This is a genomic window from Chryseobacterium sp. Marseille-Q8038 (assembly GCF_965111995.1).
Genome location: NZ_CBCOPN010000001.1, coordinates 2,652,890 through 2,710,560 on the forward strand (window position 1 = coordinate 2,652,890; position 57,671 = coordinate 2,710,560).

General features: G+C 36.0%; 55 protein-coding genes and 1 tRNA gene (1 of these 56 cut by a window edge). 36 read left to right on the forward strand and 20 right to left on the reverse strand.

Annotation, left to right across the window (positions count from 1 at the left end; all coding sequences use genetic code 11):
• Both ACWPWS_RS12270 and recR read right to left on the reverse strand, forming a co-directional pair.
• On the reverse strand, window positions 1-494 hold the 5' portion of the coding sequence (locus ACWPWS_RS12270) for a glycosyltransferase family 2 protein (RefSeq protein WP_454046680.1). Its footprint begins 340 nt before the window's first position; 494 of the gene's 834 nt are visible here — the first part of the coding sequence; its start codon is at window positions 492-494; the stop codon falls past the left edge of the window.
• 1 nt (window position 495) lies between these two features.
• Window positions 496-1,107, reverse strand: coding sequence for a recombination mediator RecR (gene recR, locus ACWPWS_RS12275; RefSeq protein WP_209785798.1), 612 nt, complete (start codon window positions 1,105-1,107; stop codon window positions 496-498).
• A 250-nt stretch (window positions 1,108-1,357) separates the two neighbouring features.
• On the opposite strand from recR, the gene ACWPWS_RS12280 reads away from it, so the two are divergent.
• From ACWPWS_RS12280 to ACWPWS_RS12300, 5 genes are all read left to right on the forward strand, one after another.
• Window positions 1,358-1,963: a hypothetical protein gene (locus ACWPWS_RS12280; RefSeq protein ID WP_454046681.1), complete on the forward strand. Its 606-nt coding sequence runs from the start codon at window positions 1,358-1,360 to the stop codon at window positions 1,961-1,963.
• A 23-nt stretch (window positions 1,964-1,986) separates the two neighbouring features.
• Window positions 1,987-2,478, forward strand: coding sequence for a hypothetical protein (locus ACWPWS_RS12285; protein ID WP_309513371.1), 492 nt, complete (start codon window positions 1,987-1,989; stop codon window positions 2,476-2,478).
• A gap of 84 nt (window positions 2,479-2,562) precedes the next feature.
• Window positions 2,563-4,005: an aminoacyl-histidine dipeptidase gene (locus tag ACWPWS_RS12290; RefSeq protein WP_454046682.1), complete on the forward strand. Its 1,443-nt coding sequence runs from the start codon at window positions 2,563-2,565 to the stop codon at window positions 4,003-4,005.
• Window positions 4,006-4,217: 212 nt separating this feature from the next.
• Window positions 4,218-4,799 carry an LOG family protein gene (locus tag ACWPWS_RS12295; protein WP_454046683.1) on the forward strand — a complete coding sequence of 194 codons (582 nt, stop codon included), beginning with the start codon at window positions 4,218-4,220 and terminating at the stop codon, window positions 4,797-4,799.
• A gap of 18 nt (window positions 4,800-4,817) precedes the next feature.
• Window positions 4,818-5,186: a hypothetical protein gene (locus ACWPWS_RS12300; protein WP_454046684.1), complete on the forward strand. Its 369-nt coding sequence runs from the start codon at window positions 4,818-4,820 to the stop codon at window positions 5,184-5,186.
• 75 nt (window positions 5,187-5,261) lie between these two features.
• Here the strand turns inward: ACWPWS_RS12300 and ACWPWS_RS12305 are convergent, their stop codons facing one another.
• Together ACWPWS_RS12305 and ACWPWS_RS12310 are read right to left on the reverse strand one after the other, a co-directional pair.
• Entirely contained in the window at window positions 5,262-5,591 is a 330-nt protein-coding gene (locus ACWPWS_RS12305; RefSeq protein ID WP_076356547.1) for a 2Fe-2S iron-sulfur cluster-binding family protein, read from the reverse strand.
• 12 nt (window positions 5,592-5,603) lie between these two features.
• Window positions 5,604-6,659, reverse strand: a complete 1,056-nt coding sequence (locus ACWPWS_RS12310; protein WP_034697025.1) for an NAD(P)/FAD-dependent oxidoreductase — start codon at window positions 6,657-6,659, stop codon at window positions 5,604-5,606.
• A 153-nt stretch (window positions 6,660-6,812) separates the two neighbouring features.
• Here ACWPWS_RS12310 and ACWPWS_RS12315 point away from each other — a divergent pair, with 153 nt between their 5' ends.
• Window positions 6,813-7,583 carry a DUF3108 domain-containing protein gene (locus tag ACWPWS_RS12315; protein WP_454046685.1) on the forward strand — a complete coding sequence of 257 codons (771 nt, stop codon included), beginning with the start codon at window positions 6,813-6,815 and terminating at the stop codon, window positions 7,581-7,583.
• Between the two features lie 286 nt (window positions 7,584-7,869).
• On the opposite strand, the gene pheS is transcribed toward ACWPWS_RS12315, so the two are convergent.
• On the reverse strand, window positions 7,870-8,880 hold the full coding sequence (gene pheS, locus ACWPWS_RS12320) for a phenylalanine--tRNA ligase subunit alpha (RefSeq protein ID WP_047429302.1): 1,011 nt from the start codon (window positions 8,878-8,880) through the stop codon (window positions 7,870-7,872).
• Between the two features lie 127 nt (window positions 8,881-9,007).
• Entirely contained in the window at window positions 9,008-9,667 is a 660-nt protein-coding gene (locus tag ACWPWS_RS12325) for a YceI family protein (RefSeq protein WP_105684498.1), read from the reverse strand.
• A gap of 75 nt (window positions 9,668-9,742) precedes the next feature.
• Here ACWPWS_RS12325 and ACWPWS_RS12330 point away from each other — a divergent pair, with 75 nt between their 5' ends.
• Window positions 9,743-10,678 (forward strand): sulfate/molybdate ABC transporter ATP-binding protein, encoded by a 936-nt coding sequence (locus tag ACWPWS_RS12330; protein ID WP_454046686.1) that lies wholly within the window; start codon window positions 9,743-9,745, stop codon window positions 10,676-10,678.
• Between the two features lie 306 nt (window positions 10,679-10,984).
• Here the strand turns inward: ACWPWS_RS12330 and ACWPWS_RS12335 are convergent, their stop codons facing one another.
• The gene (locus tag ACWPWS_RS12335) at window positions 10,985-11,329 is read right to left on the reverse strand and encodes a zinc ribbon domain-containing protein YjdM (RefSeq protein WP_105684500.1); all 345 of its coding nucleotides are present in this window, start codon (window positions 11,327-11,329) and stop codon (window positions 10,985-10,987) included.
• A gap of 458 nt (window positions 11,330-11,787) precedes the next feature.
• Between ACWPWS_RS12335 and ACWPWS_RS12340 the strand changes: the two genes are divergently transcribed.
• The 14 genes from ACWPWS_RS12340 (at window position 11,788) to ACWPWS_RS12405 (ending at window position 25,835) form a co-directional block, all read left to right on the forward strand.
• On the forward strand, window positions 11,788-12,993 hold the full coding sequence (locus ACWPWS_RS12340) for an RsmB/NOP family class I SAM-dependent RNA methyltransferase (protein WP_309513368.1): 1,206 nt from the start codon (window positions 11,788-11,790) through the stop codon (window positions 12,991-12,993).
• A gap of 187 nt (window positions 12,994-13,180) precedes the next feature.
• Entirely contained in the window at window positions 13,181-14,848 is a 1,668-nt protein-coding gene (locus ACWPWS_RS12345) for a GLPGLI family protein (RefSeq protein ID WP_454046687.1), read from the forward strand.
• Window positions 14,849-15,168: 320 nt separating this feature from the next.
• A complete protein-coding gene (gene asnB / locus ACWPWS_RS12350) occupies window positions 15,169-16,836 on the forward strand; it encodes an asparagine synthase B (RefSeq protein ID WP_309513366.1) in 1,668 nt (555 codons plus the stop codon).
• A 421-nt stretch (window positions 16,837-17,257) separates the two neighbouring features.
• Window positions 17,258-18,100 (forward strand): hypothetical protein, encoded by an 843-nt coding sequence (locus ACWPWS_RS12355; RefSeq protein WP_454046688.1) that lies wholly within the window; start codon window positions 17,258-17,260, stop codon window positions 18,098-18,100.
• Window positions 18,101-18,239: 139 nt separating this feature from the next.
• Entirely contained in the window at window positions 18,240-19,643 is a 1,404-nt protein-coding gene (locus ACWPWS_RS12360) for an MFS transporter (RefSeq protein WP_454046689.1), read from the forward strand.
• A gap of 131 nt (window positions 19,644-19,774) precedes the next feature.
• The gene (locus tag ACWPWS_RS12365) at window positions 19,775-20,650 is read left to right on the forward strand and encodes a pirin family protein (RefSeq protein ID WP_209785810.1); all 876 of its coding nucleotides are present in this window, start codon (window positions 19,775-19,777) and stop codon (window positions 20,648-20,650) included.
• A gap of 147 nt (window positions 20,651-20,797) precedes the next feature.
• Window positions 20,798-21,109: a GNAT family N-acetyltransferase gene (locus ACWPWS_RS12370; protein ID WP_454046690.1), complete on the forward strand. Its 312-nt coding sequence runs from the start codon at window positions 20,798-20,800 to the stop codon at window positions 21,107-21,109.
• 60 nt (window positions 21,110-21,169) lie between these two features.
• Complete coding sequence (locus ACWPWS_RS12375) at window positions 21,170-22,069, forward strand: pirin family protein (protein WP_454046691.1); 900 nt, start codon at window positions 21,170-21,172, stop codon at window positions 22,067-22,069.
• A gap of 21 nt (window positions 22,070-22,090) precedes the next feature.
• Complete coding sequence (locus ACWPWS_RS12380) at window positions 22,091-22,621, forward strand: NADPH-dependent FMN reductase (RefSeq protein ID WP_209785813.1); 531 nt, start codon at window positions 22,091-22,093, stop codon at window positions 22,619-22,621.
• Window positions 22,622-23,200 carry a TMEM175 family protein gene (locus ACWPWS_RS12385; protein WP_454046692.1) on the forward strand — a complete coding sequence of 193 codons (579 nt, stop codon included), beginning with the start codon at window positions 22,622-22,624 and terminating at the stop codon, window positions 23,198-23,200.
• Between the two features lies 1 nt (window position 23,201).
• The gene (locus tag ACWPWS_RS12390; RefSeq protein WP_209785815.1) at window positions 23,202-23,420 is read left to right on the forward strand and encodes a (4Fe-4S)-binding protein; all 219 of its coding nucleotides are present in this window, start codon (window positions 23,202-23,204) and stop codon (window positions 23,418-23,420) included.
• Window positions 23,420-23,815 (forward strand): OsmC family protein, encoded by a 396-nt coding sequence (locus ACWPWS_RS12395; protein ID WP_454046693.1) that lies wholly within the window; start codon window positions 23,420-23,422, stop codon window positions 23,813-23,815. Before ACWPWS_RS12390 ends, ACWPWS_RS12395 begins: the two co-directional genes overlap by 1 nt.
• A gap of 1 nt (window position 23,816) precedes the next feature.
• Window positions 23,817-24,104 (forward strand): GNAT family N-acetyltransferase, encoded by a 288-nt coding sequence (locus ACWPWS_RS12400; protein ID WP_454046694.1) that lies wholly within the window; start codon window positions 23,817-23,819, stop codon window positions 24,102-24,104.
• A 171-nt stretch (window positions 24,105-24,275) separates the two neighbouring features.
• On the forward strand, window positions 24,276-25,835 hold the full coding sequence (locus ACWPWS_RS12405) for a sodium:solute symporter (protein ID WP_209785818.1): 1,560 nt from the start codon (window positions 24,276-24,278) through the stop codon (window positions 25,833-25,835).
• 66 nt (window positions 25,836-25,901) lie between these two features.
• Here the strand turns inward: ACWPWS_RS12405 and ACWPWS_RS12410 are convergent, their stop codons facing one another.
• Together ACWPWS_RS12410 and ACWPWS_RS12415 are read right to left on the reverse strand one after the other, a co-directional pair.
• A complete protein-coding gene (locus tag ACWPWS_RS12410; protein ID WP_454046695.1) occupies window positions 25,902-28,136 on the reverse strand; it encodes a reprolysin-like metallopeptidase in 2,235 nt (744 codons plus the stop codon).
• A gap of 297 nt (window positions 28,137-28,433) precedes the next feature.
• Window positions 28,434-30,671: a reprolysin-like metallopeptidase gene (locus ACWPWS_RS12415; RefSeq protein ID WP_454046696.1), complete on the reverse strand. Its 2,238-nt coding sequence runs from the start codon at window positions 30,669-30,671 to the stop codon at window positions 28,434-28,436.
• 335 nt (window positions 30,672-31,006) lie between these two features.
• On the opposite strand from ACWPWS_RS12415, the gene ACWPWS_RS12420 reads away from it, so the two are divergent.
• The 3 genes from ACWPWS_RS12420 to ACWPWS_RS12430 all read left to right on the forward strand — a co-directional run bounded on the left by ACWPWS_RS12420 (window position 31,007) and on the right by ACWPWS_RS12430 (window position 33,531).
• A complete protein-coding gene (locus ACWPWS_RS12420) occupies window positions 31,007-31,525 on the forward strand; it encodes a hypothetical protein (protein ID WP_454046697.1) in 519 nt (172 codons plus the stop codon).
• Between the two features lie 78 nt (window positions 31,526-31,603).
• On the forward strand, window positions 31,604-32,488 hold the full coding sequence (locus ACWPWS_RS12425) for a transketolase (RefSeq protein ID WP_454046900.1): 885 nt from the start codon (window positions 31,604-31,606) through the stop codon (window positions 32,486-32,488).
• Between the two features lie 98 nt (window positions 32,489-32,586).
• Window positions 32,587-33,531, forward strand: coding sequence for a transketolase family protein (locus ACWPWS_RS12430; protein WP_105684517.1), 945 nt, complete (start codon window positions 32,587-32,589; stop codon window positions 33,529-33,531).
• 169 nt (window positions 33,532-33,700) lie between these two features.
• On the opposite strand, the gene ACWPWS_RS12435 is transcribed toward ACWPWS_RS12430, so the two are convergent.
• The 4 genes from ACWPWS_RS12435 to ACWPWS_RS12450 form a co-directional block, all read right to left on the reverse strand.
• Window positions 33,701-34,222 (reverse strand): hypothetical protein, encoded by a 522-nt coding sequence (locus ACWPWS_RS12435; protein ID WP_454046698.1) that lies wholly within the window; start codon window positions 34,220-34,222, stop codon window positions 33,701-33,703.
• The gene (locus tag ACWPWS_RS12440; protein WP_454046699.1) at window positions 34,200-34,679 is read right to left on the reverse strand and encodes a hypothetical protein; all 480 of its coding nucleotides are present in this window, start codon (window positions 34,677-34,679) and stop codon (window positions 34,200-34,202) included. The genes ACWPWS_RS12435 and ACWPWS_RS12440 overlap by 23 nt, the downstream gene beginning before the upstream one ends.
• Window positions 34,680-34,832: 153 nt before the next feature.
• Window positions 34,833-35,366: a DUF4303 domain-containing protein gene (locus ACWPWS_RS12445; RefSeq protein ID WP_454046700.1), complete on the reverse strand. Its 534-nt coding sequence runs from the start codon at window positions 35,364-35,366 to the stop codon at window positions 34,833-34,835.
• Window positions 35,367-35,571: 205 nt separating this feature from the next.
• Window positions 35,572-35,892 (reverse strand): DUF4870 domain-containing protein, encoded by a 321-nt coding sequence (locus tag ACWPWS_RS12450; RefSeq protein WP_309513356.1) that lies wholly within the window; start codon window positions 35,890-35,892, stop codon window positions 35,572-35,574.
• Between the two features lie 238 nt (window positions 35,893-36,130).
• Here ACWPWS_RS12450 and ACWPWS_RS12455 point away from each other — a divergent pair, with 238 nt between their 5' ends.
• From ACWPWS_RS12455 to gwsS, 5 genes are all read left to right on the forward strand, one after another.
• On the forward strand, window positions 36,131-37,981 hold the full coding sequence (locus tag ACWPWS_RS12455) for a helix-turn-helix transcriptional regulator (protein ID WP_454046701.1): 1,851 nt from the start codon (window positions 36,131-36,133) through the stop codon (window positions 37,979-37,981).
• 609 nt (window positions 37,982-38,590) lie between these two features.
• Window positions 38,591-38,800 carry a TIGR04139 family peptide modification target gene (locus ACWPWS_RS12460; protein ID WP_454046702.1) on the forward strand — a complete coding sequence of 70 codons (210 nt, stop codon included), beginning with the start codon at window positions 38,591-38,593 and terminating at the stop codon, window positions 38,798-38,800.
• A 136-nt stretch (window positions 38,801-38,936) separates the two neighbouring features.
• Window positions 38,937-39,728 (forward strand): hypothetical protein, encoded by a 792-nt coding sequence (locus ACWPWS_RS12465; RefSeq protein WP_454046703.1) that lies wholly within the window; start codon window positions 38,937-38,939, stop codon window positions 39,726-39,728.
• On the forward strand, window positions 39,725-40,627 hold the full coding sequence (gene gwsG / locus ACWPWS_RS12470) for a grasp-with-spasm system ATP-grasp peptide maturase (protein ID WP_454046704.1): 903 nt from the start codon (window positions 39,725-39,727) through the stop codon (window positions 40,625-40,627). The genes ACWPWS_RS12465 and gwsG overlap by 4 nt, the downstream gene beginning before the upstream one ends.
• Window positions 40,628-41,023: 396 nt before the next feature.
• Window positions 41,024-42,043, forward strand: coding sequence for a grasp-with-spasm system SPASM domain peptide maturase (gene gwsS, locus ACWPWS_RS12475; protein ID WP_454046705.1), 1,020 nt, complete (start codon window positions 41,024-41,026; stop codon window positions 42,041-42,043).
• 134 nt (window positions 42,044-42,177) lie between these two features.
• Here gwsS and ACWPWS_RS12480 read toward each other — a convergent pair whose 3' ends face one another.
• The 3 genes from ACWPWS_RS12480 to ACWPWS_RS12490 all read right to left on the reverse strand — a co-directional run bounded on the left by ACWPWS_RS12480 (window position 42,178) and on the right by ACWPWS_RS12490 (window position 48,020).
• On the reverse strand, window positions 42,178-42,555 hold the full coding sequence (locus tag ACWPWS_RS12480) for a hypothetical protein (RefSeq protein WP_105684529.1): 378 nt from the start codon (window positions 42,553-42,555) through the stop codon (window positions 42,178-42,180).
• A 69-nt stretch (window positions 42,556-42,624) separates the two neighbouring features.
• Window positions 42,625-43,095, reverse strand: coding sequence for an Lrp/AsnC family transcriptional regulator (locus ACWPWS_RS12485; RefSeq protein ID WP_034696982.1), 471 nt, complete (start codon window positions 43,093-43,095; stop codon window positions 42,625-42,627).
• A 134-nt stretch (window positions 43,096-43,229) separates the two neighbouring features.
• Window positions 43,230-48,020, reverse strand: coding sequence for a translocation/assembly module TamB (locus tag ACWPWS_RS12490; protein WP_454046706.1), 4,791 nt, complete (start codon window positions 48,018-48,020; stop codon window positions 43,230-43,232).
• Between the two features lie 4 nt (window positions 48,021-48,024).
• Between ACWPWS_RS12490 and tsaD the strand changes: the two genes are divergently transcribed.
• From tsaD to ACWPWS_RS12505, 3 genes are read left to right on the forward strand one after another with little or no spacing between them, the layout of a single operon-like run.
• Complete coding sequence (gene tsaD / locus ACWPWS_RS12495; protein WP_105684531.1) at window positions 48,025-49,041, forward strand: tRNA (adenosine(37)-N6)-threonylcarbamoyltransferase complex transferase subunit TsaD; 1,017 nt, start codon at window positions 48,025-48,027, stop codon at window positions 49,039-49,041.
• On the forward strand, window positions 49,038-49,433 hold the full coding sequence (locus tag ACWPWS_RS12500) for a hypothetical protein (protein WP_454046707.1): 396 nt from the start codon (window positions 49,038-49,040) through the stop codon (window positions 49,431-49,433). The genes tsaD and ACWPWS_RS12500 overlap by 4 nt, the downstream gene beginning before the upstream one ends.
• Window positions 49,430-50,125, forward strand: a complete 696-nt coding sequence (locus ACWPWS_RS12505; protein WP_209785842.1) for an RsmE family RNA methyltransferase — start codon at window positions 49,430-49,432, stop codon at window positions 50,123-50,125. The genes ACWPWS_RS12500 and ACWPWS_RS12505 overlap by 4 nt, the downstream gene beginning before the upstream one ends.
• Window positions 50,126-50,173: 48 nt before the next feature.
• On the opposite strand, the gene ACWPWS_RS12510 is transcribed toward ACWPWS_RS12505, so the two are convergent.
• Window positions 50,174-50,854, reverse strand: a complete 681-nt coding sequence (locus ACWPWS_RS12510) for a TrmH family RNA methyltransferase (protein WP_105684534.1) — start codon at window positions 50,852-50,854, stop codon at window positions 50,174-50,176.
• A 162-nt stretch (window positions 50,855-51,016) separates the two neighbouring features.
• Here ACWPWS_RS12510 and ACWPWS_RS12515 point away from each other — a divergent pair, with 162 nt between their 5' ends.
• The 3 genes from ACWPWS_RS12515 (at window position 51,017) to ACWPWS_RS12525 (ending at window position 52,776) form a co-directional block, all read left to right on the forward strand.
• Entirely contained in the window at window positions 51,017-52,033 is a 1,017-nt protein-coding gene (locus tag ACWPWS_RS12515) for an asparaginase (protein WP_105684535.1), read from the forward strand.
• Between the two features lie 55 nt (window positions 52,034-52,088).
• Window positions 52,089-52,175, forward strand: a tRNA-Ser gene (locus tag ACWPWS_RS12520).
• Between the two features lie 187 nt (window positions 52,176-52,362).
• Complete coding sequence (locus ACWPWS_RS12525) at window positions 52,363-52,776, forward strand: hypothetical protein (RefSeq protein WP_454046708.1); 414 nt, start codon at window positions 52,363-52,365, stop codon at window positions 52,774-52,776.
• A gap of 114 nt (window positions 52,777-52,890) precedes the next feature.
• Here ACWPWS_RS12525 and ACWPWS_RS12530 read toward each other — a convergent pair whose 3' ends face one another.
• The gene (locus tag ACWPWS_RS12530; RefSeq protein WP_454046709.1) at window positions 52,891-53,625 is read right to left on the reverse strand and encodes a hypothetical protein; all 735 of its coding nucleotides are present in this window, start codon (window positions 53,623-53,625) and stop codon (window positions 52,891-52,893) included.
• A 383-nt stretch (window positions 53,626-54,008) separates the two neighbouring features.
• The gene (locus ACWPWS_RS12535; RefSeq protein WP_454046710.1) at window positions 54,009-54,743 is read right to left on the reverse strand and encodes a hypothetical protein; all 735 of its coding nucleotides are present in this window, start codon (window positions 54,741-54,743) and stop codon (window positions 54,009-54,011) included.
• A 492-nt stretch (window positions 54,744-55,235) separates the two neighbouring features.
• Here ACWPWS_RS12535 and ACWPWS_RS12540 point away from each other — a divergent pair, with 492 nt between their 5' ends.
• The gene (locus tag ACWPWS_RS12540; RefSeq protein WP_454046711.1) at window positions 55,236-56,027 is read left to right on the forward strand and encodes a hypothetical protein; all 792 of its coding nucleotides are present in this window, start codon (window positions 55,236-55,238) and stop codon (window positions 56,025-56,027) included.
• A 120-nt stretch (window positions 56,028-56,147) separates the two neighbouring features.
• Here ACWPWS_RS12540 and ACWPWS_RS12545 read toward each other — a convergent pair whose 3' ends face one another.
• Window positions 56,148-56,843 carry a hypothetical protein gene (locus ACWPWS_RS12545; protein WP_454046712.1) on the reverse strand — a complete coding sequence of 232 codons (696 nt, stop codon included), beginning with the start codon at window positions 56,841-56,843 and terminating at the stop codon, window positions 56,148-56,150.
• Window positions 56,844-57,671: the final 828 nt, after the last annotated feature.

Below are 57,671 nucleotides of genomic sequence, written 5' to 3' on the forward strand. Positions count from 1 at the left end.
GCAACAGCATTTTCTTCTATATCGTCTCTGTAATAGGATTTGGAGCTGTTTTTTTTAAAATTGGTAAACAGCTTTTCAAAAGAATTGAACATATCCGGAACCGAACGCTTACTTTCAGGAAGAAAATTCCTTTGTGTATCATGCATTCTCACTCCAAGACATCCGAAAGAAGGCTGTAAGTCTGCAAAATCCAGGAGTTCTTTCATATAAAACCCTTCAAATTCAGTATCAGGATTCAAAAGCAATACATATTCTCCTTTTGCGGTTTTTATAGCCTGATTATTAGCTTTTGAAAAACCACCATTCGTTTCAGAAGAGATAAAATGTACATTGGGAAACTCCGGAATAAGATCTCCCCAGGAACTATCCGTAGAAGCATTATCAATGACAATAACTTCATATTCTATCTCCTGTACGTATTTCTGAAGAGACACGAGACAGCTTCTGAGCAATTGGGTCACATTATAATTAACAATAATAACAGACAGCTTCATATTAGTCTTTTTCGTTGTACGGCAACCTGTTGATAATAGATCTTCCTAAAGAGATTTCATCAGCATATTCCAATTCGTCCCCTACTGAAATTCCTCTTGCAATGCTTGAAAAATTCACATTGAAATTTTTAAATTTCTTATAAATATAATACGCGGTGGTATCTCCTTCCATGGTGGCGCTCAATGCAAAAATAAATTCCTTTACCTTTCCATCATTCAGTTTCTTTTCTATACTTGGGATATTTAACTGGCCAGGCCCTACTCCTTCCATCGGAGAGATTTTTCCGCCAAGAATCAGATATTTCCCTGTGTACTTGCCTGTATTTTCAATAGCAATTACATCACGCACATCTTCAACGATACAGATCAGTTCACCATTTCTCTTTTCATTGCTGCATATTTCACAGATCTCAAAATCTGAAAAATTATGACATTCTTTACAGTACTTTATTTCGTTGACAAGGTTAATCAGGGAGTTTCCAAGACTTACAGCTCTGGAATTGGGTTGCTTCAATAAATGTAATGCTAACCTCAAGGCCGTTTTCCTACCAATTCCGGGCAATCCTGAAATCTCATCAACTGCCTTTGCCAACACTTTACTAGGGTAATCCATAGGTACAAAAATAAGGATTAATGTTCAAAGTTTTAAGGCTTAGTTGAAAGTGAATGGTCAATGGTCAATTCGCTGTGCTTGTGAATTTGTATAAAGTGATTATTGACGATTGACTTTGCGCAGCAAAAATTGATAATTGACCAGGAATCCAATGTCTCAATATGATATTTTAAATTTCTCCCATACCTGAGAACTCTAAAAAAACCTCTATATTTGCGGCTTAAATTAAATATGAAAAAAATAAACTAACATGGTACTTAACAATCTTAATTATCCTCTGGATTTCAAATTCAAAATCACTACTTTAGCAAGTGACTTTAACATTACTGACAAAAACGGTAATTATGTAGCATATGTTCGTCAGAAAATGTTCAAGTTAAAAGAAGATGTTGTCGTTTTCAATGATGAAAGCAAGTCTAAAGAACTTTTCAGAATCAGAGCAAATAAATGGATTGACTTCAACGCCTCGTATTCTTTGAATGATCTTATTGACAATAAAAACTTCGGTAGATTAGCCAGAAAAGGAATGCGTTCTATCTGGAAAGCGAGTTATGATATTCTGGATGCTCACGATCAGCCTAAGTTTAAGATTCAGGAAGACAGTGCATGGGTAAGATTCTGGGACAGCTTTGTAGGGGAACTTCCTATCATCGGAATGTTCACAGGGTATTTCCTTAATCCATCTTATACGGTAACTGGTATTGATGGGAAAGCTTACTTCAAGCTGAAAAAAATGCCTTCATTCTTTGGAAGAAGATTCCAGCTGGACAGACTGATCGATATTGATGACGAAGAAGAAAGCCTGGTAATCCTTTCTTTATTAATGATGACACTTCTTGAAAGAGCAAGAGGATAAACAAATAATAAAACCACAAACACATGAAATATTTAATCATTTTATTTTCCGCATTTCTATTGGTAGCCTGTAAAAAGGAAAAAGAAACGGTTTCAGGTTCTGCTTCTGTAGATTCTTTACATATTACCAAAGACTCAGCTTCAGTAAAACCTTCGTCAGGAAATATTCTGGTGGGAACCATTCCGTTTCCTAAAGAAATCAAAGAGTGTTCCTGCTATTTTGCAGCAAGCAAAACTGATTTTGAAAATGAGAGATATATCTATGCAGATGATGCCGGAAAAACAGCTTATATGATGCTGGATGGTAAAAGGCTGGCCATGAATCTTATCTCATCAAGTGATATGGAGGTAGATGAATTGCTTACCAAAGAAATAGAAAATGATGATTACAAAATTTCTGTAAAGGGTAAAAAAATAAAAGGCGAAGAAGCTTTACTGTTTGAAGGAACTCTGACAATAGAGAAACCAGACGGAACTACATTTACTACTCCCATCTATGGAGAATGCGGATGTTAATAAAAGCGAAATCATACAACAAAAATGCTTCTGTATCTCACAGAAGCATTTTTTATTTTGTAAATTTGAGAAAAATAAAATTCAATGGAATTATCTAATATAGAACCGCAGATTATCTGGAAAAATTTCTCCAAATTAAATGCTGTTCCAAGACCTTCAAAAAAAGAAGAGAAAGTAATCGCTTTTATCAAAGGATTTGGTGAAAATTTAGGACTGGAAACTACGGTAGATGAAGTAGGAAACGTTATTATTAAGAAACCTGCCACTGCAGGAATGGAAAACCGTAAATCTATCGTGCTTCAATCGCACCTTGATATGGTTTGTCAGAAAAACAATGACGTTAATTTCGATTTTGAAACAGAAGGAATTAAAATGGAAATTGATGGTGACTGGGTAAAGGCAAAAGGAACTACTTTAGGTGCTGATAACGGTTTAGGAGTAGCAACAATCATGTCTATCCTTGAAAGCTCGGATATTCCACACCCTGCATTGGAAGCTCTTTTTACCATTGATGAAGAGACAGGAATGACCGGTGCTTTAGGATTAAAACCAGGACAGCTGACAGGGCAAATTCTATTGAACCTTGACACTGAAGAAGATGATGAAATTGATATCGGCTGTGCGGGAGGTGTAGATGTAACCATCACTCAAACTTATGCCACAGAAGCTTCAAAAGGACAAATTGTAAGAATTGAAGTAAAAGGACTTCAGGGTGGACACTCCGGAATGGATATTCATAAAGGTTTCGGAAATGCCAATATTATTTTGGGAAGACTTCTTTACAGCGGTTTAGAAAATCAGAATATTGAATTGATTTCTATCGACAGCGGAGGTTTGAGAAATGCAATTCCAAGAGAAGGTGTTGCTCTAATTTCTGTGAGAAATGCTCAGGAATTTATTGAAAATATAACTGCTCTTAAAAAAGATATCTTAGAAGAATTTGCTACGGTAGAGCCCGGAATTCAAATCAATATTGAGAACTCTACCTCTTCTGACAAAACGATTTCAGAAGGAGATTCTAAAAAAGTGATCCTTACTTTAAAAGCTCTTCATAACGGAGTATACAGAATGAGCCCGGATGTAGCTGACCTTGTAGAAGCTTCCAACAACGTAGCCAGAGTAGAACTGAAAGGTGGAGAACTTAAGATTTTAAACCTTACAAGATCTTCTGTAGATTCTTCTAAATATTCAGTAGCAGAGCAATTAAAATCTGTAGCAGAATTAGCTGGAATGAATATTGAATTCAAGGGATCATATCCGGGATGGAAGCCAAAACCAGGTTCTGAGATCGTACAGCTGATGGAGAAACTTTATACTGAGAAGTTCAAAGAGAAACCTCATGTTGTGGCTTGCCACGCAGGTCTTGAATGCGGAATCATCGGAGCCAACTATCCTGAAATGGAAATGGTAAGTTTTGGACCAACGATCAGGGGAGCACATTCACCTGATGAGAAGGCAAACATTCCTTCAACTCAGAAATTCTGGAGTTTCCTGAAAGATATCTTAGCGAATATTCCTCAGAAATAGAATAGTAAAATGAGTATATTGAATATCCAAAGTCTTATGATTTTGGATATTTTTAATTTAAATTTAAAACATTAAGATAAATTAAGAAATAAAGAATTTTAAGCATCTGCAAGCAGATTGAAGCATACTGTTTTAAAATATCGTCAGGTATTTTCTTAACTCTTCATAATCACTTAAAAAAGCTTAATGGTTCAAAAAAACATAAAAAAATAATGAAAAGTATCACCGTATTCTGCGGCTCAAGTTTCGGGTCACACGACATTTACAAGGAACAGGCATTTCTGCTGGGACAAACCTTAGCAAAACAAGAGATACAGCTTATTTATGGCGGCGCAGATGTAGGATTGATGGGAACTATAGCAGATGGAGCATTGGCAGAAGGAGGCAAGGTCATTGGAGTCCTTCCTCACTTTTTACAAACCAAAGAAATTGCCCATAAAAATCTGACAGACCTTATCATCGTGGAAACCATGCATGAAAGAAAAACCAAAATGAATGAACTTTGTGATGGGGTTATTGTTCTTCCCGGAGGCTACGGAACATTGGAAGAATTCTTTGAAATGATCACATGGGCACAACTTGGACTTCACAAAAAACCGATCGGAATTTTGAATATTGACGGATTTTATGATGACCTGATCAAGCTGGTTCAGACCATGGTGGATAAAGGATTTTTAAAGCAGGTGAACAGAGATATGCTGTTGATCAGTGATGCCATTGATGATCTGCTGGAAATGATGAGAAATTATCAAGCTCCTACGGTTGGAAAGTGGATTTCTAAGGAGGAAGTTTAAAACGTTATATTTCTTTAAATGAATAACTACAACGTTAATAAAGAAATGCTTGGCGTTGCTACAGTATTTGTAACTATATTCGTTATTGTACCTGCTATTTCTTCTTATTCTAAGGAAGATTGTAAGACCGCGGTGGAAAGAGTCAAGAAGCAAAAATGTAAAATTAGAGTCGAAAGTATTGAAGGTATAAAATCTCTTAAGCTAAAAGGAACTATTCCTGAAAGCATTCAGCCTTGTGAATGTTATGACAACGGCCAATGGTGGGTTTCCTATAAAGATGAAATAGACCCTGGAGATTACTTTATAAAGAATGAAGGGGAAAGTTATTTCGAAATTATCAAAGAAGACACTCTCATCAGACATGAATTTACATGTTCGTCGGAATAAAACAGTAAACCAAATAAAAGCAAAACCCGTCCGAAAAATTCGAACGGGTTTCTTATTAAGATTAAAAAATATTTTCTAAGGATAAGGAGCAATTTCCACTTCGAGCCCTTCCATTGCATCGGCAATATGTAACTGGCATCCCAATCTGCTGTTGTCTTTCACATGGAAAGCTTCAGCAAGCATAGCATCTTCTTCATCTCCCATTGGTTCCAAACCGGGATCATTAATTACATATACCTGGCATGAAGCACACATCGCCATTCCTCCACATACTCCAATAGTACCTTCTTCTGCCAATTCATAGGAACGGATAATTTCCATTAAGTTCATGGACATATCCGTAGGAGCTACGACATCGTGGATTACACCTTCTCTGTCGGTGATTTTAATATTAACATCTGACATAATTCTGCAAAATTAGTCAATTTTTTTCACAACTGCCTTCTCTGCTTCTTTACGGCTTCCGTCAAATCCGTCAACACCACTTACGGTTGTATATTTTAATACGAATTTTTTACCCGGATTGAGTCTGTTATAAACACTCTGACACATCAAAGTAGCTTCGTGGAAACCACAAAGGATCAACTTCAGTTTTCCAGGATAAGTATTGATATCACCAATTGCGTAGATTCCGTCAATGTTTGTCTGATAATCCAAAGCGTTATTTACAACGATTGCATTTTTCTCGATATTCAATCCCCAGTTTCCGATCTCACCCAATTTTGGAGTCAATCCGAATAAAGGAATGAAATAGTCTGTTTCAATATCATAAGCTTCCTGTCCTTCCACTTCTACCGTGATAGCTTCTACTTTTCCGTCACCTTTAATACCGGTAACTTCAGCAGGCGTAATTAATTTAATTTTCCCTTGATTTTTCAGATCCTGAACTTTTTCTACAGAATCCAAAGCTCCTCTGAACTCATTTCTTCTGTGAATCAAAGTCACTTCACTGGCAACATTAGAAAGGAAAACACTCCAGTCCAAAGCAGAATCTCCTCCTCCGGCGATTACTACTTTTTTGTTTCTGAAATGCTCAGGCTCTTTCACGAAATATTCAAGACCCTTTTCTTCATAATCAGCAAGATTATCAAAAGTAGGCTTTCTAGGTTCAAAAGTTCCCAATCCACCTGCAATAGCAATTGCTTTACATCTGTGAACCGTTCCTTTGTTAGTAATCACCTCAAACCATTCATCATCAACCTTTGTATACGAAACAGCTGTTTCTCCCAAAGTAAATCCAGGTTGAAACTGTTTGATCTGCTCCATCAAATTATCCACCAATTCTCCAGCATTCACTGAAGGATAACCTGGGATATCGAAGATAGGTTTTTTAGGATAAAGTTCCGCCAACTGCCCTCCCGGCTGTGGAAGCGCATCAATAATATGACACTTCATTTTTAATAAACCAGCTTCAAAAACTGCAAAAAGTCCTGTAGGTCCCGCACCTATGATCAATATATCAGTGGTTATCATAATCTTTAAGATAATTTAATTATACATGTAACTGCAAATTTACTAATTTTAATGCGAAGCATATTTAATTGATTCTAAATAAAAACCTGAGATTTGTCAAATATCTATCATTTAAGATTTTAAATTTGGCAATGTTTTTGTAAATGTCTTGTTATGAAGAAAATTTTAAACCTTTTTGCCGTATTAATATTCTTTTTAGGCTCAGCCCAGATTGACAACATCGCAGACGGTGAATCTATCACACTTAGAATCCACTACGGCTTCCTTAATGCAGGAACAGCGAATCTTACTACCAAACAAACCAATTACAAAGGGGTACCTCATCTTTATGTAAAAGGCACAGGAGAGACTACTGGTGCCGTAAAAGCATTCTTCAAAGTGGAAGATTTATATGAAAGCTTCATCAATACGCAGACAGGATTACCAAGCTTCTATGTCAGAAATGTACGTGAAGGAAGCTATCGCCAGCATTTTGAAACCGTTTTCAATCATGATAATAACACGTTGATTTTAACAGATAAAAAAACTCCGGCCAATGGTTCTAAGGTTTTAAAATCTGTGAAAGGTGTTCAGGACATGCTTTCATGTTTTTATTATTTGAGAAGTAAAAGCCCGGACGAATTGAAGGTGGGAACCATCATCAATATGAATGTATGGATTGATGATGAAATGTTTCCATTTCAGTTAAAAGTAACAGGAACAGAAAATTTAAAAACAAAATTCGGTACAATTAACTGTTTGAAGATTATTCCATCTGTGAAGAGCGGAAGAGTATTTAAAGAAAAAGAAGGAGTAACCATGTGGGTTTCCAATGATGCTAACCATGTTCCTATGCTATTGAAGGCAGAGCTGGCAGTAGGCGCATTGAAAGCAAGTATTGATGATTACAAGAATGTAAAATATCCTTTAAAGTTCAGTAAATAGCAACGATCAGTTTTTTTTAAAAGATACAAGCCTGTAACATTTACAGGCTTTTTTTATTTCTAATGTAATAAATCCCTGACACCTGTTGTCTTTATTATAGAGGCAGCAATAATGAAACTGCAACATGTCAATACTTCATTGAGGTACCTAGCGGATTCGAACCGAAGTATGGGCATAAGAAACAGACACGTGTAAATTTTCAATAAGATCAGTTTTTAGTTACATTTTGTTTCTTAGGTCAGTAATTAAAAACAAAAAACCTCCGGAGCTCCGGAGGTTTGATTTTTTATAATGTTTTGAACTGTTCCAGTGTTCTGATATCATTTTCAAAGAACATTCTGATGTCACTCATCTGGTAAAGAAGCATCGTAATTCTTTCAATTCCCATTCCGAATGCATATCCCGAATATTTCTCAGAATCGATATTCACATTTTTCAGTACAGCAGGATCTACCATTCCACATCCCATGATTTCCAGCCATCCTGTTCCTTTTGTGATTCTGTAATCCGTTTCAGAGTTTAATCCCCAATACACATCAATTTCAGCACTTGGCTCTGTGAAAGGGAAGAAAGAAGGTCTCATTCTGATTTTAGATTTTCCGAAAAGCTCTGTCGTAAAGAACTGAATGGTTTGCTTTAAGTCTGCAAAGCTTACATTCTCATCAATATATAATCCTTCAATCTGATGGAAAATACAGTGAGAACGTGAAGAGATTGCCTCATTTCTGAACACTCTTCCCGGAGATAAAATTCTGATTGGCGGCTGGTTTTCTTCCATATAACGGGTTTGTACAGAAGAAGTATGTGTTCTTAAAAGAATATCCGGATTCTGCTCAATAAAGAACGTATCCTGCATATCTCTTGCCGGGTGGTATTCCGGAAGGTTAAGCGCCGTAAAGTTATGCCAGTCATCTTCAATCTCAGGACCATCTGCTACAGCAAAGCCAATCGATTTGAAGATTTCAATAATTCTGTTTTTTACCAGATTGATCGGATGTCTGGAACCCAATTCCAATGGAAAAGCAGGTCTCGTAAGATCTTCTTTTTCTACCACCACAGAAGATGTGGAAGCATTTTTCAAATCCTCCAGTTTTACAGCCACTGCCTGTTTCAAAGTATTGATCTTCTGTCCGAATTCTTTCTTTTGGTCGTTAGGAACTTCTTTAAATTTTTCAAAAAAATCATTCAGAACCCCTTTTTTACCGTTGTACTTGATTCGGAAGTTTTCGATATCTTCCTTAGAGGTAGCATTGAAGCCGTTTACTTCGACCAGTAGTTCTTCTATCTTTTCTATCATTATTTTACCCTTTCAAAATGTTTTGCAAAAATACGACTTTTAAGTTGAATATTAAGTCCGTCATAAAAAAATCTGCCTCTTTTTCGGGAGGCAGACTTCAATCACTTATTTCACTTAAATAAAAAAATTATTTCTTTTCTAAAGCTTTAACGCTGATCTGAAGAGTTACCTCGTCTTTAATCACGCCGTTTTCAGCAGGAGCCTGGAACTTTACGCCAAACTCTTCTCTCTTGATATCTTTCGGTTCAGTAGCTACACTTACTTCTCCATCTTTTACAGAAACATTAGCTTTAAACTGAACAGGTTTTGTAATTCCTTTAATCGTTAAATTACCATCCAAAAGAGTATTATAATCACCTTCTGTAGCCGGAGTAACCTTTGTAATCTCATAAGAAGCTGTTGGGAATTTTTCAACTTCAAAGAAATCACCGCTCTTCAGGTGGCCATTTAATTTTCCTAAATCTTCCGGGCTGTCTTTCAAGTCCACAGAAGTTAAAGAGTTCATATCAGCAACGAATTTTCCGCTTTCCAGTTTTCCGTCTTTCACCGTCACATCTCCACTTTCAAACCTGATGGTTCCAAAATGGCTCGTATTTTCAGATTTAAATACTTTATATCCCTTCCATTCAACCTTACTGTTTAGCGTATCCAAAGTGAACTGGCTACCTTCTTTAGTAGTCGTCACCTCATTACTCTCACTGGTAAGCGGTTTATCTTTTTTACAAGAAACCATTACAGCAGCAACAAATAATGCAGGGATAGCTATCGAAAACAGTTTTTTTCTCATTTTTGATTTATTTTTATTAGTTCCGCTAATATAATAAAAAAAATTGTGTTTTCATAAAAACCTTACATTTGTAATATGCTATTAGAAATAAACAATTTATTTTTCTCTCACAACAAAGAAAATCCCCTGTTTCAGAACCTTAACCTAAGGTTTGAAGAAAACAGAATTATAGCTCTTGCCGGAGAAAGTGGATGTGGAAAATCTACTCTTCTCAACCTGATTTATGGTCTTCTGGATTGGGAAAGCGGAGAAATTATTTTTAACGGTACAAAGCTTTCAGGCCCTAAAGGAAATCTTGTTCCCGGAGAGCCCGAAATGAAATTCGTAGCCCAGAATTTTGATCTTATGCCTTACGCTACAGTTGCTGAAAACGTAGGGAAATTTATTTCAAATATCAATTTAAAACAAAAAAAAGAAATCGTAACGGAACTTCTTGAGGTGGTAGGCCTTCAGGAATTTGCCCATGTACTTCCTAAATATTTAAGTGGCGGACAACAGCAGCGGGTAGCTATTGCCAGAGCCTTGTCTGTGCTTCCAAAGCTCCTGATTTTAGATGAACCATTCAGTAATCTGGATTTTCCGAGAAAAATTGAGCTCAGAGAAAGACTTTTCAGATATGTGAAGCAGCATGGAGTTTCTTTAATTATCTCCACTCATGAACTTCAGGATATCATGCCATGGCTGGATCAGATTGTCATTTTACAGGATGGAAGACTGATTCAGAATGACAGTCCGGAGGAGACCTACAGAAATCCTTATAATTCTTATGTGGCAAAATTATTTGGAGAAGTGAATATTTTCAGTGAAAATGAAGCTGAAGATTTCCAGCTTTCCAAATTTTCCTACTATCCCAAAGAAATAAAAATCACCGAAACGGGTCTTGAAGCCGAAGTTCTGGAAAGTAGATTTGCAGGAAATTATTATTGGAATAAATTGAGCGTAAAAGGAAAGGAAGTTTTTATGTATACTGATGAGAAAATATCAGGATTTGTAAATATTTCGTTTGCCTAAAAACTAAAGGGCAAAAGGGTAAAACAGCAAGGTAAATCATCATCAAATCCGCCATTACACCTTTTCGTTATTCTACACATAACGTATACATTCACTTATACTTATAAACAAAAAAAATACAAACATAAGAATCTGTTATAAAACTTTTTCTTACATTTGTATTTCCAAAGTATAAGGAAATTTTTGGTTATTTCTCTTTCTGCCTTCCAGACGGACATTAGCAATCTTGCAATTAAGTCTTATGAAAGATTACACTGTCCAATTTTTTCCTTTTCTTATTTTTAGGCCATAAAAAAAACAGTTTTCTTACGCTTTCTTTACAAACTCTGACTTAAGAGCCATTGCCCCGAAACCATCAATTTTACAGTCAATATTGTGATCACTTCCTGGTCTAAGACGGATATTTTTCACTTTAGTTCCAGCCTTTACCGGTTTTGGAGCTCCTTTTACAGGAAGATCTTTTACCACCACTACAGAATCCCCATCCTGAAGTTCATTTCCATTCGAATCCAATATCTTTCCTTCGTTTGCCGCTTCAGAAGCAACCTCAGCAGGATCCCATTCGTAGAAACACTGGGAACATACCATCAAATTATCGCTTGGGTAGGTAAACTCAGAACTGCATTTTGGACAAAGTACTGTATCACTCATATTTTTATTTTTTGCAAAGGTAGAGCTTTTTAGAGGTTGAAGTCAAGAGATAAAGTTCAGTATAGTAGATAATAAGCACACGTTAACATTACACAATATAGTGAATTAATATAAATTAAATAAACTTGCCGCAAAGAAAATAAAGGATAATAATGAACAGTGTATATTTTGTCAGCAAAAATTTTTCATTAAGCAAAAACATAGGTTTATTCGTTTTAAAGTGAAAGGTTACTATCAACAAATAAAAAAATATAAATATTCTGAAAATCTTTACAAATTCAGCATTAAAATTGAGTTCTATCCCTATAAAAATCAATAAACAGGTTGACCTTGGATCAATAATGTTAGATTACATTACTCTTTACTCAAAAGCTGCTCCAATTCCCAAACTAACAACTCAATCTTCAACTCTCAATTAAAAGTCGTATTTTTGCAGATTCAAACAGCGAAGCAAATTTATGGAACTTATTCACAGAAACTTGGCAATCGGGATTCACGATGCCTTACACGAAACATTTTTTGAGAAAAACAAATATGCCGATAAAGTTATTGAAAGACTTTTGAAGGCAAACAGAAAATGGGGAAGCCAGGACAGAGCCGTTGTTTCTGAAATTTTTTACAATATTATCCGTTGGAAAAAACGCCTTGAATACTATATGGGTGAAGGGGTAAAACCCAACAATATTTACAAATTGATTATTGCGTATTTACTTTGGAGTAAAACCAATTATAAAAAATTTGAAGAATTTGACGGAATCAAAATTGCCGACATTCTTACTAAACTTAAAAAGAATACCGTTCCTACAAAAGCAATAGAACATTCTATTCCTGAGTGGCTGGCTGAAACTCTTGAAAAAGAGCTGGGTGCCAAATGGGAAAGAGAAATGCTTGCTTTAAATGAGCAGGCTCCAACAGTTTTAAGAGCCAATTCTTTAAGAACAACCACCAAAGAACTTATTTCTGATCTTTCGGATGAAGGGGTTGTTTCTTTTCCTATTAAAAATTATCCTGATGCTGTTCAGTTGGAAGAAAAGAAAAATGTTTTCCTGACGACAGCTTTTAAAGAAGGATTATTTGAAGTTCAGGATGCCTCTTCTCAGAAGATTGGATATTTCCTTGATGTTAAAGAAGGACAAAGGGTTGTAGATGCGTGTGCGGGTGCGGGAGGAAAAACTCTTCACTTAGCAGCCATCATGAAAAACAAAGGTCAGATTATAGCACTGGATATCTTTGAATGGAAATTAGCTGAATTGAAGCGCCGCGCAAAGAGAGCCGGAGCTCACAATATTGAAACCCGTATGATTTCTGACAACAAGGTAATCAAACGTCTTCATGAAAAAGCAGACAGACTTTTGATTGATGCTCCATGTTCAGGTCTTGGAGTTTTAAAAAGAAACCCGGACAGTAAATGGAAAATCGATCAGGATTTTATTGACAGAATTAAAAAGGAGCAGCAACAAATCCTTCAGGACTATTCTAAAATGCTTAAAAAAGGAGGAAAAATGGTATATGCTACATGTTCTATCCTTCCTTCTGAAAACAACCTTCAGGTAGATGAATTCATCAAAAACAATCCCGGATTTAAAATGATTAAAGATGAAAAAGTAATGCCTAGTGAAGGCTATGACGGATTCTATATGGCTTTGATTGAGAGAATTTCTTAATCCAAACCCAATTGACAATACATACAACTACTCTATTCTTTGGAGTAGTTTTTTTATTTAAAAACCTTTTCAAAAAAATGTAACAATTTTTGTAACATTTCACCCCAATTGTCTACTAACTGTATAGATTAAAACTGTTTGATGCTGTAGAAAGTTTAAAATAACTTTGCAGTAAACCCGCTTATTTATGCATAAAAAAACTGCGCTCAATTTTCTGGCTGTTTTCTTATATTGTCTGTTTTCTGCACAGACATACGAAATTCAGTACACAAGTTCATACAACGGAAAAACAACAGCTGATCAACCCTCAACAATAGTCTGGGTCAATGAAAAAGAAAATTTCATTCTCAACAGTGCGATTAAAGAACAAAAGAGCAGCTATCCCTACGAGATCACTAAGGTAGAAAGACCATCAAACACCATTGTTTCTTATGCTTTTTTAAAACCCGGATCTATTATCTCAACATCAGATGCTGAATCAGTAGGAAAACAGGATTTTGAACTCACCAATGAAACCAAAAAAATCCTGGGATATACCTGTAAGAAAGCAGTTACAAAGGTCAATTCAAACACGATTGAAGTCTGGTACACTCATGATCTCAAACTGAAAGGCGGACCTTCTGTTTTGGGGCAAAATTTGGGATTGGTTCTGGAAGTGGAGAGAAATAAAAACTCTTTAATTACCGCAGTCTCCATCAAAAAAATCAAGAATACCGGCATTGAAAATATTTTAAAAGGAAATATACAGACAACAGATCAGTTAGGATATAAAGACCTGCTTTGGAAAAGCAGATTTACCATATTGACTGTTTTTAAAAATGAAACCATCAACTTCTCTGATACTTCAAAATCAGATGAACAGATAAAAAGATATGCCAACGGAACGATCATTCTGAAAAAAATAATATTTCCTACCATTACAGAAGGAGAAAATATTTTCGTAGAACTGAAACAGCAATCCAATGGAGATGCCTATGACAGAACCGGAACCGTATTCTTCATTCCGCAGGATAAAGAAAAGTCTTTTTTTGATGGATTGGAAAAAGGAGCAAAAATGCTTCCTGTCTACGAAAACGGAAACGGAAAACAATATTACGGAGTAACTTCCACTGATACCTATAGCCCTGCTATGGAAATGATGCGATTCTTTACTGCATTTGGAATTCAGAAGTTCAATCATATTCAGCTGAAAGGAAAAACCTGGCAAACCATCAGTCCTTACCGACAGGACATTACAGAATTGAAACCTTCTTTATCAGGAAAAGAACTTTGGGTTGGAATATTTATTGGCAACTATGATAAAGGCGGCCACAAAGTAAGCCTTGATATCACCATTCATAAAAGCGATCAGACCGTTCATAAAAACAATATAGCTATTCCTTTGTTCAATACTTTAAATATTATGGAAATGGCCGGACAGGACTACTCCACGATGTTCAATCAGGAGAAAGGACTTATGGTTAATTTCACTTTAAATAAAGATCTGAAAAACGCACAGCTAAGATATACCACAACAGGACATGGCGGTTGGGAAAACGGAGATGAATTTGTTCCTAAGGCCAATTCTATTGTTGTGGATGGAAATCCGGTGTTTTCATTTGTACCCTGGAGAACAGACTGTGGTTCTTACCGCCTATACAACCCTGCTTCAGGAAATTTTCAGGACGGGCTTTCATCATCAGACCTCAGCAGATCAAACTGGTGTCCGGGAACGGTAACCAATCCTAACTTTATCCCTCTTGGAGATCTTAAGGCGGGAAAACATACCATACAGATAAAAATTCCACAAGGCCCTACAGAAGGAACAAGTTTCAGTTCATGGAATGTTTCGGGAGCATTACTTGGAGTTCAATAAAAACAAAACCTTCTTGCATGAGAATTGCAAGAAGGTAAAAACACAAATGATGAAAAAAAATTATTTCGAGCCACAAAGTAAGGGGTAAAATTCATATAATTAATTACCATAGATTAATAAATATGTCATTTTTATTTCGTATGTAAATTTCATCAATTCCGGCTCAACGAAAAAAATTAATCAAAAACATGTCAATTTCAATAAATAGTTAAAATTTTTAACTTCAAAATACAAATTGATTAAAATTTTTCGCTTTTAAATATTTTTCATTGTTATTTATAAACATCCCTTCTACTTTTGTTCCATAAATAATAAAAATCATGTGTGGAATTGTATGTTTATTCGACGCCAAGCAAAAAACTGAAGTATTAAGACCTCAGGTATTGGAAATGTCAAAAAAAATCCGTCACAGAGGACCGGATTGGAGTGGAGTTTTTCAGGATGAGAAAGTAATTTTTTCTCACGAAAGACTTGCCATCGTAGATCCTACCTCTGGAAAACAACCTTTATTTACAAAAGACGGAAAAGTAGTATTAGCGGTAAACGGTGAAATCTATAACCATAGAGAACTCAAAGAAGAATTTCCGGATTATGAGTTTCAGACTCAGTCTGACTGTGAAGTCATCCTTGCACTTTACAGAAAATACGGAAAAGATTTCGTTGAAAAACTGAATGGAATTTTTGCATTCGCATTATACGACACTGAAAACGACATCTACCTTATTGCCCGTGATCACATGGGAATATGCCCTCTTTATCAAGGCTGGGACAAAAACGGAAACTATTATGTAGCTTCAGAATTGAAAGCACTTGAAGGAATATGTAAAAAAATCGAAACATTCTTACCGGGACATTTTCTGTACAGCCCTGACGGAACCGAGCTTCAGCAATGGTATACAAGAGAATGGGACAGCTTTGATCACGTAAAAGAAAACGAAACTGATATCTCAAAACTGAGAAAAGGTCTTGAAGATGCCGTACACAGACAATTGATGAGTGATGTTCCTTATGGAGTGCTCCTTTCCGGAGGTTTAGATTCATCAGTAATTTCAGCGATCACTGCAAAGTTTGCCCGTCAGAGAATTGAAAGCGGCGACACCCAGGAAGCATGGTATCCAAGACTTCATAGTTTTGCCGTAGGACTTGAGGGTTCTCCTGATCTTGCAGCCGCTCAAAAAGCTGCGGAACACATCGGATCTGTTCATCATGAAGTTAACTTTACCGTTCAGGAAGGTCTGGATGCAGTCCGTGATGTGATTTACCATCTGGAAACCTATGATGTAACGACTATCAGAGCATCTACTCCAATGTATCTTTTGGCACGAGTGATTAAATCTATGGGAATTAAAATGGTACTTTCCGGAGAAGGTTCTGATGAATTGTTCGGTGGCTATTTATACTTCCACAAAGCTCCCAATGCAAAAGAATTCCACGATGAGACTGTAAGAAAACTGGGTAAACTCCATCTTTATGACTGCTTAAGAGCCAACAAAGCGTTGATGAGCTGGGGTATCGAAGGCAGAGTACCTTTCCTTGATAAAGAATTTATGGATATTGCCATGACTCTTAATCCGCAAGATAAAATGATCAATACTGCTGAAGGGAAAATTGAAAAGTGGGTTTTAAGAAAAGCTTTTGAAGATCTTCTTCCGGATTCTATTGTATGGAGACAGAAAGAACAGTTCTCGGATGGTGTAGGATATTCATGGATTGACACCTTAAAAGAGGTTGCTGAAAAAGAAGTAACGGATGAGATGATGGCAAATGCCAGATTCAGATTCCCGCTAAATACGCCTCAGAACAAAGAAGAATACCGATACAGAACTATTTTTGAAGAGCATTTCCCAAGCGAAACAGCAGCTGCTACCGTTCCATCTGTACCGTCTGTAGCCTGCTCCACTCCTATTGCCTTAGAATGGGATGAAGCCTTCAAAAAAATGAATGATCCAAGCGGAAGAGCGGTGAAAGTGCATGAGACTTCGTACTAGGGGTTGATTAGTGAATAGTCAATCGTCAATCCGCTGCGCTTGTGAATCTGTTTCGTGATTCGAGGTTTCGGGTTTCGGGATATTTTAACGCGGAGTACACTAAGATATTTCTAATATTTAAAAATGATCGCAAGGACGTTTCACTCAGCAATAGACAAGTCGATTTCCTAGCTGAACGAAGTGCCTTTGCTAACGAAATAGATAAGATCAAATATAAACCTTGCGTTCATTGCGTTTGTTTTTCAATTATTTACCATAATAATTCGCTATTGACATTTATATTTTTCTCATTCAAACATCTAACTCCCTTAGTTATAATTTATCAATCCTGTAGCAATACAGGATTTTTTCTTGAATTAACAATAACAATATGGCATAATTTAACTCACAATCCAAAATAATATCTAATAAATAATTATATTTGGAAAACGAAAATATCAATTATAAAAAAATGAGAAGAAACCTTACTGTTTTATTTGTCTTATTATCCATAAGTTTTGCTTTTGGACAAGGAAAATACGGCAAATATCTGAATTCAAAGAAGCTTGCTTTGACTTATAAGAGTGTGAAAGATCAGGATAAAGATGACTACTACCAACAATACTATTGGCTTGTAAAAGCAGAGCAGCTGAAAACTTATCCTCACCTAAAGGATATCAAACCTATCGTTTTATATGCATTTGTAAAGTACGTAAACCCTCAGAATCCGACAAAAAAACTGGATGCCAGAGGTAAGGAGCTTAGAGCAACTGCAGAATTATCTTTGAATCAGTATTTTAAAAACAAGAATTTTGAAAACAATTCTGTTTTAATGTACAACCTTGAAACCTATGTAGATCCTTCTAAAGGATTATATTACACAAAGGTAGATCCTGAAAAGATTAAAGAACTGGTACCGAAAGAATTGTTTGCTTTCAACTCATTCAACAGAAATATGGGGGAAGAAAAAACATATTATCTTTGGGTGGATAAGAAAAAAGATGATCTGAACATTGTAGATATCATCCCTAATGAAAAAGAAGACAAAGCTTTCTACACAAGACTAAAACAATATCTTCCAAGTTATAAGTTTTCGAAATATGTTCCTTCTGTAAAAAAAGGAAACAAATCTGATAAAACAGACATCGAATATTATTACATCATGCCATTTGAGCAGAATACCGATAACATCGAATACAAAACAAAGGATTTCAAAACTTTCATTTTAAGCCAGTACAGAAAAGCTGGTGATGAATGGAAAGGAGTAGAAAAACCTAGAAAATAAATCAAAAAGTCCTGTGAAATCTCACAGGACTTTTTTAATTTTATATGGATTTCTTTATCTAAAGATTGATCCCGCTTAAAGCAGGCAGGTTCTTCAAATAAAAATAAGTCTGGAAGTTCTTCTATCCAGCCTATACCCAATGACAGAAGCAAACATACAACAGACATCCATAAAAAAAATACTACCACTTATTCTGGCTACTGCTATTTTTATGCAGATGCTGGATTCTACCATTCTGAATACTTCCCTGCCCTCTATTGCAAAAGATCTGAAAGAGTCCCCGCTTAATATGCAGAACGCCATCATCAGTTATGTTTTGACATTAGCCGTTTTTATGCCCGCCAGCGGATTTCTGGCAGACCGGTTCGGGACAAAAAAAATATTTATTTTTTCATTGGTACTGTTCAGCTTAGGTTCACTGTTTTGTTCCCTGTCTCAAAATCTTACTCATCTTGTTATTTCAAGAGTTATTCAGGGGGTTGGAGGAAGTTTGATGACTCCCGTCGGAAAATTGGCACTCATTAAAACCTTTGATAAGAATGAACTGCTTAAAGCCATGAACTTTGCCATTATTCCAGCGCTTATCGGGCCTGTACTGGGACCATTAGTCGGAGGCTATATGGTAGACTATCTTTCATGGCACTGGATATTTCTAATCAATATTCCGATCGGTGTTCTGGGAATACTTTTAGGATTAAAATTCATGCCCAATTATAAATCCGATGATGTTGATTTTGATTTAAAAGGTTTCTTAATCTTTGCAGCCGCCTCTCTCCTGCTTTCTGTTTCATTGGAACTTTTTGGAGATATGCAGAATATTACTCCTGTTTTGCTTGTATTTATCATGGGTTTCCTGTTTTTATACTATTATTACAAACATGCAAAAAGAGGAGGAAATCCTATCTTCCCGTTAAATCTGTTTCAGGTAAGAACTTTCCGTGTAGGTATTGTAGGTAATCTGGCCACGAGATTAGGAATCAGTTCTGTTCCGTTATTGCTGCCGCTGATGATTCAGATTGCCTACAAACAGTCTGCTGTAACTTCAGGCTGGATTATTGCTCCTATGGCACTCACAGCAATCTTCGGGAAATCATCCGTTATTAAAATCCTGGATAAATATGGCTATCGGCAGACTTTAATGGTCAATACATTCATTATCGGAACCTTGATATGCCTGCTTGCCATCCCTGATATACACACTTCCCTGTATTGGTTCATTCCGATTATTGCAGTGCTAGGTTTTTTCAACTCGATACAGTTCACCTCCATGAACACCATTTCTATTGCTGATCTCCGGAACTTCCAGACCAGCAGCGGAAACTCTTTAATTTCGGTGAATCAACAGCTGGCCATCGGTTTTGGAATTGCATTTGGGCTGATTGTTTTAAAACTTTTTGAAAACACAGATCTTATCAAAGGAGAAATCCACAATGCATTTCGATATACTTTTCTTACTGTGGGCATATTGACAATTCTCTCAGGATTCGTCTTCAGAAGACTGCATATCTCAGATGGTAAAAACATGAAATCGAAGGAAGAATAGTTAAGGACAAAAGCAAAGCTGCTATTATATCCGTTTAATTTTCCGTCTATCATCCATACTACGAACTTAACACAGATCAATGCTTATCGTATATAAGTATGGTAATTTTGTTTACACAAATCAACAATGTGATGGCAACTAAAAAAATAGAAATCGTAGTATCTCCAAGACCTGCGCACTTTGTAGGCGATGGATTCAGAGTTCACAATTTTATTCCGGGAGTACCTGGATTGGATATGAAAAGAATGGATCCGTTCATTATGCTGGATTACAATTCGAAATTTCATTTCAATGGATCAGAAAGACCAAGAGGTGTGGGCGTTCATCCACACAGAGGTTTCGAAACAGTAACCATAGCCTATAGCGGAAAAGTAGAGCATCATGACAGTGCCGGCGGCGGTGGCGTGATTGGAGAAGGTGATGTTCAGTGGATGACTGCTGCCAAAGGTGTTCTTCATAAAGAATATCATGAAACAGAGTGGGCAAAAGAAGGAGGAATTTTTCAGATGGTTCAGCTTTGGGTCAATCTTCCGGCAAAGGATAAAATGAGCTGCCCGAAATATCAGGCTATTGAAAACTCTACAATGGAAAGAGTGGATATAGGTGAAAATGGTTATGTAGAAGTAATTGCCGGAGAGTATAACGGTCATAAAGGACCTGCCAGTACTTTCACTCCGGTTCATATGATGAATGCAAAACTTAAAGCAGGAGGAACAGCGGAATTTAATTTCCCTGCCCATTTTAATACTGCTGCTTTGGTGATTGAAGGAAGCATTACCATTAATGGGGAAGAAACCGTTAAAGCAGATCATTTTGCATTATTTAAAAACGAAGGTGAAACATTCACTATCGAAGCAAAAGAAGATGCTGTTGTTTTAATCATCAGCGGTGAGCCTATCAATGAGCCAATTTACCCTCATGGTCCTTTTGTGATGAATTCCAGAGAAGAAATCATGCAGGCTTTTGAGGATTTTAATACCGGAAAATTCGGATATCTGGAAGACTAGAAGATTTAAATTTATCTTAACCTTCAATTATTCCTTTTTTTATTAACTTTATATAATGGCAAACCTTATAGGTTGTAGAAATCTGTAAGGTTTAGCTTTTCATTCTGTTTTACTGTAGAAAACAGAATCCTTTTAACACAAAATATTATGAAACCAGAATTCGAAAATATACCTCTTGTAAAAGCGGAAAAAAGATTTGAAATAGAAGTCAACGGACATTACGCACTCATTGATTACCGGGAGACAACGCATCAGATTGCTTTGGTACATACTGAAGCAGAGCCTGAACTGGCGGGAACAGGTGCCGCGGCTGCCGTAGTAGAGAAAACATTGAATTACATTGAAGAAAGCGGAAAAAAGCTTCTTCCATTCTGTCCATATGTTTTTGCTTTTATCAAGAAGCATCCGGAATGGAAACGTATCGTGGATGAGAAATTTGAAGGATATGACAAACTTTAAATTTCAGCAGAACCACTCAGTTTATTTTAAATAACATTTTAAACAGCATCAAACACTATCATGTCAAATATCGGACTTATTATTGAAGAAAAAGCAGCAGATATCGGAAATTTCCTGGTAGGAAGACTCCTTCCTTTCCGTGAAAAAAGAGCAGTTGGCCCTTTCGTTTTTATTGATCACATGGGACCTTCAGAATTAAAAGATTATCAGAATCTTGATGTTCCACCTCATCCGCATATCGGCTTATCAACATTAACTTATCTTTTGGAAGGTTCTATTTTCCATAGAGACAGTATCGGAAGTGCTATAGAAATAAAACCGGGTGCCGTGAATTGGATGACTGCCGGAAAAGGAGTTGTACATTCTGAAAGAACACCTGAATATTTAAGACACAGTGATAAGAGACTTCACGGATTCCAGATCTGGGTAGGACTTCCAAAACACCTTGAGCAGTCGGAGCCTACTTTTCATCATATTGAAGCTGATGATATACCGGTTTGGGAAGAAGATGGCATTCAGTATAAATTAATTGCCGGTGAAGCATTTGGAAGAACTTCTCCGGTTCCGGTACACAGCAAATTATTTTTCCTTGAAATCAAAACAAAAGAGGCTAGGAAAATAAGTATCGGAAAAGACCTTTATGGAGAAGCTGCCATGTATGTTCTGGATGGAACCGTGAGCACAGAAGGAAATTCTTATGGTTCAAAACAGCTGATGATCGCTAAAGATACAAAGCTTTGCGAATTTGATATGAGCGAAAACGGAACAGTTTATCTTTTCGGTGGTGAGCCCTTCGATGAAGAGCGTTTTATATTCTGGAATTTCGTTAACTCTGATAAAGAATTACTTGATCAGGCCAAAGTAAACTGGAATGATCAGAATCACGATGCCTTCCCTTTGGTTCCGGGTGATGACAGAGAATATGTTCCGCTTCCTAAGGCGATTTTAAACAGAAAATAATTTCAGTTCAGATTATCTATCATGAAAATATTAGCTTTTGCCGGAAGTACATCTTCCACTTCAATCAACAGAGAACTCGTAAAGTTTGTTCTGAAAGATTTTCAGGATGAGGAAATCAATCTGATTGACCTCAACGATTTCACCATGCCTGTTTTCTCTGTAGATCTTGAAAAGAAAGGGTTTCCGGATGAAGCCCACAAGTTTTTAAAAGTCATTGAAGAATGTGATGTCATCATCTGCTCTCTTGCAGAACACAACCGTTCTTACAGCTCGGCTTTCAAAAATGTTTTTGACTGGTCTTCAAGGATTAATGTAAAAGTATTTCAGAATAAACCCATGCTTCTGATGAGTACTTCTCCGGGAGGTTATGGCGGAGGAAATGTAATGAATACCGCGAAAACATTTTTCCCACAGTTTGCAGCAGACATCAAGGATACTTTTTCATTACCTAAATTTTATGAAAACTTTGATATGGAAAGCGGAGTCATCAATCCGGATATGCTGAATGATCTGAAAGGGAAGATACAAAACTTTAAAAATCAGGTAAAGTAAATGAATAAGGGAAGACTTGAGGCGTTCAGTGACGGTGTTCTTGCTATTATTATCACCATTATGGTACTTGAGCTGAAAGTACCTGAGGGAAATAGCTGGACCAGTCTCAAACCTCTTCTTCCTAAATTTTTAGCCTATATTTTCAGTTTTATCTATGTAGGAATCTATTGGAACAATCATCATCATTTATTTCAGACCGTAAAGAAAGTAAATGGCAGCATTCTTTGGGCCAATCTTCACCTTTTGTTCTGGCTTTCTCTGATGCCTGTAGCTACAGAATGGATCGGGACTACAAGTTTTGCCAAAAACCCTGTTGCAGTCTATGGAATTGGACTCATTATGTCAGCCATTGCTTACACCATTCTGGAGCATGTTATTATCCGGTGTGAAGGCGAAGAATCAAAGCTGAAAGAAGCCATTCATTCAAAATATAAAGAATATATCTCTATTGTATTTTATGTCCTGGGAATCGCTACTTCATTTTTTTATCCTTATATTGCCATAGGTTTTTATTATATCGTGGCTCTTATATGGCTGATTCCGGACAGAAGAATCGAAAAAACATTAAAAGAAAATTGATATGGAAACACACGAATATCCCAACGGAAACATTACTGTCATCTGGCAGCCTCAAAAATGTATCCACTCTGCCATATGTGTAAAAACACTTCCAAAAGTCTATAATCCTAAAGAAAGACCTTGGATCAAAGCAGAAAACGCAAGTCCTGAAGAACTTAAAAATCAGATAGATCTATGCCCATCAGGTGCATTAAGTTATAAATTCAATACAGAAAAATAATGGCGGTAACGGTAAAAGCAAGTTTAGGAAAAACAAAATATTATACAGAAGTCACTGCCGGCGAAAATAAGATCATTACGGATGAACCGATTGATAAAGGCGGACAGAACAAAGGTCTTAATCCCATGGAAATTCTGGCAACATCACTGGCAAGCTGTACAGCAGCTACATTGAGAATGTATATTGAAAGAAAAGAATGGGAGGTAGAAAACATCAATGTAGAAGTAGAGCTTGAAAATTTCCCCTTAACAAAAAGAGCAGTTTTCAAAAGAGACATCAGCTTTGAAGGTATTCTGGATGATGAGCAGCTGAAAAGACTGCACACCATCGCAGATGCATGCCCTGTTCATAAAATATTAACCAACGATATAGAAATACTAACTAAATTCTCATAACATGATCGAAGTAAAACAAAACAACGACGAAAAACACGGAAGTTTTGAAGCTTTCATAGATGGAAGACGCGCAGGAATGATGACGTATACCTGGGCCGGAGAAGAAAGATTTATTATAGACCACACCGAGGTGGAAGAAGCTTACAACGGAAAAGGAGTAGGCAAGGAAATGCTTCTGGCTGCAGTGGATTTTGCCAGAAAAAACGAGAAGAAGATCATTCCTCTCTGTCCTTTCGCTAAGGCAAGTTTCCAGAAAAGTGAGGAACTTCAGGATGTTTTAGTGAATTAGTCACTGTTTCCACCCTTACAATACAACCCTTTCAGAGAGATTTCTGGAAGGGTTTTTATTTTGATTTAAAAATATTCAATAACCGGAATTTGCTTTGAAAACAACAGTATTTCAAATTCATGATTCCCGACTGATCTTTTTTATATATTTGCTAAAATTTAAAAATCAAGAATGAATCCAGGAACTATCCTTTTGTTATTTGTTTTCGTCTATTTTATCGGCCTTTTGGTAATTTCTTATTTTACCAGCCGGAATTCTGATAACCAGTCATTTTTTATTGGTAACAAAAAGAGTAAATGGTGGCTCGTAGCATTCGGAATGATAGGAACCAGCTTAAGCGGGGTTACATTTATTTCAGTTCCGGGAACTGTGGGGAAAATGACCGGTTCCGAATATATTTACGGAGGTTTTGAATACTATATGATGGTGATCGGGTTTTTCATCGGATATTTTATCGTTGCCGCAATACTGCTTCCTCTTTATTATAAGATGAATCTGACTTCAATCTATACCTACCTGGGAAAAAGATTTAATGTGGAAGCCCATAAAATTGGATCTATATTTTTTATTATTTCAAGGGCAATTGGTGCTACGGCAAGGTTATATCTGGTAGTAAACGTTTTACAGATATTCTTACTTGAAGGATTAGGAGTTCCGTTCTGGGTAACTTCACTTGTTCTTTTGCTGATGGTACTTCTCTATACTTTTGAAGGCGGAGTAAAAACGATTGTCATTACCGATACCCTGCAGACTTCTTTTATGATTATCAGTCTTGTAGCCTGCATTGTTTTTATTTTATCCAACCTGAATTTATCATTTGGTGAAGCCTATACCATTCTGGAACAGAAAAACTATACTCATTTCATCAACTTTGATCCCAATTCCAAAACCTTTTTCCTGAAAACCATTCTGGGAGGAATCTTTATTACGATTGCCATGACTGGGCTGGATCAGGAAATGATGCAGAAAAATATCTCTGTAGATAATCTTAAAAATTCAAAGAAAAATATGCTGACCTTTGCAGGAACACTTCTTATTGTGAACCTTGCATTCTTATTCCTGGGTGGATTATTATACCTTTTTGCATTGCAGCACGGCGCTGAATATGGAACAATAAAAGCTGAAACAGTAACGAATATTTTCGGATTCAAAGATGCAGCAGGAAATATTAAAAATGTAATGGGAGACGACCTTTTCCCGGCTTTATCACTTCAGGGATATTTCCCAATGGCTATTTCCGTTATTTTCATCATTGGATTAATTTCAGCATTGTTCCCGTCTGCGGATGGAGCCTTAACTGCTGTAACGAGTTCGTATTGTGTAGATTTACTCAACCTTAATGAAGATAAAACCAAAACTGAAAAAGAAAAGAAACGCCTTCGTATGAAAGTACATTTAATTTTCACGGTAGTTTTCTTTATCCTGATTATGGTCTTCAAAGCGTTGAATGATAAATCTATCGTGTATCTGATCATGGAAATTGCAGGATATACTTACGGACCGCTTTTAGGTCTTTTCGCCTTTGGAATTTTCACGAAGTTTCAGATTTCCAGAAAATATTCAATTCTTACCGTTACTCTTTTAGCACCTGTACTTACCTATTTCATCAATCTGGCTGTTACCACATATACAGATTATAAAATCGGTGTAGAGCTGATTGTTCTGAACGGACTGCTCACCTTCATTGGTTTGTGGCTGGTAAAAAACAAACAACATTTAAGGGTTGTTTAATCTTATAAAAAAGGCTGTCCTCAAGATGAAGACAGCCTTTTTATTGTAATCAATGGAGTGAAGTAATTATTCTTTAACCCATTTGATGGTTTTCTCTGTATCTTTAGATTTAACTTTAATCAGATAATCTCCTGTAATCAGGTGAGACAAGTCAAAAGTACCTGTTTTATCATGTTTCAATTTGTTGTTAGTCTGTGTGAATACTAATTTTCCACTTACGTCATATACCGTCATATCATATACTTCGTTTGAGTTGGTAAATTTAATATTCAGAAGTCCTTTGCTTGGATTAGGATATACTACGAATACATCTTTATTTGCAGCTGTTTCATTCACTCCCAATGTCTGGGTAATGGTAAAGTTGATAGGATTAATATTGTAGAAAACATTAGTCTCTGCTGCAACCATAATTCTAGCCTGTGTCGTATTTACGTTAGGAAGGGTAATGGTTTCAGAACCGTCGTTCGGAGTAGACCCCAGGATCAGTGTAGGATAAGTAAGACCTCCATCTGTTGAAAGGTAAATATTTACCGTGGCTGCATTCACAGGGGAGGCTGTTGTATTGGCCACATTCCAGGTTATTGTTTGATTAGAATTAGCTACCCAGGTTACCGCTGTTGTAGGTGCAGTTACATTAAAAGGTCCGGAATTTCCATCAACAGTAATGATAGCATCATCGTTGGCTACTCCTGCGCAACCTGCATTATTATCTCTTACAGTCAATCTGAACTCCATCGTTCTTGCATAAGCCGGTCTGACTTCTCCTTTGGAAACCGTACCATTGATTACATCTGTAAGTTTCGGAAAATATCTGTAAGGAACAGCTACAGGCATAAATGATCTGAATATAGCCGCATTTCCTGTAGGTACATTCCAGTCACCCGCTGGCCCTGCATCATTCTGTTCCCAGCAATAAGTAAGTGGATTATTTTCAGTATCAGTTGCAGAACCTGTTAACTTAAATGGTGTTCCCTTTGGGATTGTATAGTCATTTCCTGCATTTACAGTAGGTGCTGTATTAGCCACTGCTGTTGTTACCTGACATGGGAGAGATTCAACTTCTGAAGTAATTGTTTGAAATGAATTCGTATGAAAAATAGGAATACTGTGAGCGTCTAAATTATTGATACTTTCACAAATACCAGCGTAAGCCATGATGGTAATTCCACTTCCCGGTTCTACAGCATCATCTGCGCTTCGGTTTCCTCCACAGCTTCCGGTAGTTGCATTAAAGGTATGTTGAGCACTAAACTGGTGTCCCATTTCATGAGATACATAATCAATATCGTAAGGATCTCCTACAGGATTAGAAGAACCGGTAATTCCTTTTCCTTTGTATGAAGAATCACATATACCTGAATCAGCTAATCCACCACCTCCGGTACTAAAGGTATGTCCTATGTCATAATTAGCTGTTCCAATTATTGAGTCAATGACCGTTTGACTTTCATTAATTAATACACTTCCATCATCATTTCCTGTGAAAGGGTCATTCGTATCACTCACAAATATAATATTGTTTTCAGTAGGAATGAGGATCAATCTTACAGCAACCTCTTGTTCATATACTCCATTTACCCTATTTACAGTAGTTACAATAGCAGACAAAGTTTGGGCTACGGTAGGTGAAGCTGATCCTGATCCTGTCGCTGCCGATGCATACTGATGTGTACATGCAACTGCTAACCGAAAAATACTAATTTGACTTCCTATGCTTGGAGCTACGGTTTTTTGAGCATTTTTTTTTCCTGATTTAAAATTCTCATCTTTTGATCCACAGCCTCTTTGCTTTTTATCAATTAAATCACCTTTTTTGTAAATGATATAATTATTGATATCCTGTTTTGCATAAGGATCAATATAAGTATCTCCCGATACTATTGATTTTATTTGAGCGTGGAATCCTAACTCTGTAAAATCGAGTTTTATGGTAGCATATTGATCATCTACACCCTGCCCTGTCAAAGTAATAATTTGGGGAAACTTACCGGCTAACTCCGGAGCCATTACTGAGGATTTCCAGATTCTGAATTTAGCTTTCGTTCCATCAGACATTGGTAAAACAATAATTGGGGCATTATCTTTACGTTCATTATCTCTCAGCTCCGGAACTGAGGCAAAATAGTTCTTCAAACCACTCACATCCAACTTATAAGTAAGAGATTTTTCAGGCTGTACTGTTCTGCTTTTAGATTCAGCTTTAATTGTTCGTTCACTGATTTCAGTAAAGAAATCCTGAGCTTTTCCTAGAGAAATTGATAAAATGAATATCCCTAAATAAAATAGTTGTTTAATTTTCATACAATGATGTTTTTTTAAGAGTTCAAATATAAAAATAAAAATTACAACATAATGAAAAACAGTACTTTACGTCAAAAACCATAATAATCAACATAAAATAAATCAAATATTTACATTCGAAAAATAATCATCTATTAATCCATAATAATTATTAAAATTGTTTAAACTTTTATTTTCTGAGAACCCAATAAAAAAACCAAATTACCATTGAATATTGAAGTTTTCGAATTATTACAATAAAAAAGCTGTCCTCAAGATGAAGACAGCATTTTTATTTTAATCAATGGAGTGAAGTAATTATTCTCTAACCCATTTGATGGTTTTCTCTGTATTCTTAGATTTAACTTTAATCAGATAATCTCCTGTAACCAGGTGAGACAAGTCAAAAGTACCTGTTTTATCATGATTCAATTTGTTGTTAGCCTGTGTGAATACTAATTTTCCGCTTACGTCATATACGGTCATATCATATACTTCGTTTGAGTTGGTAAATTTAATATTCAGAATTCCTTTGCTTGGATTAGGATATACTACGAATACATCTTTGTTTGCAGCCGTTTCGCTCACACCCAATGTCTGGGTAATGGTAAAGTTGATAGGATTAATGTTGTAGAAAACATTAGTCTCTGCAGCAACCATAATTCTAGCCTGTGTAGTACTTACGTTAGGAAGGGTAATGGTTTCAGAACCGTCGTTCGGAGTAGACCCCAGGATCAGTGTAGGATAAGTAAGACCTCCATCTGTTGAAAGGTAAATATTTACAGTAGCTGCATTCACAGGGAAAGCTGTTGTATTGGCCACATCCCATGTTATCGTTTGAGTAGAATTACCTGCCCAGCTTACCGCTGTTGTAGGTGCAGTTACGTTAAAAGGCCCGGAATTTCCATCAACAGTAATGATAGCATCATCGTTGGCTACTCCTGCACAACCTGCATTATTATCTCTTACAGTCAATCTGAACTCCATCGTTCTTGCATAAGCCGGTCTGACTTCTCCTTTGGAAACCGTACCGTTAATTACATCGGTAAGTTTCGGAAAATATCTGTAAGGAACAGTTACCGGCACATATGATCTGAATATAGCAGCATTTCCTGTAGGTGCATTCCAGTCACTTGCCGGGCCTACATCATTCTGTTCCCAGCTGTAAGTAAGAGGATTATTATCTATATCTGAAGCAGATCCTTCTAATCTGAACGGAGTACTCTTAGGGATGGTATAATCACCTCCTGCATTTACAGTAGGAGCGAAATTATTGGTTGGAAGGGTAACCTGGCATGTTGTTGACTGAACTTTCGTTGTGATAGACTGGTAGGATTTGGTATGGAAAGTAGGAATACTGTTAGGAGCTAAATTATTTGTGCTTCCACAAATTCCTGCATAGGCCATAATGGTAATTCCGCTTCCAGGTTCTACAGCATTGGCTGCACTGCGGTTTCCTCCGCCACAGCTTCCGGTAGTTGCATTAAAAGTATGTGGGCCTCCAAACTGATGCCCTACTTCATGCGCCACATAATCAATATCATAAGGATCTCCTACAGGGTTAGGTGAACCGGTAATTCCTCTTCCTTTGTTGGAGTTGTTACAGATTACCCCTAATCCGGCTAATCCGCCACCTCCGGTACTGAAGGTATGTCCAATATCATAATTGGCATTTCCTATCAGTAAATCGATCTGAGTCTGGCTTTCATTGATTAATGTACTGGCGTTATTATTTCCGTTAAATGGATCTGTCGCTGCATTTGTAAAGACTACATTGGCTTCACTATCCACTAATACGAGCCTTGAAGCAACTTCCTGCTCATATACGCCATTCACTCTGTTTACAGAAGTTACAATGGCTGAAAGGGTTTGTGCTACTGTAGGAGTAGCTGTACCCGTTGCCGCTACTGCATATTCTCCAGTACATGCAACTGCAAACCTGAAAACTCTAATTTGAGTTCCTACGCTTGGAGCTGTGGTTTTTTGAGCGTTTTTTTTTCCTAGCGGAGTATCATCTTCATCCTTTACTCCGCATGATCTTGGATTTTTATCAATCAAATCACTTTTCTTATAAATGATATAATTGTTGATATCTAATTTTGCATAAGGATCAATATAAGTATCTCCTTCTACTATAGATTTGATCTGAGCATGGAATCCCAGTTCTGTAAAATCAAGTTTTAGGGTTGCATATTTGTCATCAATTCCCTGTCCTGTAAAAGTGACAATCTGAGGAAACTGGCTGGCTAATCCGGGAGACATCACTGAAGATTTCCAGATTCTGAATTTTGCTTTCGTACCGTCAGGCATTGGCAATACAATGATTGGAGCATTGTCTTTACGGTCACTGTCTTTTAGTTCAGGAACTGAATTAAAATAGCTTTTCATTCCCGCTACATCCAGTGTATAAGTCAATGACTTTTCCGGCTGTACTGTTCTGTTTTTAGGATCTGCTTTGATGGACCTTTCACTGATTACTGTAAAAAAGTCCTGTGCTTTCCCTGAGGAAATGGATATCACAAATATCCCCAAATAAAATAATTGTTTAATTTTCATATATAATGGTATGTAATTTTTATTAACTCAAACATTCAGACCAAAAACTAAAGAATAATTAGTTAAAGGTTTATAATTCAAGATTATTTGAATTATAAAATTAGTTAAATTAATCTAATTATCACATATGAAAATTCAAAAAAATCAATGTTTGATTGCGAAAAATCAACGATCCAGCTATTACAAAGCATTCTCCTCAATAAATATTTTTCATTTTTTTTCCTTCATTAAAATAACTGATTTTATAGACTTTTCTATTTTAATTATCTTTGATCCGGACGATATTAACCAAATGCAAAATTTAACAGAATAAAAAAAACAAAATTTAAAAAATCATGAAAAAAGTTATTACAATTTTTGTACTTCTACTAACATTCAATTTTATGAATGCTCAGGAAAATTTTGAAGTATCCACATTAAGAATCGGACCGTTTAAAGTCTTTATGCCCAAGGTTGAAGCTGAAAAAATTGCGGGAACAAAACTTACGAACTCAGGTGAAGAGAAAAAAAACAGGGTAAATTATAATGGCGAAACCATCCAGATTGATCTTTTTGACAACTACATCAATGAAGCCAATCCGAGTGTTCCCTCTATTACTTACATGACGACCACCAGTAAAAAATTTAAAACCAAAAGCGGAATCGGAGTTGGAAGTACCCGAGATGATCTTATCAATGCCTACAGAAATTATCCCAACTTCAGCGTACGTCCGGATTGGGATAAAAATGATAAAACGATTAAAGATTCCGGTTATTTCAATATTGAAGACAGCCAGGCAGGAACCTTATTAAGCTTTAAATTTGTTAACAATATCGTTACCGAAATCTCCGTTTACCTCAATGAAGGCTGTTAAAAGCAGAAAAATATTCAATTCAGTCGAAATCCGGGTTTTCATAATCCGGATTTTTGCATTTCCATAAGCCGGTAAAAAATTGTAAATTCGCATGCAAATAAATCAGATATAATGAGTAAAAGTATCGAAGAGTTAAAAACTCTTACTACACAGATCAGAAGAGACATTTTAAGAATGGTTCACGCTGTAAATTCAGGACACCCAGGTGGGAGCTTAGGTTGTACAGAATTCTTTACAGCACTTTATGGAAAGGTAATGAACTATAAACTTCCTTTCACCATGGAAGGCAAAAATGAAGATCATTTTTATCTATCAAACGGACACATTTCTCCGGTATTCTACTCTACTTTAGCAAGATTTGGTTTCTTCCCTGTAGAAGAACTTAAAACTTTCAGAAAATTAGATTCAAGATTACAGGGACACCCTACTACTCATGAAGGACTACCAGGAATCAGAATTGCTTCAGGTTCTCTTGGGCAAGGACTTTCTGTAGCATTAGGTGTAGCTGACGGTAAAAAACTAGATGGTGATCAATCTCTTGTTTACTCTCTTCACGGAGATGGTGAGCTTCAGGAAGGTCAGATCTGGGAAGCATTGATGTATGCTGCTGCTAAAAAAGTAGACAATATCATCTCTACTATTGATTACAACGGACGTCAGATTGACGGAGATACGGATGATGTATTAAGCTTAGGAAATCTTCATGCTAAATTGGAAGCATTCGGGTGGATTGTTTTGGAAGAAAAGAACGGGAATGATCTTGAAGCTGTGATTGCAATCCTTGAGAAAGCAAAAACAGAAACTGGAAAAGGAAAACCTGTAGCTATCCTTCTTCATACAGAAATGGGGTACGGAGTTGATTATATGATGGGATCTCATGCTTGGCATGGTAAAGCTCCTAATGATGAGCAGCTAGACACAGCATTCAAGCAATTGTACCTAGAAGCTCCGGCTGATTATTAATTATAAATGATAAATTATTATTGATAAATGATGCCCGTAGAACTTTAAAATATTGTTAATCTACCATCATCTATCAATAATCAAAAACTTTAGTAAAAATGAAATATACATATACAGAAAAAAAGGACACTCGTTCAGGATTCGGAGCAGGATTAGCGGAACTAGCTGACAAAAATCCTAATGTAGTAGCACTTTGTGCAGACCTTATCGGTTCTTTGAAGATGGAAAAATTCATTGAGAAGGCTCCTGAAAGATTCTTTCAGATTGGGATTGCAGAAGCGAACATGATGGGAATTGCTGCTGGTCTTAGTATTACAGGAAAAATACCTTTCACCGGAACTTTTGCTAACTTCTCTACTTCAAGAGTATATGACCAGATTCGTCAGTCTATCGCTTATTCTAACAAAAATGTAAAAATCTGTGCATCTCACGCAGGTCTTACTTTAGGAGAAGATGGAGCAACTCACCAGGTTCTTGAAGATATTGGGATGATGAAAATGCTTCCTGGAATGACAGTGATCAATACTTGTGATTACAACCAGACAAAAGCAGCTACATTAGCCATTGCAGATTTTGAAGGTCCTGTATATTTAAGATTCGGAAGACCTGTAGTTCCTGTATTTATCCCTGAGGATATGCCTTTCGAAATCGGAAAAGGAATTTTACTTCAGGAAGGAACTGATGTAACCATTGTTGCAACAGGACACCTTGTATGGGAATCTCTTGTGGCTGCTGATGAGCTTGAGAAGGAAGGTATTTCTTGTGAGGTAATCAATATCCACACTATCAAGCCTCTTGATGAAGAGATCATTTTAAAATCTGTTGAAAAAACAGGTAAAATTGTAACTGCTGAAGAGCACAACTACCTTGGTGGTTTAGGAGAATCTGTTGCAGGGATGCTTGCAAGAAAAAGACCTACAAGACAGGAATTTGTAGCAGTAAACGATACTTTCGGAGAGTCTGCAACTCCTGCTGAACTGATGAAGAAGTATAAAATTGATTCTACTGCAGTAAAAGAAGCGGTAAAGAGAATTTTAGCTTAATCTAAGCTATTCTATATAGATAAAATCCGGCGGTTTCTTCGAAACCGCCGGATTTTTGTTTTGGAGATTAACCACTCTGTAAAAAGTACTTTGAGTTTTTAACATCTCTCCAGAGGAAGAAAATGATTATACTTCCATTTTTCATTGTATTAGTTTTTACCCTTCATTATTATTGTTCCGATTGCTGATTCAGAGGAATTCCAACAGTGATTAAAACAGGACATAAGATTTTTTCTATATATTCATCTTCTTTTCTCTGTGAGGCTTTCGAACCAGAAAAATAATTACTGATTCTGTAATTTTTCACAAACTGATTTCTCTTTTTACCGATGGAATAGTAATATCCACCTCTTTCATCATTGACAAAATAGGTCATTTCATCAAAATTCATCAGTTTTTTAGAGAGTAAAAGCTTTCTGTAAATACACTTCTCAGATTTATCAAAAATATATTTCACAGGAATCCTGAAGAAAAGATCAAACAGGAAATAGATCATATAAATGCTCCATAATCCCATTGCAATTTTAAATGAGTCACCGGACATCTTACCCATAAAATAGTAAATAATCACAGGAAGTGCTATCACTCCCAATACCAGCCACACTATTAAGATGCGCAGGAAATTATAATTGGGCATAAAGCTTATTTCACTTCCGTTTTCTTCAAACTTATAACGGTCTCTGATTTCCATTTTCAGGATTATTAATGTTCATAATATCCTCTGTCTCATTCACCATCTTCTGTATTCCTTTTTGGGTAAGAGCCTGTCCAATCGTAAGGTGTTTTTCTTTACCATCAACCTCAAAATAAATAGACAACACCACATTGGTTGTGATAAAACCCAGATACTTTGTAGCCAGTACATGGAAATTCCTGAAGTTTTCTAAAGGATATGTTCTTGCGGGAACAAAAATCGTATGCTTGCCTGTAATAGTCATTTGATCCATATCAATAATGAATTTCTTGGTAAAGAAATTAATCATAATAAGCGCTACCACAGCAATAATAACATAACTGACAGTTCTTGCACTGTTAAAAATAAGTCCTGCAATAATTAGAAAAATAATACAAAGCACCGTTATAAATACCGGCTGATTTTTAAAAATATATTGGTTTCCTTCTTGTTTATAAAATTGATAGTTGTTCATAATTAATGTAATTGTTATTTATATTTTGGTTAAAGATCTAGTTACTATAAAAAGCAGTTATAGAAATTGCAGTTGATAAGAGGCTTCTGAGACAATTATTTTATCGGGCTTCATATGTATATATTTAAAGTGTTTTTTTAATTCGTCATACTTTTAATTGCCCCAGGTAGCCATCCAGTCCAGATATTCACTTTTGTATTCATTATCATTAAGCCTAATGATAAGATCTTTCAGGTCTTTTTCCTCAAACTCATAATCTGAAACCGTGAAAGTCAGGAAAATATCTTTGCCAGTTATCTTTGTGAAAAAGTTTTCATTTTTAAGTTTTTCCAGTATTTCAATGCAGGTGGAATATAACTTATTCTGAAAACCATCAAACCATTGATCGGCATCATCATGTTTAGTAAGTTCCTCTCTCAACTGAGTACAGATTTCACCAAATTCTTTATTGGCTCCTTCCATTTCATAGGTCCATTCTGCCGGTTCATATTTATAATAAAGAACATCTTCTTCATCTGCATTTTCTATTGCTTTCATTGTATTGGCAGCGGGACATACCGTCATTGCTCCCTCATCACTATAGAGTGCGAAACTATAAATCTTCTCTGCACCATGCTTTTCATACACTTCTAAAAAAGCTTTCTTAGCAGCGTCTTCAATCTGCTGTTTCAAAATTTCAAAATCCATACTTCTTTTCTTTTTTAAAATGGGCGGTAAAATTACCTTTATCCTGTCAAATCAGCTCATTATATTTTAAAAAGGGCTGGTCAAATTCATGATTATAGCTATCCTATTTTCATTATAAAATGATGAACTGTTTTATTATTCATAAAATATCTCTTGTTGATGCATCGTAAAAGTATTATGACCCCAGATATAGAAATCTCAAATATTATCCGATAAATGAAAATTTATCTTCAACCATTTTCCCAATCAGTGGTAAAGGTTTTTCAACATCATTGGCTGCATTAATGATTCCGATAATCATCAGTACCAAAGGAATACATCCAAATATCCCCAGAATTCCAATTTTGGTCGCCATCAACAGGATATTAAGAATGATGAACAATACAATTGAAAAAATAATCAGTCCCAACGACTGCTTCAGATGATACTTTAGAAAGCTGCTCGATTTTTCTTTTCCGATGATGAAGGAAATCAGCCATCCGAAAAGCGTAATGTAAGAGACAATAGATAAGGTTTTGTTGTCCATAGCGGTAAAATTTTTAATTAATATTCTTTGATTTTTTCCGGCCCAAAATTGCAGCAGAAAAATGTCCCCGCAGTTATTTCTGCAACTACAAAACATCTTCAACTCAAATGGAAGACGACTACAAAACGTCTACAAAAACAAATAAAATATTGATTATCAATAAAATAGAAATAATCATTATTTCTGATTTTTTAATTCGGAAATTGACAGGTGTCTACAATTTTTGTACTTTCACCCTATGAAATTAAAGTACTCACTTTTATATTGTATACTTTTTATCTGCACCTTATATCCCGCACAGAATACATTTATTGATGGTCTTAAAATTCAATTGAGGGAAGACCATATTTCAACTGCAGAAAAGTTCAAAATTTACAATGAGTTTACAGAATATTACAGAGTCAGTGATCAATATGAGACAGCCGAAAAATATGTTCAGCAACAGCTTGAACTGGCTAAAAAGGAACAAAACTATGCTGAAGAAGTAAAGGCACTTGCTCAAAAAGGAATTATTAAGCTCAATCAGTCTCAGTATGATAAGGTTCCTCCGATCATCGATGCTGTGAATGAAATTCTTCAAAAGAGTAATAATAAAACAGCAGCATTATATGCCCATTATCTGAATATCTATTACAACAATACCCTTGGCGAACCTGAAAACACCATAAAACTCATTCAGAAAGCTCTTCCACTGGTTGAAAAACAGCCTTCAGAGACCATGCTGAATGCAAAGCTTAATTATCTTCTCTATGGAGTCTATACAGAATGGAATGATGCTGAAAATGCGTCCAAATACGCCAAAAAATCCATTGAGCTTGCTGAAAAATCAGGAAATAAAAACCTGTTGAGTTCAGCCTACTCTGCTCTGGCCGTATGTTATTCTTTTCGATTTGAAAAAACGGGAGATTTAAAAGATCTGAAACCCGTCATAGAAATGTGTAAAAAGGCAGCTGCCCTGTATCATCAGTTTCCGGGACATGTTTCGGCTCATGTACAAGCTATGGCATTGTTGAACCTGATCAATTATTATTTGAGTTACCCTGTCATGACTCCGGAAATACGTTCGGAAATTCAGAATAATGCCAACGAAATATTGGCTCTTACTCAGCATACAACCCTTAATCAGGGCATTCAGGCAGGAGCACTTGGAGTATTGAGCAATCTTGCATCAAGGGATCAGAATGATGCTTTATCAGAACAATATCTTCTGAAGGCTGAACAGATTCTTCTTACTCAAAAACCGGTGTATTACCATGTCATGATCAAGGTTGTAGAAGGTCTTGCTCAATTGTACGCAAAGCAAAAAAATTATCAGAAAGCCTATGAATACGAATCAAGAGTAACAAAATACAGTAATCTTCTCTTTGATGAAGGGCAGGCTAAAACTGCCAAAAAACTGGAAGCTCAATATCAATCTCAAAAAAAAGAATCTGAGCTCAGAGCTCTTACCGAAAAAACAGCCAGTCTGAAAAAAGAAAAACTGTTATACATCGGGTTGGGAATCATTGGACTGATTGGTGCTTTTTTCATGTTCCGTTCTTATCATTTTAAACTGCGGTATTCTATAGAAAGAGAAAATAAACTTGATACGGAAAAACATGAAGCAGAAATGCAGATTAAGCTTCAAAAGGAAGAACAGGCCAGATTAAAGGCTGAGCAGGAACTTCTTACGCTTCAACAGCAAAAACTTCAAAGTGAGGTATTGGCAAGTCAGCTTCATATTCAGCATAAGAATGAAGTTCTGCAACAGCTTCAGACACAGCTTTCTGATACTGATATTAATATTCAGCACGTGGTAAAGGGAGAAAACCGTGTAGATAATGATTTTGAAAAGATCAGATTCACCATTCAGGAACTGCATCCGGATTTTTTTAAAAATATCAATGAAAGAGCCCAACAAAAATTGACCGCCCTGGATTTGAAATACTGCGCGTATATTTATCTGGGGATGGATACGAAACAGATTGCCAATCTCCTCAGCGTAGAACCCAAAAGTGTAAGAATGACCAAATACCGCCTTAAAAAGAAGTTCGGACTGAATGAACATACCGCTTTAGAATCTTTTTTTCAGGGAGTATTCTCTGAGTAACCAGCAATTTTTAAATAAATAATAAAAGCTTTTTAACTTCGGGTTGAAAAGCTTCATTCTTATTGTCCAAATTCGTAGGTCTTGATCTGTATTTTTTAAAATCATAGTTTTCTAATCAAAATTCATAGGATATTACACTCTTTTATGGAGTAAAAAATAAGATTTTAATACAAACAACAACATTGTAAGCATACAAATTTTGATTAACACCCATTGATTTCAATCTGATTTGCAATCCAATATTATATATTTTCCCATATTGTACAATAGAAAATATTCCCATACAACATCTTATTAAAGTCGGGAATTTTCTTTGGTTGATGAGGGTTTACTTTATAGTTTTTCAAATTTCAAATATTTCACCAAACCTCAGCCATCATCAAGAGGAAAACTTGCATTTGTGCATAAAGCAAAATACAAATCATTTACACATTTTATCCCAGCAAAGTGAACTGAATATTTATAGTTTTATCCCATCAACGTTGATGAAATACATTCTTCACATTTAAACTGCATGTGTACAGTGTATGATAAATGAACAGAATATTTCACCCTAAAGTCAGGGTTTATCTGACATCAATAATTTTCAACAACACAAAAATTACAAACATGAAAAAGTTAATTGGAATGAAGAGCAACTTCTCTTCTCTGGAAAACAAAAAGCTTAAAGATCTTAAAACAATTCAAGGGGGCAGCTATAACGTTAAATCTAACGTTTCCGTTGGAGAAGGCTGTGAAGAATATGATACCTATACAGGCCCGGGAGGTGCATATATAGGTAGAATTACGGTGTGTAACCCTACACAATCACTAAACTAATGCTGCAGAGAATGGAGGGCCATGCCCTCCTTTTTACTTTTCAAACTTTCAAAAACATGATAAGCTTATGAAACAATATATTTATTATACTCTATTATTCATTTGGGTTTCATTCTTATCATGCAAAAATCGGGAAGTGAATTACATTACTTATTATAGCAAAGTAAATGAAATCGACAGTATTTACCGAATGGCTAATAAACCTGAAAAAGCCATAAAAAAATTCAAAAAAATATTTCAGAAGTATGAACCTAAAAACCAAGAGCTTACTGAAGAATACAAAACTTATATTAAACTAGCAGATCAGTACCATAAAAACTTTGGCGGGAAAAAGAGCCTATACAAGCTTATTACACTAATAGCTCCCTATGGTAATGAATATAAAAAGCTTTATCCTCTCTGCAAGAAATACGGGATAGACAGTCTGGAAGTCAACCAAAAAGTAGCCGACTGGAAAAAGAATCTTAACAAAACATTGATAGATTCCTTCAGTATTGCTATGATCCGTGACCAGGAAGGAAGGCCTGAAAACAGAGCCCTTGTAGCCAAGAATATTGAAAAAAATGCAGATCTTTTTTTCTGGACATTTGAATATTACGGATTTCCTGATGGACAAAAAATAGGAAGATTAGGAAACAATGACGTTTTCATCGCTATGCCCACATTATTAAGTCATATGATTGCTTCAAAAAAATATCCTGAATTCAGAAAAAAACTATTCGAATATGTAAAAACAGGCCATTGCTCTCCTCAGGAATATGCCCTAATGTCTGATACCTATGATTACTATAGAAATACTGCTGTACGATACAGCTTACGGAATAATAATCAGGATTCTGTCCGGATTAACCGCAACCGTAAAAGTATTGGCCTACCCAGTATTAAACATTCATCTAAAATCAGAAAAGATAAAATTAAGAAAAAATGATTCTGATCCTTTCTACTAATCAGGAAACAACAACAAATGAAGTTATTAAGTGGCTTAAAGCACTTGGTAAAGCTTTTATCCGTATACATGAAGATGAAGTTTTTGAAATAAAAACAGATCAAAATAAAGTCTTTTTACAAAGTCAGAGAAATAGTTTTTTTATTGAAGATATTACCAGTGTCTGGTATCGCAGAGGAGGACTGCAATTTATGAGAAAAGAATATGACAACGCTTCAATTAATACTTATATGAATGAAACTCAATATTGGCTCGAAGACTATGTAATAAAAATGCTTGAAACAAAAAACCATATTAATAAACAAAGCAATAGTCATTTGAATAAACTTCTCGTACTTGAACAAGCAAAAAAAGCAGGTTTAAAAGTTCCGAAATACTACTTAGCAGAAAACACGAACCAGCTAGTTGTGAATAAAACGATTACAAAATCTATTGCTGAAAATATAATATTGAAATCAGTTGGTGGTTTTTCTGAAGGCATTTTGTATACTTCACTTGTTACAGAGATGGAAAAAGGAAATTTCTTTATTACCTTTTTTCAGGAAATGATTGAAAAAGATTTTGAAGTAAGAGCCTTTTATCTTCATGGCAAAATCTGGGCTACTGCTATTTTTTCTCAAAATGATAAGAAGACCCAGCTTGATCATAGAAAATATAATCACGAGATACCGAATCGGAATGTTAGATATAATCTTCCAAAAGAGATTGAAGAAAAAATACATATCCTTATGCAACAACTGGATGTAAACTGTGGCTCACTAGATTTCATAAAAAGCAAAAATGATTTTTACTTCTTAGAAATAAACCCTGTGGGTCAGTTTTTAGGATTATCTGCCATTTGTAATTATTTACTTGAAAAAGAAATAGCAGAATACTTATGAAAAAGAAGTTTAAAGAAAAAAATAAGTTACCTCTTACTCTAAAGTATATAGAAAATTTTAGAGATGCTTCAGCTGAAATACAAGAGGATCATAAGATTAATTATATTACCTCTATTGAATATCAAACTGATTTTTTATTGAGAATAAAACCTACAAAACCACTTGTAAGATTATTATGAAAAATATTATTTTAAGTATATAACTTATTTGATTCTTTGTCTATTTCTTTATGCCTGTAAAAACCGAAATTACCTCTTATACTATAACAAGGTAAACGAGATTGACAGTATTTACCGAATGGCTAATAAACCTGAAAAAGCCATAAAAAAATTCAAAAAACTATTTCAGAAGTATGAACCAAAAAACCAAGAACATTGAAAAAACTTTACCTAACTTATGAACTATTTCAATTTATTTTCAACCATCCTCATCACCAAAGGCGTCACCAGAATTCTCATTTCAGATCTACAAAGAAACGTATCAGAATTGTATCCACTGGAACTGCATGAGGTTATTATGGATCTGAAAAAATATTCCATTGAAGATTTGTTGAAGAATTATGATGAGGAGTCCAGAGAAATCGTTCAGGAATATCTCAGCCTTTTGTTAGAAAAAGAGTATGGATTTATAACAGATAAGGATTGGGACAGGAATTTTCCTCCTCTCTCCTATGAATATCATGAACCTAGTACAATAACCAATCTTTTCCTGGAGATGGAAAATATTAAGATCCTAAAAAAAATAAAATCATCGGTAGAAAACCTGGGAATTAGACATTTGGTTATTTATAGTCCGAAACCTTTAACCTCAAAGGATTTTATAGAAATTGATAAAACTTTTACCACCTCAGTCTTATCAGGAATAGAAATTTTTTCTCCGTTTCATCAGAAAATTAACCTATCTTTTATACAGGCTCTCCAAAAAAATACAGTCAGAATATACAGTCTCATTTTCTACAATTGTTCGAAGCCTCCTTTCAAAGCTAAAGATGAATACAGATTCTCACTGCATTTTCTGAAAGATGACCTGCAACTCTCTGCCTGTGGAAAAGTGGAACTGAAATACTTCAATACCAATATTCCTAAAATTATTGAAGCGATTAACCATAATTCCTGCCTGTATAAAAAGATGGGTATTGATCGAAACGGCAATATCAAAAACTGTCCTCTTATGAAAGAAAGCTTTGGAAACATCAATACACAGAGTCTTGAAGAGGCAGCCAATCAACCTGATTTCAAAAAATACTGGAACCTCACTAAAGACAGTGTTGAAATCTGTAAAGACTGTGAGTTCCGTTATGTCTGCACAGACTGCCGGGCTTATACCGAAAATGCTCTAAAAAACAAAAAAGGCATCAATGTATCAAAACCTCTCAAATGTGGCTATAATCCCTATACAGGAGAATGGGAGGATTAGGACAGTAATCCTTTAAAGCAAGAAATTTTCCATTCATTGGGATCGTAGATAATGTTTTTTCCTCTTGTTAATCAAAAACCGCTTTTAAATTTGATTTAAAAGCGGTTTGTTATCTTGTTGTATTTGATTAATCCTTATTTAAAAAACTTCCATTTCGGGATAATGGCAAGCATTCCGAATCCTGTAAACAGGAAAAGATTGGTTACATCTGTATACAGGAATGTAGACAGGTAATAATTGTGCATAAAGAAATGCAGCACCAGTAAAGCGGGGAACATAAAAATTCCTACTTTTCTGTAGAAGAACATCAGCACCAGCCCGATTACCATCAGTACATCAATAGAAAATATCACATAAAAGTACCACCTCGGAATCTCCAGATATTCGTGCTGCAGATATTCATCCACATCTATTCCAAGTCCCATTACGGTAAACAACATCAAGGCAGCAAATGCCAGTATGAATCCCCATCCTTTCTTCGGGTCTTCGTCAAAATAGCTGTATTCTTCCATACCTACAAAAATAAAGAACTTATGAGAGATTTCATAAGTTCTTTTATAATTATTCGTTTAAAATTTGACTTACACAGAGATTGCGTTGATCAGTCTGTTTTTGTCACTTAAGAATTCCTCCATAGAGATCATACTTTCAGTTCTCATTACATCCTGAATGTCATCGATCTGGTAAATAATTCTTTTAGCATCATCCGTATTCTTAGCTCTTACTTTACAGAAAATATTATATTTCCCGGAAATAACGCTAGCTTCGATTACGTTAGGTAAAGTTGACAATTCTTTCAATACTTCCTGAGTACGGTTTGATTTTGTCAAAAGGATACCTATGAAAGCTGTAAAGTGATAATCCAGCTTACCATAATCGATGTTAAGAGATGATCCCAAAATAATACCTGCATCTTCCATCTTTTTCACTCTTACGTGAATTGTTCCAGCAGAAACATCCATCTGCTTTGCAATTTCAGTAAAAGGCATTCTTGTGTTTTCTACTAAGAAATCAAGAATCTTCTTGTCTATTTCGTCCAGTTGATAGTTCATATTAGTTAAATTACAATTTCTTTAAAAAATCTATGTATTTTTTGCAAATTTACGAAAAATAATTTAACTAAAAAATATATATCAAATATTAACAATAATTAACACAGATGATAAAAATCATTAAAATATTCTAATTATTTAGCATTTGATTTTATAGAATCTGTTTTTATTTCACCTTTTGCATCTGAAGTTTTTTTGTCTTTTTTCTTCTTTTTAAACAAAGAATTGAAGCTTTTACTCCACACTACCCCTCCTCCATAGGCTTGATTAGCAGAACCGTTTGTACTCACCATTCCGATGTTTGTAGGCTTGGAATAAGCACGTATAACCAAAGAACCATCATTCTTCTTAGACAAATCATATTCTACAGACCCTTCGGTAGAAAGATAATTGTTTTGGGCACCATCTGTTTTTGATAAAGGAATACCTAGCCCGGTCTTGATATTAACTCTTGGGGAAAGGGCTACACTTACTCCTGCATTGGCCCGGTCTCCAAAATTGGAGTTCTGGTCTCCTTTTACATAATTAAGGTCGATCTGGAATTCATTACTCATGGTATTAAGAACAGATCCCAGCTGTTTCAGAAGCATATTATATCCCGAAGATTCCGCAACATTTCCTACGTTCACATCAAATCCACCAGAGTTTGAAACGTTGAAGGTACTCAATAGGAGTACAGATCCGAACTGAAGAACTTTTTCTCCTTCCTGGCTCATTTTCGCGGCTAAGGTCTCTCTTACCTGGCTGGATACATCCATTGCCGTCACATTAAGATCAATCTGAGGATCTACCAACGACTGGGTAATATGGGCCTGCAGCAAGATACTGATAGGCTGTAGTTTCCCCATACTAAGATATTCTCCGGCATTGGAAACCATTCTTATATAGTTGGCATTAATATCTAATGCAGGCTTCATAGCATCCCCATCCCATCTGATGCTGCTGTTTCTTTCAATCTGGAACGTTTTGTTAAGGATGGCTTTAGAAACAAATGTTCCGTTATCCACTTTATAGGTACCGCTCATGGCAATATTCCCCTGTCTGTTCATGTGAAATCTCAACGGATCAGCTGATCCTTTTACGGTAATATTACCTACATCATCTCCTACCAATACATTTACAGTAGTCCCTTTATCTACAGCCAGGTTGAAATCAATATTCATGTTGGCTCCCGTTTTTTTCTTCTCTTCCAGTGTAATCAGACCGTCTTTCCCTTCTTTCAGGAACCTCAGCATTTTAAATTCTTCAACATTGGAAGTAGAACTGGAATTAAAGGTAAAGGTACTTCCGTTAAGTGCCTTCATATTAGGAGTCGTTATACTCAATCCTGAAACAGGTCCGTCTACGTACAGATCTCCCTGTCCATACACTCTTCCCCAGAACAGGTCAAAATCCTTTTGTGTAGTATTCAGCATCAATAGGTTATCCGCTCTCATTACCAGAGACACCCCCATTGAAGAAAGGGTTTCAAACTGGATCGCACCGGAAATATTCCCTTTAGAATTGGTTCTTCCGTCATGTACTTCAATATTATTGAGAATCGCAAGTCCTTTGGTCAGCTGAATTACTGTATCATCAAATGAATAATCTACCCCGGTAAACAGAAGTTTCAATCCAAAATCTTTTAACGCAATATCTCCACTATAATCAAGGTTGCTCAGCTTTCCGTTAATTTTAAGATCTCCTGTCGCTTTCCCACGTAGATTTCCGAAAATAGTCTGCACAAACTGCTGCGTAAATGAAAGATCAAAATCACGCATTTCTGCTGTAAGATCAATGATCGGAGAAGAAGTATTATTATTAACGGTTCCTGTAAGATTAAGACTGTTATTTCCCAGTACTCCTGCAGAATGAACTTTTACATCAATATCATACACATTCAGTGAGAACCCATTGGTAGCAGAGATAGAGATATCTCCCATATCATTGCCATTCATCTTGATATCATCAATATTAAGATCTACCAGTGGCTGAAGGGTACTTTTATCCATTTTGATCTTAACACTTCCGTTGGCAAGACCTTTAATATCCATTGTATTTCCTCCGGACTGCATATCCAGAAGCTTTTCTACAGCAAAATCATTGATATCAGCGTCTACGTAAAAATCTTTTGCAGATTTAAACTGTGCTTCTTTAATAAACAAAGCACTCTTATCAGAATACACTCTTAAATTCCGGATATCAAAATCTCCTGTTTTCTTCCTGTAAGTAATGGAATGATTCAGTTCAGGACTTGTATCTATAGCCCAGGTAACTTCATTGAATTTCACTTCCGTAGGTTCAAACCTGAATACATAATCACCTGCAGCATCGGTAGACTGATCTACGTTAATGGCATATTCTTTAAGCTTTTCATTCAATTCATCATCAGGACTTCCATGTTTGAATACAGTCGCTAAATGAAGGGTATTCCCATTCTCATTATTTCCTTTAAGCTCAAAATCTTTGATCACATTTTTATTATAGAGGACTCTGTTGATCTTAGCGTACAATTGCTGATTAAGATCTGCCGTGTTAATTCTCACCTTAACACTATCCACCATAGCACTGTCTCTGTTGATATTCTTCCTGTTATTCACTTTGTAATCAGGACTGGAAGCAGCCAGTGCATTATCGGCATCTGTAATTTCTTCCTCCTTCGTCATCATATATTTTAAAGAAGCCGCATCAAGATTCAGGATCAGGTTATTTGAGTTTCCGTCATATTCGCCTTCCACAAGAGCGCCCTGTGGCAATCTCAATTCAGGTAGGAAATAATTAACCAATCCTTGCTGAACATCAAATTTCAGCGCAAAATTCTGTCCACGGTATAATTTTCTTGGCGGTGGCCCCACTAATATTTTCCCTAGTCCGTTTTCTACCATTCCGGCAAGATCTGCAAGACTATATTTTCCTGAAATTTTACCTGTAGCAGCTCCCGGAGCATCTACATCAATCACACGGCTGCCTGCTTCTATAAATGTTTTTAGCTTGGCATTCGGAATATTATATTTTTGGGTAGCTGTAGCAAAATAAAGATTATTAGCATTCACATCCAGCGTAAGGTCATTAATGGATGACATGGCCATCTTTCCATCCACCTGTCCACTGACCACCTGAGTACCAGGCTTATTGGTGAAATAATTCATATTCAGGTACGTGACATCTGCATTCACGTCCATTGCTATTCTTGGAGTACTGAAATCTATTAATCCTTTGATGGTAGCTTTCGCCTGTTCATCATTAACAGTAATCAGTCCGTTATATTTTTTATGATCCAATAATCCGTCCAGATACAGATTATTGATCGTTTTATCCATAATTTCAATACTTGCAATCTGAGATTTCGTTGTCAGACGCATGGTATTCACATCAAAGCTTTGCCCGTTAAGATCAAATTTACCGGAAATCAAACCTACCGTTTTATTCTTTGTGATCACAGAGGTATTAAGATCTTTCACATCAAGATATCCGGAATATTTTGGCATGGCAGTACTGTACCCCGTTAAGGTAAGTTTGGAAATTTTCGCCTGCCCAATTCCGGTCATTAAGTTTCCACTGTCTACATAGATCTGATCAGGATTTACTTTTGCCGTTCCATTGTATTTCAGTTTTCCAAAATCATCGGCAAAATTTTTCATCTTTTTGGAGATGAAAGAAGGCATCATTGCTTTTAAATCCTTGTAAGTAAAATCCGTGGAAAGTTCTTTCGTTTCAATAGCAAAATGTCCTTTCAGCAGGTTATCAACCTTCATTGTTTTGGTAGCAATATTGACATCAGGATTTCTGATCAGGAAGTTTTCCAGATGAAATTTGTTTAAAGGTCCTGTCATTATCCCCGAAAGATTGAACGGTTTGATATTATCCCAATTGGTTACAAAATAACTGATATCATAACCACTTAACTGACTTCCCTGTTTGATATTCATATCCCATCGTACCCTGTCAGCAAAATCTGCCCAGGATCCGTCGTGAAGGTTGAATTTAATATCTCCCTGAAGTAAAGTATGATCTGTATTAAGGGTAAGATCTTTTAATGATAAAAACTGCTTCGTTAAAGACAGTTCAGTTGAAAATGTATCTACGATATGGGCTTTTCCCCATCTTGAAGTTACAAAAGACATATTATTAATCAATGCTGAAACATTCGGGCCATTGACTTTTACATTCGGGGCTTTTAAGTTGAATTTTGTGGCGGTAAGCCATTTTCCCTGTTCACCGGGAGAATTTTCATTAACAATAGAAACTTTGGAATCAATAATCTGGATTCTGGAATTCAGCTGAAAAGGAGGTTTTTTCGGATCTCTTTTCTTTCCGTTATCAAAAAGGTCTACGAATCTTACAAAATTGGAAATACTGTCACCTTTATAAGTAATTACCTTCACATCGGCATTAACAAGAGCAAGAGAATTGAAACTTAAAGAATTGCTGCTTCCTGAGATGGCATTTACTGCCAGAGATATCCAGTCGGAATCTGCACGAAACTCACGGGCTGTGATAAAATTAAAACCTTTGTAATCTTTTACCTTTAACCCTTTTATGGTTACATCTCCGAAATAGTTTACATCTACACTTTCGGTAGAAAAATCGGATTTAAAATCATTATTAACCAGTTTCAATGCCTGATCAGCTGCCCATTTCTTTGTCACAGGAAGATTGATTGCAATCAGTACTCCTCCAACGAGAACAATGCCCAGCCAAAAGAGAATCAAGAGCAGTTTTGCCCACCAGGTATAGCTGGTAACATCTTTCACAGCCTGCTTCCCAAACTCTTCAGCGGTTTCCACAGGATGATGCAGGGCATCTGAAGCCAGCTCAGATGCTTCCTTCACTGTCTCCCGAACTTTTCCCTCTACATTTTCGACAGTTTTCTGTACCTGATCACCTAGGTTTTCAGCTACTGATTTTTTATTCTCATTCTCGTTATTATTCTCTAACTTTGCCATTATTATGAGCGACTCTATAATTTTAGGTATTGAATCGTCCTGCGACGACACCTCAGCAGCTATCATCAAGGGAAATTCTATTCTTTCAAACATTGCCGCGAATCAGGCCATCCACAAAGAATATGGTGGTGTTGTTCCTGAATTGGCTTCACGGGCCCATCAGCAAAATATTATCCCCGTTGTTGAAAAATCTTTTTCCAAAGCAAATATACAACAAAATGCTATCTCAGCTATAGGATTTACACGCGGACCCGGACTTTTAGGATCTCTTCTTGTAGGAACATCATTTGCTAAATCTTTGGCTATGAGCTTAAACGTTCCATTAATTGAAGTAAATCACCTTCAAGCCCACATTTTGGCCCATTTCATCGAAGATGCAAATCCTGTGCCGCCTGCCTTTCCTTTCTTATGTCTTACCGTAAGTGGCGGACATACCATGATTGTATTGGTGAAAGACTATTTCGACATGGAAATCATTGGAAAAACCATCGATGATGCCGCAGGAGAAGCTTTTGATAAAATAGGAAAAATCTTTGACCTTGATTACCCGGCAGGGCCTATCATCGACAGACTTGCCAAGGAGGGAAATCCTGATGCTTTTAAATTCAACAAACCAAAGCTGGAGAATTACGATTATTCTTTCAGCGGAATTAAAACTTCTGTGTTATACTTCATCCAGAAGGAAGTCAGAAAAAATCCGGATTTCATCAAAGAAAATCTGAATGACCTTTGTGCTTCCGTACAGAAATCTATTATTGAAATCTTAATGAATAAGCTTGAAAAAGCGGCCAAAGATCTTAAGGTGAATGAAGTGGCCATTGCAGGTGGTGTTTCTGCCAATTCTGCTCTGAGAAAAACAATGGAAGACAATAAAGAAAGACTGGGCTGGAATATCTACATTCCCAAATTTGAATATACAACAGACAATGCTGCTATGATTGCCATGGTAGCGAAGTTGAAATTTGAACGTGGAGAATTTACAGATTTAAGAACTTCTGCAACGGCAAAATACGATTTATGAAAATACTCTTAGAAGAAAAAGTACTGGGAACACATTCTAAAAAGAATTCGAAATATTACTGGATACTGGAAACAATTACAGGAAAAAATGACAACCCGGAGAATTCTTTAGATTATTTCCCATCAAGTTCTGAGACGGGATATATTCAGGACATAAAAGATGAAGTTTTAAAATTAATCAATTCTGAACATCTTTTCAGTTTCCCATACACTCCAAAGGAAGGAGATTATTTATCAATCAAAAATAATTTGAGAAAACAGGAATACCTGAATTTGATTTTCATTAATAATACCTGGATTGAAGAAATATACATGTGTTCTTACCGGGAATGTGATACAGATATTTATACAACCATCAAAACAGGAGTTGCCTTTATAAGTCAGGATATATGAAATTATTTTACGGAGAAATAACGGATCAAAAAGTCGTCATTAATGATGATGAACAGCAGCATATCGTGAAAGTTCTTCGAATGAGGGATGGCGAAGATATTCATGTGACAGACGGAAAAGGAAAGCTGGCATCCGGAAAACTGATCATAGAAGGGAAGAAAGCTGGTATTGAAGTTTCTGAGATCAAAGAAAATCTGCCGGAATTCAATCCTAAACTTCATATTGCGATTGCGCCTACTAAAAATATTGACCGAATTGAATTCTTTGTGGAAAAAGCCGTGGAGATGGGGACTTCAGAAATAAGCATTATCATCACAGAGAAAACAGAACGTAAAAACATCAATATTGATAAAATCAGAAAACAGGCTATTGCCGCATCAAAGCAAAGTTTGAGATTCCATTTTCCGGTGATTAATGATGCGGTAAAACTTACTGACTTTCTGAAAAACACTGATCCGGAACATACTTTTGTAGCCCACTGCCATGAAAATCTGGAAAGAATAGATCTTAAAAATATTCCTCAGCTGGAACAGCTTACCTTTCTCATAGGTCCGGAAGGCGATTTTTCTGAAAAGGAGATTGCATTTCTGGCAGAAAATAAAGTAAAGGCAGTATCCCTTGGAAACCAAAGACTCAGAACAGAGACTGCCGGAGTTTTTGTCGCCGCATGGAATTATTATAATATGATATAAATAACAAAAAGAGAAGCTTAAAAACTTCTCTTTTTTATTTCTGATTCATTATTTCCAGTCAATATTATTTTCCCGCAGATATTTTTCAAAAATCTGCTGCCCGCTTCTCATAGAATTTACAGCCCAAAGGATTTTCATCCTTAAAAGCTTTTCTTCATTTAATTTATAATCAATATCAGATTTTATCAGCTTTTGTTTCAGTTCATACATACAAATTGAAGCCGCTACAGAAACATTAAAGCTTCTTGTAAATCCATACATCGGAATAGCAAGGGTTTCATCTGCAAAATCTAAAATTTCCTGGGAAACACCTTCCATCTCCGTTCCAAAAACCAAAGCAATAGGTTCCGTAATTTCATATTCAGGGAGCATTTTAGCATTGTTTTCCAGCGAAACCACTACAATTTTATATCCTCTGTCTTTAATATTCTGAAAGGATTCCATATTTCTGGGAAGTTTTTCAACCTCAACCCATGTATCCGCCCCTTTGGTTACGCGAAGATTCGGTTCAAAACTATATTCTTCCTGCAAAGCCACCACTTTATGAAAGCCACAAGCCTCTACAGAGCGTACAATAGCAGCTGCATTTCTAAACTGATAGACATCTTCTACTACCGGAAGCACAAAGTCTGAACTCTCCTGAGAGAAATGTTCAATTTTCGCCAATCTTTCTTCGGTTAAAAACTGTTTTAAATATTCATAAGTCTGTGCTAAATCACTCATCTGCATTTCGTTATTTATTTCAATAGCCTGATGAAATTCTCATGATAATCCTCTTATTTTCATAAAATTTTACCCTAAGCCTTTCATTCATTTTCAAATCTTTGCAAATTAACGTAATTTTGACCTATGAACCCTCATCGGGCTCCAATTCTTAATTAAAATTAGTACATGAAGCGAAAAGTCCTGCTCATCTATACCGGTGGAACCATCGGAATGGAAAAAGATTATGAAACCGGAAGTCTCCGTGCCTTTGATTTTGGAAATATATTTGAAAAGATGCCTGAAATGAGACTCATGGAATGTGAAGTCTTTGTTCATCCTTTTGCCAAACCACTGGATTCTTCGGATATGGGACCTGAAGAATGGAGAGTAATCGCCAATTATATTCACAAAAATTATGATGATTATGACGGTTTCCTGATTCTTCACGGAACAGACACCATGTCTTACACCGCATCAGCATTAAGCTTCATGCTAAAAGGATTAAGAAAACCGGTCATCATGACGGGTTCTCAGCTTCCCATTGGTGACCTGAGAACGGATGCCAAGGAAAATCTTCTGACAAGCCTTTATTACGCAAGCCTTTATGAAAATGATGAAGCAGTCATTCAGGAGGTTGCCATTTATTTTGAATATAAATTATTAAGAGGAAACAGAACATTGAAATATTCTGCAGAGTATTTTGATGCCTATTCAAGTCCGAATTACCCAATCCTTGGACAGTCCGGAGTTCATTTAAATATTCTTAAAGACAACTTATTCCGTTGTGACCCGAAAGTAGAATTTCATGTGGATGAACATATTTCTGAAGATATTTTATTCTGGAGAATTTTTCCGGGAATGCATCTGAGCCACTTCAGAGAAATCCCTAAAATGAAGGTTCTTATTCTTCAGGTTTTCGGCTCAGGAACTATTTTCAGCAGTGCAAAAACCCAGGAAACGCTTCAGGAAATCAGAGATAACGGAACGGAAATTGTGGTGGTAAGCCAGTGTATTTCAGGAGGTATCTCATTTGGAAAATATGAAAACAGTAATATCTTCTCCAGAATCGGAGCCATCAGCGGAAGGGATATGACGGCAGAAACAGCTATTACCAAAGCCATGCATCTTATTGATAACCCAAGCTACACCGGAAGCTTTGCCGATAATTTCACCAGAAGCCTTTGTGGAGAAATTACAGATTAAATTGCAAGAATAATTTGGATATTCCAGAAAATACACTATTTTTGCAATCTCAAAAAGAAAGGTGTCCGAGTGGTTGAAGGAGCTACCCTGGAAAGGTAGTATACGGGTAACTGTATCGAGGGTTCGAATCCCTTCCTTTCTGCAAGAAACTAAAGCCTGTGCTAATGATTAGCACAGGCTTTTTTGTAATTCATATTCTATGATTATTTACCTGTATTCACAATAGGTATTTCTACCCAGTCTGATAATTGGTCATTTATACGTTACCTTATGTGCTTTGCTCTTCGTTACTTTGAAGCACAATCTAATCACCTAAAAACCAAACCAATATGACATCAACAAGTGTAAATGCAAATTCTTCCGGTCAGGTAATACTTGGAAACGGAGCACAGTTCTGGGTATATCTTTCCCCACAAAATGATACCTCTAAAATGATCTCTACATGGCGTGTAACTTTTTCACAGGGAAACTGGAGCGATACCATTTCCAGTGAAAATCCTACCAAGCAGATCCAGACTCCTCATCTTTCCGGAATCTTTGAAATCAAGGTAGAATTATTAAGCGGATCTACCGGTACATGGCGTCAAATTCCTCCTCAACAAGGGAGTCATAATGAAATAGGCTGCAATTCCAACTGTGCTTCAATGGTAGGAATGGTTGCGGACAGTACAAACCCTCCTATCGGAGCTATTAATGCCCATTTCTGGACAACATGGGATGCTATGTGTAAGACAGGAGTATAACCTCAAGAGCCTTAACAAATTTATACCATTCTATTACTGCAGTATTTGCGGCTGGCAAATGAATATCACTTCATTGTTAACCGCAAAAGATACTGTAGTATTTATTCATAAGATCTAGTTTTTCTCATATACATAAATATGTACATTTCCTGGTAAAAAAAACATGTCATTCGTTCCATTCGGGCCTATATGAGATAATCTTTTGACATATATTCCTACATTAAAATTCCCGACAGGTACATTTCTAAAGACAAAAGATCTGAAATTACCTCTTCTGGTATTACTAAAATTACTTCCATCCATTTCTAGAAATCCGGTATCAAGAACAGCAAATTCTCCCGATGGAATTACTATATTGGCCAAAAAGGAATAGGATATTGAAGATGTAGAGGAAAGCGCATTAGAATAAGTATCTATATCCAAATATATTACCACAATATTATTGGGGTTACTTACCGATAATCCAGTTTTACTACCTATTATAACAGACAAGCCATTTTCATTACCTATATTCATTGGAACTTGATTCGTTGCAAACTCATTAAATGATCTCAGTGTATTGCTTGGTCCTATTACATCTCCAATATTTTTCCAGACCACCGGGTTTCCTGCACCCTGGGATACCATAACCTGATTGCTCAGCCCGGGTGATCCGGCTGTATTTGCAGTCCCTCCGAGGTTAATTTCCCTGGTCACCTGAAGTGATCCGTTAACATGCAGCGTCTTTTGAGGGGTTGGTGTATTAATCCCAATATTACCAGCCTGAGAAAAGGCAAACCCGGAACAAAACGTTAAACCTATCGACAATAAATGTCTGATATTTCTGTAAGTAAATTTTTTTTCTTTCATCGTAAATCTTGTTAGAAGGTTAATATTCTATATTACCTTACAAAATTAATCCCGATCCTTAGTTTTATTATAAAACTACATACATCTGATATACAGCATAATAAAATTTGCATACATCCCATATACATCATTTTAAAAAAAATCAACTTAAAAACATCAAATAAAGTAAACAGTACCTCAATATCATCCATTATATGGTTTTCTCACAACCCAAAAGACTATATACCATTTTTTATTTCATCATATCCTGAGTCTATTTTTTTCTAATATGGGAATGAAGTGACATTCATAAAGTATGGGAAGATTTTCAGTTGAGAACCACTACCAGGAGATACATTTATTATTTTTCAAAATACATCTATATCTTTCAATATTTTAGAATATTAGTTAGACTCATACACATAAACATGTATATTTCCAGGTATAAACTCCAAATTTTTAGTTGCATTTGGGCCTACAGAATTTTGCCTATTACCAAAAAGACCAACGTTGATAGTCCCTACCGGCAAGTTTTTGTATACAAATGATTTAAAATTAGGACTTCTACTATCAGCAAAAAGCGTTCCACTTAATATTAAAAGTTGGGAACTTTGCAAGGCTATTTCCGTACCACCTTGTGTTATATTCGTTTTAAGAAAATAAGCTATAGCAGATTGCTCGTAAAGCTGATAAGAGTAGGCATCTACATCCAAGTATACCACAACAGTATTAACTGGTTTAGAGATAGTCACCCCAACCACTGTTCCTAAAAGGATACTTACATTAACTTGGCTTGAAGTCAAATAATTGTAAGTGGTTACAGCATCCTTAAATAATTTCAACGTATAAGTGTTAGATGGTATTAAATCACTCACATTCTTCCATATGACTGGATTTCCTGCTCCTTGAGATACCAAAACCTGATTACTGAGTCCGGGTGATCCGGCTGTACTTGCAGTCCCTCCGAGGTTAAGTTCCCTGGTCACCTGAAGTGATCCATTAACATGCAGCGTCTTTTGAGGGGTTGGTGTATTAATCCCTACATTACCAGCCTGAGAAAAGGCAAATCCGGAACAAAGCGTTAAACCTATCGACAATAAATGTCTGATATTTTTATAAGTCAATTTTTTTTCTTTCATGGTAAATCTTGTTAGAAGGTTAATATTCTATATTACCTTACAAAATTAATCATGCCCCTTAGTGTCATTATAAAACTACATACATCTGATATACAGCATAATAAAATTTGCATTCATCCCATACACATCATTTTTAAAAAAAATCAACTTAAAAACATCAAATGAAGCAAACAATACCACAATTCATACATTATACGATTTTATCTCAACCCCAATAGTCATATAACATTATCTCTTTCAACTTATTCTGAGTTTATTTTTTTCTAATATGGGCTTTACTTTACTTCATTCCCAAATCTATCCTAAATCAAGTGTTTATTTTGTCTTGTTTTTAAACAGTATTACAAGATTTTGAATAAACATCCTATGAACAAAGCCTATAATTTTGTGACCACGAAATATTCTCTCTGCGTATCAACGGTATTCATTTCCATCTTATGGTTTCGCAGTCATTTGAAATTAACAGTAAAACAGTTATCCATACTATTGAGCATGAAGAAATTTTTTGCAGGATTATTTTTATTGGGATGTATAGGAACATCGGTTAAAGCACAGATCAGTCCACCTGGACTGGGAGATGCCAACAATGCATTCTGGGGAGCTTTTGGAGTGAAGCGACAGCTTGATTCTCTGGGCAAGAAGCAGGCTTTGAGCTATGTTGCGATCGGGAGAAAAAGCAGTCCGGATGATCATCATGTATTTTCAAAACAAGCGATCATTGTGTTGAATCATGAAGTCTACCATTCCTTTGCTCCCCATCAGCAGTATAGCTATGCTTTGAGCTACCGCAGGCAGCCCCAGTATGAAAGTACTGCTCCTTATGATAAAGAAAATACGGAACAGGAATTCAGAGTTTACGGAAGATATGCCTACACTTTTGATCTTGGAAAAAAATGGAAGCTAAAGAATACAGTGCGACAGGAATTCAGAAAGTTTTATGACGCAGGTTTTCATAAAGTAGAAGAAGATTTTCAGTTGAGAACCCGTATCAAGAGCCAGCTTACCTATAATTTATCTCCTAAAAACAATCAGAAGCTGGCTTTGAGTGCAGAAGCATTATTTTCCATAAGCCATCTCAATGAGCCGGATGCTGAGTGGAGTTCCTTTGGATATCGTGAAATGCGTATTGCCGCTTATTATATGTTTACGATTCCCAATTCTCCTTTTACCGTAGATATAGGATATATGGATGATCTGATCAGAGACAGCAGAAGTATTCATCACGGAGGTGTTCACTATCTGGCAGCAGACCTGATCTGGAATATTCCTTACAGAAAAAGATAATAAAAAGAATCATCCCGCCTCTTCAGATACAAAATCCCAGTCATCACTGACTGGGATTTTTGATTGAAAAACATAAGTTTTTCCGCAATATAATTAAGTATGAATGTTTGGTGTAAAGTTTTAGTTGCACAACGTCAAAAACTGGCGGCTCATCTGTACGCTGAATTTTGCTTCTGCTCTTGAGCGTGCATAAATCGTATTTTTAAAAGCATGTACTGTTTTCAGTTTCTGGTCTATGAATTCTGCAATTTGCACCACAGAAAAAAGAAAATCTCTGTATACCGCCATATTCACGGTCTGACCATAGTAGGGAAGATATGCCTTTAAAAAAGGAATTGCTTTCTGATGTCGGTTGTAGCTGATACAATACCCCACTCCTTCCATTGAGGTAATAATCGTATAGTTATTAATATAATCCTGAATATTTTTGCTGCCATCCAGTGCCTGAGCATTTTTTGAACAAAACTTATTGATCTTATCCAGAATATGCTGGGCATACTCCATCATGGAAATGTTTTTAAATTCAAAAACCTGGTTTATTCCGTTGGACGGTGAAGTTCCGTTTTCACAATCAATGCAGAAAGAAATCCCTATTTTTTCATGATAGGGGAAAAAGCAGTCTTTCACTTCAATGGAAGCATCCGGCTTCAGCCTGTTATCTCCAAAACTGTAATAGACATACGGACTGTAAAGATCCGCTAGGGCGTTCAGATAATCTGTTTCGCTGGTATTATGATATTCTTCAAACCATTTTTCAAGGGTATCGTAATAGTTGCTTTCAAAGTCGTTAAAGTTTAAGTAAAATGGCAATTCCATAGCTCTGTAATTTTGATATGACAAAGCTATATTCGTAAAGCGACAAAACTTGACGCAATATATTTTTTGTGAAAAAGATTTGGGAGGTGGTTAAGTCAATGGTCAATTTTTGCTTCGCAAAATCAATCGTCAATCATTATTAACGCTAAGCTTCGCAAGGTTTATTAGCAACGTTTTATATTTTGTTCGCAAAGGCACTTCGTTCAGCCAGGACCTTAGCGTATACATTGCTGATTGAAACGCCTCTGCGATCGTTTTCTACAAACAATAAAATACCGTAGCGGACTTTGTGTTAAAATCTGTTTCTATATTAGAAAACTTGACGCAATATATTTTTTTGTGAAAAAGATTTGGAGGTGGTTAAGTCAATGGTCAATTTTTGCTTCGCAAAGTCAATCGTCAATCATTATTAACGCTAAGCTTCGCAAGGTTTGTTAGCAACGTTTTATATTTTGTTCGCAAAGGCACTTCGTTCAGCCAGGACCTTAGTGTATACATTGCTGAGTGAAACGCCTCTGCGATCGTTTTCTACAAACAATAAAATACCGTAGCGGACTTTGTGTTAAAATCTGTTTCTATATTAGAAAACTTGACGCAATATATTTTTTTGTGAAAAAGATTTGGAGGTGGTTAAGTCAATGGTCAATTTTTGCTTCGCAAAGTCAATCGTCAATCATTATTAACGCTAAGCTTCGCAAGGTTTGTTGGTAACGTTTTATATTTTGTTCGCAAAGGGACACTTCGTTCAGCCAGGACCTTAGTGTATACATTGCTGAGTGAAACGCCTCTGCGATCGAAAGAAATTAAACATCATAAAAAACTTTGTGA

Excerpts from the sequence above, each read along its gene's own strand:
- recR (WP_209785798.1), bottom strand. The coding sequence starts at position 1,107 with ATGGATTACCCTAGTAAAGTGTTGGCAAAGGCAGTTGATGAGATTTCA.
- ACWPWS_RS12280 (WP_454046681.1), top strand. The coding sequence starts at position 1,358 with ATGGTACTTAACAATCTTAATTATCCTCTGGATTTCAAATTCAAAATC.
- ACWPWS_RS12285 (WP_309513371.1), top strand. The coding sequence starts at position 1,987 with ATGAAATATTTAATCATTTTATTTTCCGCATTTCTATTGGTAGCCTGT.
- ACWPWS_RS12290 (WP_454046682.1), top strand. The coding sequence starts at position 2,563 with ATGGAATTATCTAATATAGAACCGCAGATTATCTGGAAAAATTTCTCC.
- ACWPWS_RS12295 (WP_454046683.1), top strand. The coding sequence starts at position 4,218 with ATGAAAAGTATCACCGTATTCTGCGGCTCAAGTTTCGGGTCACACGAC.
- ACWPWS_RS12300 (WP_454046684.1), top strand. The coding sequence starts at position 4,818 with ATGAATAACTACAACGTTAATAAAGAAATGCTTGGCGTTGCTACAGTA.
- ACWPWS_RS12305 (WP_076356547.1), bottom strand. The coding sequence starts at position 5,591 with ATGTCAGATGTTAATATTAAAATCACCGACAGAGAAGGTGTAATCCAC.
- ACWPWS_RS12310 (WP_034697025.1), bottom strand. The coding sequence starts at position 6,659 with ATGATAACCACTGATATATTGATCATAGGTGCGGGACCTACAGGACTT.
- ACWPWS_RS12315 (WP_454046685.1), top strand. The coding sequence starts at position 6,813 with ATGAAGAAAATTTTAAACCTTTTTGCCGTATTAATATTCTTTTTAGGC.
- pheS (WP_047429302.1), bottom strand. The coding sequence starts at position 8,880 with ATGATAGAAAAGATAGAAGAACTACTGGTCGAAGTAAACGGCTTCAAT.
- ACWPWS_RS12325 (WP_105684498.1), bottom strand. The coding sequence starts at position 9,667 with ATGAGAAAAAAACTGTTTTCGATAGCTATCCCTGCATTATTTGTTGCT.
- ACWPWS_RS12330 (WP_454046686.1), top strand. The coding sequence starts at position 9,743 with ATGCTATTAGAAATAAACAATTTATTTTTCTCTCACAACAAAGAAAAT.
- ACWPWS_RS12335 (WP_105684500.1), bottom strand. The coding sequence starts at position 11,329 with ATGAGTGATACAGTACTTTGTCCAAAATGCAGTTCTGAGTTTACCTAC.
- ACWPWS_RS12340 (WP_309513368.1), top strand. The coding sequence starts at position 11,788 with ATGGAACTTATTCACAGAAACTTGGCAATCGGGATTCACGATGCCTTA.
- ACWPWS_RS12345 (WP_454046687.1), top strand. The coding sequence starts at position 13,181 with ATGCATAAAAAAACTGCGCTCAATTTTCTGGCTGTTTTCTTATATTGT.
- asnB (WP_309513366.1), top strand. The coding sequence starts at position 15,169 with ATGTGTGGAATTGTATGTTTATTCGACGCCAAGCAAAAAACTGAAGTA.
- ACWPWS_RS12360 (WP_454046689.1), top strand. The coding sequence starts at position 18,240 with ATGACAGAAGCAAACATACAACAGACATCCATAAAAAAAATACTACCA.
- ACWPWS_RS12365 (WP_209785810.1), top strand. The coding sequence starts at position 19,775 with ATGGCAACTAAAAAAATAGAAATCGTAGTATCTCCAAGACCTGCGCAC.
- ACWPWS_RS12370 (WP_454046690.1), top strand. The coding sequence starts at position 20,798 with ATGAAACCAGAATTCGAAAATATACCTCTTGTAAAAGCGGAAAAAAGA.
- ACWPWS_RS12375 (WP_454046691.1), top strand. The coding sequence starts at position 21,170 with ATGTCAAATATCGGACTTATTATTGAAGAAAAAGCAGCAGATATCGGA.
- ACWPWS_RS12380 (WP_209785813.1), top strand. The coding sequence starts at position 22,091 with ATGAAAATATTAGCTTTTGCCGGAAGTACATCTTCCACTTCAATCAAC.
- ACWPWS_RS12385 (WP_454046692.1), top strand. The coding sequence starts at position 22,622 with ATGAATAAGGGAAGACTTGAGGCGTTCAGTGACGGTGTTCTTGCTATT.
- ACWPWS_RS12390 (WP_209785815.1), top strand. The coding sequence starts at position 23,202 with ATGGAAACACACGAATATCCCAACGGAAACATTACTGTCATCTGGCAG.
- ACWPWS_RS12395 (WP_454046693.1), top strand. The coding sequence starts at position 23,420 with ATGGCGGTAACGGTAAAAGCAAGTTTAGGAAAAACAAAATATTATACA.
- ACWPWS_RS12400 (WP_454046694.1), top strand. The coding sequence starts at position 23,817 with ATGATCGAAGTAAAACAAAACAACGACGAAAAACACGGAAGTTTTGAA.
- ACWPWS_RS12405 (WP_209785818.1), top strand. The coding sequence starts at position 24,276 with ATGAATCCAGGAACTATCCTTTTGTTATTTGTTTTCGTCTATTTTATC.
- ACWPWS_RS12410 (WP_454046695.1), bottom strand. The coding sequence starts at position 28,136 with ATGAAAATTAAACAACTATTTTATTTAGGGATATTCATTTTATCAATT.
- ACWPWS_RS12415 (WP_454046696.1), bottom strand. The coding sequence starts at position 30,671 with ATGAAAATTAAACAATTATTTTATTTGGGGATATTTGTGATATCCATT.
- ACWPWS_RS12420 (WP_454046697.1), top strand. The coding sequence starts at position 31,007 with ATGAAAAAAGTTATTACAATTTTTGTACTTCTACTAACATTCAATTTT.
- ACWPWS_RS12430 (WP_105684517.1), top strand. The coding sequence starts at position 32,587 with ATGAAATATACATATACAGAAAAAAAGGACACTCGTTCAGGATTCGGA.
- ACWPWS_RS12435 (WP_454046698.1), bottom strand. The coding sequence starts at position 34,222 with ATGGAAATCAGAGACCGTTATAAGTTTGAAGAAAACGGAAGTGAAATA.
- ACWPWS_RS12440 (WP_454046699.1), bottom strand. The coding sequence starts at position 34,679 with ATGAACAACTATCAATTTTATAAACAAGAAGGAAACCAATATATTTTT.
- ACWPWS_RS12445 (WP_454046700.1), bottom strand. The coding sequence starts at position 35,366 with ATGGATTTTGAAATTTTGAAACAGCAGATTGAAGACGCTGCTAAGAAA.
- ACWPWS_RS12450 (WP_309513356.1), bottom strand. The coding sequence starts at position 35,892 with ATGGACAACAAAACCTTATCTATTGTCTCTTACATTACGCTTTTCGGA.
- ACWPWS_RS12455 (WP_454046701.1), top strand. The coding sequence starts at position 36,131 with ATGAAATTAAAGTACTCACTTTTATATTGTATACTTTTTATCTGCACC.
- ACWPWS_RS12460 (WP_454046702.1), top strand. The coding sequence starts at position 38,591 with ATGAAAAAGTTAATTGGAATGAAGAGCAACTTCTCTTCTCTGGAAAAC.
- gwsG (WP_454046704.1), top strand. The coding sequence starts at position 39,725 with ATGATTCTGATCCTTTCTACTAATCAGGAAACAACAACAAATGAAGTT.
- gwsS (WP_454046705.1), top strand. The coding sequence starts at position 41,024 with ATGAACTATTTCAATTTATTTTCAACCATCCTCATCACCAAAGGCGTC.
- ACWPWS_RS12480 (WP_105684529.1), bottom strand. The coding sequence starts at position 42,555 with ATGGAAGAATACAGCTATTTTGACGAAGACCCGAAGAAAGGATGGGGA.
- ACWPWS_RS12485 (WP_034696982.1), bottom strand. The coding sequence starts at position 43,095 with ATGAACTATCAACTGGACGAAATAGACAAGAAGATTCTTGATTTCTTA.
- ACWPWS_RS12490 (WP_454046706.1), bottom strand. The coding sequence starts at position 48,020 with ATGGCAAAGTTAGAGAATAATAACGAGAATGAGAATAAAAAATCAGTA.
- tsaD (WP_105684531.1), top strand. The coding sequence starts at position 48,025 with ATGAGCGACTCTATAATTTTAGGTATTGAATCGTCCTGCGACGACACC.
- ACWPWS_RS12500 (WP_454046707.1), top strand. The coding sequence starts at position 49,038 with ATGAAAATACTCTTAGAAGAAAAAGTACTGGGAACACATTCTAAAAAG.
- ACWPWS_RS12505 (WP_209785842.1), top strand. The coding sequence starts at position 49,430 with ATGAAATTATTTTACGGAGAAATAACGGATCAAAAAGTCGTCATTAAT.
- ACWPWS_RS12510 (WP_105684534.1), bottom strand. The coding sequence starts at position 50,854 with ATGCAGATGAGTGATTTAGCACAGACTTATGAATATTTAAAACAGTTT.
- ACWPWS_RS12515 (WP_105684535.1), top strand. The coding sequence starts at position 51,017 with ATGAAGCGAAAAGTCCTGCTCATCTATACCGGTGGAACCATCGGAATG.
- ACWPWS_RS12525 (WP_454046708.1), top strand. The coding sequence starts at position 52,363 with ATGACATCAACAAGTGTAAATGCAAATTCTTCCGGTCAGGTAATACTT.
- ACWPWS_RS12530 (WP_454046709.1), bottom strand. The coding sequence starts at position 53,625 with ATGAAAGAAAAAAAATTTACTTACAGAAATATCAGACATTTATTGTCG.
- ACWPWS_RS12535 (WP_454046710.1), bottom strand. The coding sequence starts at position 54,743 with ATGAAAGAAAAAAAATTGACTTATAAAAATATCAGACATTTATTGTCG.
- ACWPWS_RS12540 (WP_454046711.1), top strand. The coding sequence starts at position 55,236 with ATGAAGAAATTTTTTGCAGGATTATTTTTATTGGGATGTATAGGAACA.
- ACWPWS_RS12545 (WP_454046712.1), bottom strand. The coding sequence starts at position 56,843 with ATGGAATTGCCATTTTACTTAAACTTTAACGACTTTGAAAGCAACTAT.